The sequence below is a fragment of the Mesorhizobium sp. 01N446 genome, from assembly GCF_056399285.1.
The window spans coordinates 1-57,671 of the sequence record NZ_JBFTRA010000013.1 but is presented as its reverse complement, the minus strand read 5'-3'; the positions used below and the strand labels follow the sequence as shown (position 1 = coordinate 57,671).

Genomic DNA, 57,671 nt, shown 5'->3' with positions numbered 1-57,671 from the left:
ACCACGCTAAACAAGCATAGGAAACAAAAGGTTAATTTTGGCCGGCCAGCGGGTAAGCTTTTCATAACCTCAAGCGCTGGAATTTCAGCGCATCCGGGCCCCAGAACGGCACGTTAAGCTTTCCCGCCTATGGCTTCCCCAGACATGACCGAAGCTCGCGGCATACCGCAAAGGCGTAGTTTCGCCCGGATCGGCACTTTCGTGGCCGAGCGACGGGGGCTGGTGCGCGACTATTTTTCGGCGATCAGCGGCGCCGGCGGGCGATTGGTGTTTTCGCTGGCCTATTTCATCGCGCTCGCCAACACTTTGTCCATCTCCGAATTCGGCATGTTCGCCACCGCATCGGCGGCCGGCGTGATGCTGTCGCGGATCCTGGCCTTCGGTTTCATCTCGGCACTCTATCGCACCGCCACCATCCGCCCCAATCTGATCGGCACCTTCACCGCCGGTTTCCTGCTGCTCGGCATCGTCTCGCTGCCGCTCCTGGCCGCGGCCTCGTTCGGCGTCTACCTGATCTTCTTCGCCGGCACCGTGCCGCTGTCGGTGTTTTCGGCAATCGTGTTCGCCGAAGCGCTGTTGTGGCGGCCGGTGGAGGTAGCGCTGATCGTCAACAACGGGCTGGGCAAGTTCGGCCGCGCCGCCATACTGGCAATCCTTGCAACGGCGCTGCGGGCGCTTGGCGCGGTGCTGTTCATGGTCTCGGCGCAGCACAGCATCTGGGCATGGTCGTGGTTCTATATCGGCGCCAACGCCGTCTCGCTGGTTGTGGCTTTCGGCTGGTTCTATCCGCGCCAAAGACTGCGGCTGCGCATCGAACTGTATCTGCGGCGGCTTGCCGATTCCATCTACGTCGCCGGCGCCGAAGTGCTGTTCTACCTGCAGTCGGAATTCGACAAGCTGCTGGTGCTGGCGATCGGCGGCCCGCATCTGGCCGGCATCTATGCCATCATCATGCGGCTGGTCGACCTGACCGCGATCCCGATCCGCACCTTCTCGATGATGCTGGTGCAGCGCATGATGCGCGCGCCGGACCTCCTGTCGCGGCTGGCGGTCAAGAGCGGCATCGAGGGCGGTGTCTTCCTGGTTTCGACGCTGGCGCTGCTGGCGCTCGGCATCGTGCTGCATTTCTTCCCCAACGCGCTCGGCAGAAACGTCTCCGAGGCCGCGCCGCTGGTGGCGTTGGCGATCTGCGTTCCGGGGCTGCGCAATCTGGTCGAATATCAGGCGGAGCTTCTGTTCGCGCGCGGCCAGACAGCGGTGCGGGCGCTCAATCTCGGCCTGCTCGCCGCGCTGAAGGCGCTGCTTTTGACCTATGTGCTGACCACCATCGCCGATACGTCGACGCTGGTGCTGTCGCTCAACATCGTCTTCCTGCTGCTCTATCTCGCCTCGATGCTGCTGACCTATTCGGCGCTGCGCAGGCCCGCGAAGGCGATCTAAATTCAGCCAGCCAATCCGATCAGGCGGCGGATGCGGCCGATATCGGTGCCGATGAAGGATTGCATGCCGATCGCCACCTGCTCCGGCGCCATGCCGGCAACGAAGCGGCGGAACTCATCGTCCGACAACGCCTCGCCCGTCCAGTGGACGCGGCAGAATTCCTCCGAACCGTGGAAGTGCCCGCCGCCGTCCAGCAGATCGTCGACATAGCGGCCATAGATCATGCATTCGGAGAATTTGCGTGCCGAGCCGACGACTTCGACCCAGTCGCGGCCATGGGCCTTCTCGATCTGGCCGCACATGGCAAGCACGGTGTCGCGGCGCCAGGCGATCAGGGTCGAGATATAGTCGTGAGCCGACGTCCGCGATGAGTCGATGCCGAGCGCGGAACCCGCATTGCGCGACCAGATGCGATGCTCGTCGTGACCGCCATCGGCAAGCACGCCGTCGCGGCGGAACAGCCGCACTTTGCCGTCACGCCAGAAGACCGAGCAGTCGAACGCCTTCAGGAACGCGACGTCGGAATCGCAGAAGACCAGAACGTCTTCCCTGGCATGCGCCGCGATGGCGATGCGGCGCAATTGCTGTACATGCCAGCCGCGCAGCGGCTGCGTTTTCAGGCTGAGCCAGACGCGCCGGCGAAACAGGCTGAGCGGGTCGTCGAAAGCGCGCAGCCAGCGCGGCAGCAGGTCTCGCTCGTCGACAACAGTGCGCCGGCTGGTCTCCAACTGACGGAAGAGCGCGACATCGCGGTGTTCGACCAGGATGTAGTGGTGCGCAGCCCCGGAAACATGCCAGTCAAGCGTCTCGCACAACAAGCGGCAGCGCTCGAAATCCGGCGCGTAGCTCGCCGTCACCACGGCCGCCGTCGGCGTCTTCGGCAGCAAGCCGGGGCCGGCAAGGGTGTCTGGAACGAACCTTTTGTTCAACGGCGCTCTCCGGCCGTCTGCGCGCCACGCGACCATCTCTGCTTGGCGACCCGCCACAGGAACACTGGATTGCCGACCACGTAGCGGCGCCAGAGCCGGGCCGGCTCGACCGCCAGCCTGAACAGCCATTCCAGGCGCAGGCGGCGCATCCATAGCGGCGCGCGCGGCACCGAGCCGCTCAGGAAATCGAGCAGCGCACCGACCGCGACCGGCATCGTGCAGTGGCGTTCGTCGATATGGCGCGCGATCCACAGTTCCTGGCGCGGCACGCCCATGGCCACCAGCAGCATATCCGGCCGCAGCGCCGCGATCCGGCCGATGATCTCCGGCTCCTGCGCGGCGGAGAAATAGCCGTCATGAATGACCACGAAATTGTGCTGCACGGCAAGGGCCGCCAGCTTGACCGACGCGGCCTCGGCGTTGACGCGCGTCGCGCCGAGCAACCCCACGGTCAGCGGCCGCGTCGAGGCCTGCAGGAAGGCCGGCACGAAATCGGTGCCGTTGAGATTGTCCGGAAACGGCGCGCCATAGAGAAGCTGCGCGGCGAGATCGACGCCGATGCCGTCCGGCAGGATGAGGAAATCGTCGAGCGCCTCGGCGAAGTCCGGGTCCGAACAGGCGATGTTGGCGTTGTGGGCGTTGAGGAAGCTGACCTTGGTGAAGCGGCGCTCGGCGATCAGCCGGTTCAACAGAGCGACGGCATCGTCCCAGCGGATGGCAAGCACCGAAATGCCGAGGATCGTCTTCAAGCTGTCGAGCCCGAAGGCGGCGCGGGCGGTGTGCATGTTCATGCAAACACCTCCTGCCTGACGGCCCCGAGTTTTTCCAAGCCATGCCGGATGGCGACATCCAGCGCCGTGACCTGCTGGCGATGGAAGGCGCCGCCATCGACGTCCCTGATATCGGTCGCCGCAGCCTCCAGGGCCCTGGCGAAACCGGCCGGATCGTCGGTGACGACGCAATTGTCGGGGCGATGGTCGATGCCGCGCAGCGAGCGGCTGGTGGCGACCGAGGGCAGGCCGAGTTCGAAGGTCTCGATGGTCTTCAACTGCACGCCGCTGCCGGCGGTGCTGATCAGCGGAATGACGGCAGCACCCGACACGAAAGACGTGGCATCAGGGACACGGCCGACAAACGCGACACCTGGATGCGCCGACGTGACGCCGGAAGGCATGTGGCCGGCAATGCGGATGCGAAAATCGGAACGCAGATGCGGCACCACCTTGCCCAGGAACCAGTCGAGGCCAATGCGGTTCGGCTGCCAGGTCCAGGTGCCGATCAACGCGGCGTCGCAGTCGATCCGGCGCGGACCATTCCGACCTGGCGCCTTGGCCCCGGTCACCAGGGGCAACGCCGCCGAGCGGTCATCGGAGGCGACGCCGAGTGCCGCGCGGTCTTCCTCGGCGAGCGTGAAGACAAAGCGCGCGCGGCGGCAGAGACGCTCTTCCACGATCTTGAGCAGCCTTGCCTCACGGCGGAACAGCAGGCGCTGGAACAGACTACCGGCGGCAGCCGCGTTCTCCCGCGCCGAGAGATGCTCGACATTGTGGGCGACGAAGATCGAAGGCTTGTCTTTGAAGAGCTTTTCGAAGGCGCCGGCGAACTGCACGGAATTCAACACATAGCCATCAAACGGACCGGCTCGTTCGAGAGCGGCCTGGACATCGCGGTCGGACACCGCGCGCAGCTTGACCGACGCGAAGGTAAGGCCCGACAGCATTGCCTTGCCGACCCAGGCGAGCTTTTGCAGGGCAGAAGCGCTTTCGGTGCGCACGTCGATCGCACCCAGCACCACGGTGTTTTCCGGGTCGGCCGCGGCCTTCCCGGGCCAGGTGAAGCCTATGACCGTGACGCGCGCGCCAGCGCGCCGCAAAGCAGCGATGATCGCGGCATTGGCGATCTCGTAGCCCGAGGCGAGAGCGCCATCGGGCACGATCGATGTGGCGAACAGCAGATGCATCTCACCTATCCTGTGGTGTAGCCGGTAGCAAAGCGCGGTGAACCCTTGATTAAGCGAGCACGGTCAGTGCCCGAAAGCTCCTGCCTGGCGGGCCTCTCCGCGCAAGGTGATTAACGAAACCTTATCATCGTAGTGCTACCAGAGCGCGACTCACCATGTGGCTGGACACGGATGATCCCTTTGCCATCAGATGGTTCGGTATCGATCGCTGGACGGTCTCCCCGGCTTAACGTCGAGGCTGTCGAAGCGGTCGTCACCTTGCCGACCTTCAAGCGGCCCGAACAGGTGCTGGAAACGCTGGCGTCGCTGCGCGCCCAGCGGACCGGCAGGCGCTTTGCCGTCATCGTCATGGAGAACGAAGCCGAGGCGCGGGAAGGCGCCAAGGCGGTGCTGCCGCTGTTCGAGCACGGCGAGATGCCGGGGATGGTCATCATCGCGCATGAGCGCGGCAATTGCGGCGCCTACAATGCCGGCTGGCAGGCGGCGGTTCTGCACTTTCCCAACTTCAGGCATCTGCTGGTCATCGACGATGACGAGATCGCCGATCCGCACTGGCTGGAACGCATGTGCACGGCTGCCGAGACGCTCGGCGCCGATATTGTCGGCGGCCCGCAGGTGCCCGTCTTCGCAGACGCTGCCCATGTGAGATGGGCCGAGCATCCGGTGTTCGCGCCGCCCTACCGGGAAACCGGGCGCGTGCCGGCGCTCTATTCGTCCGGCAATCTTCTGGTCGGGCGCAACGTGCTGGTCGCCATGGGACCGCCTTTCCTCGATCTGAAATTCAATTTCATGGGCGGCGGCGATTCCGACTTTCTCAGCAGGTCGGCGCAAAGAGGCTTTGTGCTCGGCTGGTGCGCGGAGGCCAAGGTTCGCGAGAGCGTCCCGGCGCGGCGCGTCGAGGCCGACTGGATCCGCGCCCGCAGCCTGCGCAACGGCGTGATCTCGACACTGGTCGAGAAGAAGAAGCGCGCCGGCACGCCGCTGGCCGGCGCCAAGGTGTTCGCGAAGAGCCTGGCGCTGCTTGCCGCCGCGCCGTTTCGCGGCCTGATCCGGCTGGCGCGGACCGGATCGCCGGCGATCGCCATCTACCCCGTCCATGTGGCGCTCGGCCGCGTGTTGGCCGAATTCGGATATGCCAATGAGCAGTATCGCCAGCCCGAGAAAAACTGAGCGCGCCCCGCTCAGCGGCGCGTTCACGCGCGACGGCGTGGCGACGGCTGTCGCCGCACTGCTGTTCACCGTCATCATGGTGTCCTTCCGCCCGTTCCAGCCGGCCGGTGCCGAACTCACCGGCGACGGCGGCGACATCGTCAACCAGCTCGGCTTCGGTTCACTCGGCGCCATTTCGATCTTCTCGCTGATGGCCTTTGCCGATCCGCGCATCGTGCGCTCGCTGCTCAGCCCGTCCTGGGTGCTGATGTTGGGCTTCTTTTTCCTGTCGGTCGTGCTGGCGACAGACCCGCCCTCGGCGATGCGCGCCGCGTCCTTCACCATGATCGGCATCCTGACCATGGCAACGATCCTGGCGCTGCCGCGCGATGCCGAGTCCTTTTCGAAAGTGATCATCTTCACCGCCGTGGTGGTGATGGGACTTTCCTATGTCGGCCTGATCGTCTTCCCGCACGAAGCGCTGCACACGGCCGATTCCCAGGAGCCCGAGCATGCCGGCCTGTGGCGCGGCGTGTTCACCCACAAGAACATCGCCGGCCCGATCATGGCCTGCTTCAGTTTCGCCGGCCTCTATCTCTACCGGCGCGGGCAACGCTGGTGGGGCGCGGGCATCTTCTGCGCGGCGATGATCTTCATGCTGCACACCGGCTCCAAGACCACTGCCGGCCTGGTGCCGTTCTCGATCCTGATCGTGATGTTTCCGAGCCTGATGGGCATGCGGCTCGGCACGCCGATCCTGTTTGCGCTGGCGATCATCGCCACCGCAGTCGGCACGCTGGGCATCGTCTTCCTGCCGCCGGTGAAGCATCTGGCGGCGATCTATTTCCCCGACCTGACCTATACCGGGCGCACGACGCTGTGGGAGTTCGCCGGCTCGATGCTGGCGAAGAAGCCATGGACCGGCTACGGCTATGAGAGTTTCTGGGGCACGCCGCTGCTGCTCAACCAGGACCAGCCCTTCGACAGGCCGTGGGACATCCGGACCATCGTGCACGGCCATGACGGCTATCTCGACATCGCCGTGCTGATGGGCATCCCTGCCCTTTGCGTGGCGGTCTACACTTTCCTGATCGCGCCGCTGCGCGACTACATGCGCATTCCGCTGCGCAAGGAAAACATCTATCTCGGCGACTTCTTCATGATGGTGGTGCTGTTCACCGCGCTCAATGCTTTCCTCGAAAGCTTCTTCTTCCATCGCGGCGACCCGGTCTGGCTGTTCTTCGTGCTCGGCGTGCTTGGCCTGAGGCAGGTGTCGCTGCGGCCGATCGCGGTGCGCAGTCTTTCCCGGCCAGCCTGACAGGGGCTTCCCCAGAGAACCGCGAGCGTCTATGTCAAAGCCTCCTTCGGAGGGCTTTCGATGACGATCAGGCTTGTTCTCGCCGGCTGCGGCAATATGGGTTACGCCATGCTCTCGGGCTGGCTGAAATCCGGCAAGCTTGCGCCGTCGGCGGTCTTCGTGGTCGAGCCCAATGCGGAGCTGCGCCAGCGCGCTGCAACGCTTGGCTGCGCCACATCAGCGGATGCCAGTGAGATTCCAGCCGATGCGGTGCCCGATCTCGTCGTCATCGCGGTAAAACCCCAGGTGATCCGCGACGTCACCGCCGACTACAAGCGTTTCGGCGACGGCCGTACCACCTTCGTCAGCATTGCCGCCGGCACGCCGGTCGCCACCTTCGAGGACATCCTCGGCAACCGCGCGCCTGTCGTGCGCTGCATGCCCAACACCCCGGCTTCCATCGGCAAGGGCATGATGGTGGTGTTTTCCAACCCGCTCGTCTCCGATGACACCAAGCGCTTTGTCGCCGACCTGCTGTCGGCGAGCGGCGAAGTGGCCACCATCGACGATGAAGGCCTGATGGATGCGGTGACGGCCGTATCGGGATCGGGGCCAGCCTACATCTTCCATTTCATCGAAGCGCTGACCGTGGCCGCCGAAAAGGCGGGACTGCCTACGGCAACCGCCAGGCTGCTCGCCATGCAGACCGTCTATGGCGCCGCCTCGCTCGCCGTCGAAAGCCAGGAAGACCCCGGCGTGCTGCGCCAGCAGGTGACCAGCCCGAACGGCACGACGGCTGCAGCTCTTGGCGTTCTGATGGGCGAGGATCGGTTGACCGATTTGCTGACTCAGGCGGTTGAGGCGGCGCGACTGCGGTCAATCGAGCTGGGGAAGTAAGCCCTCAGTTCGCTCCGTACAGCATCTCGTCCTGCAGCCGGCGCAAGGCGAACAGCCTCGTCGTCCGGTCGGGCGCGGCATTGTCGGCGGTCAGCAACTCGCCCTTCCTGACCTGTTTCAGCACTTTGCCGCCCTCGAGCAGGCCGACCGGTACGGCGTGCTGGGCGCGGGCTTCGCCGACGGTCATCGTCCAGGAGCGATAGCAGGTCTCGCCGATCGCATCGAAGCTCTCGCCGGCTGCCAGGTCGCGCTTGGCGACCGCGCAGACTTCGGCGACCGGCCTTGGCAGCGGCACCATGTCGGGCTTGCCGGACAGCATGATGCGGGCGGCGGTCAGCGGCACTTCGAGTGACGTCAGATGATAGGGCCGGAACAGGCTGTAATAGGGACCGTGGCCGATATGCAGATCGTCCATGCGCTCGATGATGCGCGGATGCGTGGCCTCGACGATGACGAAGACGCCGGGCGCCACGCCCTTGCCGATGGTGTAGTCGACGACGCCTTTTTTCAACAACAGCCCGCCATCCTCGCGCGGGATCAGCACCTTGACGAGATCGTCGCGGTCGGCCTTCGGGCCGTGCATGCCCGGGACGTCGGGCACCAGGCCGGTGGCGTTGGCGATGGCGCACATCTCGACCATGGTTTTCGAGCCGTCGACGAACTCGACCAGCATGCGCGGGTTCATGTTGCGGCGGATCGCTTCCTCGCGATAGTCGTCGGGCATGGCGTCGTGGTTGAGCGGATTGTTCTTGCCCTTGCCGGCCGAGACGATGGTCAGGCCGAGTGCGGTGGCGAACTCGATCAGCTCCATGCAGCTCGACGGCTCGTCGCCGGCGCCGACCGAATAGACGACGCCGAGCCGATCGGCCTGCTGCTTGAGATAGCAGCCGATGGTGACGTCGGCCTCGACATTCATCATCACCAGATGCTTGCCGTGCTCCATCGCCATCAGGTCGAAATCCGCGGCGACGCCCGGCTTGCCGGTGGCATCGATGACGACGTCGATCAGCGGATTGGTGACCAGCATCTCGTTGGAGGTGATGGCGATCTTTCCCGCCTCGATGGCTGCGGTGACTTTGGATGCCGCGTCTGCCTCGACCGCCATCGCCTCGTCGCCATAGGCTATGCGGATGGCGTCACGCGCGGTGTGCGGGCGGCGGGTGGAGACGGCGCAGACCGAAATGCCCGGCATCAGCATGCCTTGCGTGACAAGGTCGGTGCCCATTTCGCCCGAACCGATGACGCCGATGCGCACCGGACGACCCTCGGCGGCACGGCTGGCGAGATCGCGGGCAAGCCCGGTCAAGGCGACATTGGTCATGGGTGAGATGTCCACAGCTTCTTCGTTTGCGGCCGGATTAGCAGGGACAGGTCGCGTGTGCCAATGAAACCGGGCGCGAGCGGCGATTCCCGGCGAAAATGACCGGGGAAAGGCATCTGCGCTCTCGCCGATTGGCCCAAAGGGTTGCCAATTGACATTGTTGTGAACAGCCCCAATAAAACATTCGTTTGCTGACAAAGGCAAATGTTCATCGAAACGAACGCTCGGAGGGGCATTCGTCTCACTGCAATCTGGGGAGTGCCTTTGCGCCGAGCTGGCGGCAAAGGCGTTGAATGAGATCAAGGAGCATCGCGAGGCATAGGCTCGGGGCTCCAGGGGAGGAAGAATGGATACTGTTCTCGCTGGCCTCAAGGGGGCCATCGACACGCTCGGCGCGACAATCCTGCTGCCGATCGTCATTTTCATCATAGCCGTGGTCTTGGGCGCCAAGGTCAACAAGGCCTTTCGCGCCGCCGTCACCATCGGCGTCGCCTTCATCGGTATCAATCTCGTGCTTGGCCTGATGTTCACATCGATCGGCGACGTCGCCAAGGCCATCGTCACCAATACCGGCATCCATCGCGACATCATCGATGTCGGCTGGCCCTCGGCGGCGGCGATCGCCTTCGGCTCGTCGGTCGGCCTGTGGGTCATTCCGGTCGGCATCCTGGTCAACATCGTGCTCTTGCTGACGCGCATGACGCGCACGCTCAATGTCGACGTCTGGAATTTCTGGCACTTCGCCTTTGTCGGCTCGCTCGTCGTCGCCGCCACGAACAATCTGGCCTATGGCATTGCCATTGCCGCCCTCGTCGCGGCGCTCTCGCTGCTCTTCGCCGACTGGTCGGCGCGCGCGGTGCAGCAGTTCTACGGCGTGCCCGGCATTTCGGTGCCGCATCTCGCCTCGGCGCAGATCCTGCCGATCGCCATCATCCTGAACTGGATCATGGACCGCATTCCCGGCATCAACCGCATCAACATCAACACTGAAACCATCGAGCGCCGCTTCGGCGTGTTCGGTGAGCCTGTCGTGCTTGGCCTGATCATCGGCCTCGTGCTCGGCGCCATCGCCTTCTACAATGCGGGCGATCTCGGCACGGTGCTGGCCAAGGTGCTGGGCACCGGCATGACGCTGGCGGCGGTGATGCTGCTCCTGCCGCGCATGGTGAAGATCCTGATGGAAGGCCTGCTTCCGGTTTCCGACGCGGCGCAGGAATTCGTGCGCAAGCGCACCGGCGACCGCGAGCTGCTCGTCGGCCTCGATTCGGCGATCCTGATCGGCCATCCCGCGGCGATCTCGTCGTCGCTGATCCTGGTGCCGATCGCCATCATCCTGTCGGTGATCCTGCCGGGCAACCGCGTCATCCTGTTCGCCGACCTGGCGGTCATCCCGTTCATCGTCGCCATGACCGCGCCGCTGGTCAAAGGCAATGTGTTCCGCATGGTGGTGATCGGCACGGTGACGCTGGCGATCGGCTTCTATGTCGCCAATGCGCTGGCGCCGCTGTTCACAAGTGCGGCCGTCGCCTCTGGCTTCAAGCTGCCGGCGGATGCGTTGCAGATCACCTCGGTGGTCGACGGCTTCCTGTGGGTTCCCTATGTCATTATCGAGGCGATCCAGGGGCTGGGGCTGGTCGGTATCATCGTGATCGCCGTGGTCATCGCGGCGCTGTTCGTCCTCTATCGCCGCAATCCGCTCGGCTGGGAGCGGGCGGCGGGCGCCGAGGACGAGCCGGCCGAAGGCACCGCCTAACCGCCATCGCCTTCAATTCGAAACGATCGTGCGCCCTCTGCGGGCGTACGATCCACAACGGAGCAAGACATGTCCGACGGCCTCTTGCAGCTTCTGGATCCCGAAGCGATCGTGCTCGGATCCGATGCCTCGACCAATGAGGAGATCATCCGCGTCCTGGCCGGCCGGCTGGAAGCACTGGGCTATGTCAAAAGCTCCTATGCCGATGCGGTCGTGCGCCGCGAAATGACCATTCCGACGGGGCTGCCGCTGGAGCGCGCCGACAATGTCGCGGTGCCGCACACCGATCCCGAACATGTGCTGAAGCCCGGCATCGCCATGGGCACGCTCAAGAAACCAGTGACCTTCGCCAACATGGAAGACCCCGACGAGAAGCTGCCGGTGGGCTTCGTCTTCCTGCTTGCCATCAATGACAAGGACAAGCAGATTGAAGCGCTGCAGTCCGTCATGGCCACCATCCAGAATCCCGACGCATTGGACGGCTTGAGGTCGGCCAGGACGCTTGACGACGTGCGCGCCGTGCTCGGCTGAAACCCAAGGAGAAGCAAGAGATGTCCAGACAGAAAACAATTCTCTTTGCCTGCGGCACCGGCATCGCGACGTCGACCGCGGTCAACGTCGCCGTCACCGAGGCGATGAAGAAGCGCGGCCTCACTTTCAACGCCCAGCAGGCGAAGGCCACCGAAGTGCCGGGGCTGGCCGACAGCGTCGACTTCATCGTCGCCACCACGCCGATCTCGGCTTCGGTAACCAAACCAGTCATCAAGGGCCTCGCCTTCCTCACCGGCGTCGGCAAGGACAAGGTGCTCGACGAGATAGAGGCGCAGCTGCGCAAGTAGTCGCGGGCGACGCAGCCTGGCGACCAGGCTGACCTCAAACCACTCTGACGTAGCTCGTCATGCCCGACTTCTGGTGCTCGATGATGTGGCAGTGCAGCAGCCAGTCGCCGGGATTGTCGGCGACGAAGCCGAGGCTCACCTTCTCGTTGGGCTGGATGAGATAGGTGTCCGATATCAGCGGCTCAACCTGCCGCGTCGAGGACGACAGCACCTTGAAGCTCATACCGTGCAGATGCATCGGATGCGATTGCGGTGTCAGGTTCTCCATGTCGATGACATAGCTCTTGCCGACCTTCAGTTCGGCCAGCGGCGCGGTCGGATCTGATGTATCGCCTGGCCACGGCACCTTGTTGATGGCCCAGAAACTGTAGCCCAGTGAACCGCAGATGCCGTCGCTCGGTACGTTTTCCGCCGTGGCGCTGAGCGCCAGGGAAATATGCTGGGCGGCTGTAAGATCGACCTCCGCCACCGGATTGACCTCCAGCGGAGCAACTTCGCGAACATCCCGCTTGAGCGAACTGCCCGTCGCGCGCAGGGTCGCCAGGATCTTGGGCTTGGTGCCCCTGAGATCCCGCAGGCTCACCAGTGCGCCTTCCTGGTCGGGCATGCGGATGGCGAGTTCCATCCGCTGCCCCGGCCCAAGCAGCAGGGCATCGGGTGAAAAACGCTGGGGCACGGGATTGCCATCCAGCGCCATCACGATCGCCTCGGCGCCGTCGACGCGAAAGGCATAGATGCGCGTGACGTCGGTGATGGCGACGCGTAGCCGCACCAGCCCTCCGGCAGGGGCGTCATAATGCGGCTGATCAAGCCAATTGGCGGTGCGCACCGTGCCGTATGTGCCGGTTTTCGCGGCATCGCGCGGCCGGAACTGGTCGATGAACTGGCCGTCGTCGCCGAGACGCCAGTCGCGCAGATTGAGGACGAATTCGGCGTCGAATTTCGGATCGTTCGGATTTTCCACCACGATCACGCCGGTCAGGCCGTGGCCCATCTGCTCCAGCGTGTTGCAATGCGGGTGGTACCAGAAGGTGCCGGCATCGGGCGGGGTGAAGGCGTAGTCGAAATGATCGCCGGTGTAGACATAGGGCTGCACCAGGAAGGGCACGCCATCCATCTTGTTGGGCACGCGAATGCCGTGCCAGTGGATGGTCGTGGGATCATCCATGGCGTTGACCAGACGCGCCGCGAAGGGTTCGCCCTTCTTCATCCTCAGCACCGGCGGCATTCCGGCGTTGCCATAGGTCAGCACATTGTTGGTCGGGCCGATGTCCATCAGCCTGGCCTGGACCTTGGCCGTCTGCAGCACTACCGGCTCCGGGCTGGCGGCCGCCAAGCTGGCAATCCTGCCGATGGCCGAAAGCCCAACTCCGGTTGCGCCAGCGACGGCGGCCGTTTTCAAGAGCCCGCGGCGTGTCCATCCGGTCATTCGGCGCTCCAACTGCAAAGCCTGGGATTTATCGTCGCCTTGGATCACAGGCGAGCCGCCAGTGCAAATGCCGATATTGGCACACCGCGTCTCGTCATGACGGCAGGATGAGACGACAGAGCCTGCCGCCCTACTCCGCCGCTTCGGCATACTGCGCGGGCACATAGTTGAGGATAGGCCCGAGCCAGCGCTCCATTTCCACGAGCGGCATGTCCTTGCGGCGTGCATAGTCCTCAACCTGATCGCGCTCGACCTTGGCGACGCCGAAGTAATAGCTTTCGGGATGCGCGAGATAGATGCCGGACACGGACGAGCCCGGCCACATCGCGTAGCTTTCGGTCAGGCTGACGCCGGCATTGCGCTCGCCGTCGAGCAGCCGGAACAGCGTTGCCTTCTCGGTATGGTCTGGCTGCGCCGGATAGCCCGGCGCCGGGCGAATGCCGCGATAGGGTTCGCCGATCAGGTCGTCCGGCGCCAACTTCTCGTCGGCAGCATAGCCCCAGAATTCCTTGCGCACCTTCTCGTGCATACGCTCGGCGAAAGCTTCGGCAAAGCGGTCGGCCAGCGCCTTGACCATGATCGAGGAGTAGTCGTCATTGGCCCGCTCGAAACGCTCTGATATCGCAACTTCCTCGATGCCGGCGGTGACGATGAAGCCGCCGACATAATCGGGCTTGCCGCTCTCGGTCGGTGCCACGAAATCCGAGAGCGCGACATTGGCCTTGCCGTCGCGCTTGGTCAGTTGCTGGCGCAGTGTGAAGAAAGTCGCCAATTCCTTCGTGCGCCCCTCGTCGGTGAACAGCCTGATGTCGTCACCGACGGTATTGGCCGGCCAGAAACCGATGACGCCACGCGGCGCGAACCATTTCTCGGCGACGATCTTCTCCAGCATCGCCTGCGCGTCCTCGAACAGCTGGCGCGCTGCCGGCCCCTGCGCCTGGTCTTCCAGGATCTTGGGATAACGCCCCTTCAACTCCCAGGTCTGGAAGAACGGCGTCCAGTCTATATAGCGTGAGAGCTCGGTCAGATCCCAGTTCTCGAACACCTTTACGCCCGTGAAAGATGGCTTCGGCGGCTGGTAGGCGGACCAGTCGACCTTGTGCGCATTGGCCCTTGCCTTGGCCAGTGGCAGCCGTTGCTTGTCGGCCTCGGAGCGGGCATGCGCGTCAGCAACCTTCTTGTACTCGGTGCGCACCGTCTCGACGTAATCCGCCTTGCTGTCGTTGGACAGCAGCGCCGAAACCACGCCGACAGCTCGGCTGGCATCGGTGACATAGATAGTCTGCCCCCTGGCGTAGCGCGGGTGGATCTTCACCGCCGTGTGCACGCGGCTGGTCGTTGCGCCGCCGATCAGCAGCGGGATGTCGAAACCCTCGCGCTCCATCTCGGCGGCCATATGCACCATCTCGTCCAGCGACGGCGTGATCAGGCCGGAGAGACCAATGATGTCGACATTTTGCTCGCGCGCCGTCTGCAGGATTTTTGCCGCCGGCACCATGACACCGAGATCGATGATCTCGTAATTGTTGCAGGCGAGAACCACACCGACGATGTTCTTGCCGATGTCGTGGACGTCGCCCTTCACCGTCGCCATCAGGATTTTTCCGGCCGTCTGGCGCTCACCATTGTCGATGCCGTTGGCGGCGTTGGCCAGCTTCTCGGCTTCCATATGCGGCAGCAGCCCGGCCACCGCCTGCTTCATCACCCGCGCCGACTTCACCACTTGCGGCAGGAACATTTTTCCCGCGCCGAACAGGTCGCCGACGACATTCATGCCGGCCATCAGCGGGCCTTCGATGACGTGCAGCGGGCGATCCGAGGCGAGCCGAGCTTCCTCGGTGTCGGCGTCGATGAATTCGGTGATGCCGTTGACCAGCGCATGCGAAATCCGCTGCTCGACCGTCCATTCGCGCCAGGCGAGATCGCGCTCCTGCGCTTCCTTACCCGCCGTGCCCTTGAAGCGTTCGGCGATCTCCAGCATGCGTTCCGTCGCGGTGCCGCCGGCCTTGGGCATGCGGTTGAGCACGACATCCTCGCAGGCCTCGCGCAACTCCGGCTCGATCGTGTCGTAGACGGCAAGCTGGCCGGCATTGACGATGCCCATATCCATGCCGCGCTGGATGGCGTGGTAGAGGAGCACCGCGTGCATCGCCTCACGCACCGGCTCGTTGCCGCGAAACGAGAAGGACAGGTTCGACACACCGCCGGAAATGTGGGCATGCGGCAGCGTCGAAGTGATCTCACCGGTGGCCTCGATGAAATCGACTCCGTAATTGTCGTGCTCCTCGATGCCGGTGGCGACCGCGAAGACATTGGGATCGAAGACGATGTCCTCGGGAGGGAAGCCGGCCTGTTCGGTCAGGAGCTTGTAGGCGCGGGTGCAGATCTCGACCTTGCGCGCCTTGGTATCGGCCTGGCCGGCTTCGTCGAAGGCCATCACGACCACGGCAGCGCCATAGGCTCGCACCAACCTGGCATGATGCAGGAATGCTTCCTCGCCTTCCTTCATGGAGATCGAATTGACCAGCGGCTTGCCCTGCACGCATTTGAGCCCAGCCTCGATGATCTCCCATTTCGAACTATCGACCATGACCGGGACGCGGGCGATGTCCGGCTCGGCGGCGATCAGGTTGAGGTATTCGACCATGGCCTTCTTCGAGTCGATCAGGCCCTCATCCATGTTGATGTCGATGATCTGGGCGCCATTGGCGACCTGATCGCGCGCCACGTCGAGCGCGGGAACATAGTCGCCGGCCGTGATCAGCTTCCTGAACTTGGCCGAGCCGGTGACGTTGGTGCGCTCACCGACATTGACGAAGGGGATCTCGTCGGTCAGCGTGAATGGCTCCAGTCCGGACAGGCGCATCTTGCGCTCGATCTCGGGGATGGCGCGCGGCGGATGTTTCTTCACGGCCTCGGCGATGGCGCTGATATGGTCGGGCGTCGAGCCACAGCAGCCGCCAACGACATTGACCAGCCCCTCGCGCGCAAAGTCTTCGATCTGCGCGGCCATGAATTCCGGGCTCTCGTCATACCTGCCGAACTCATTCGGCAGGCCGGCATTCGGATAGGCGCAGACGAAGGTATCGGCGGCACCGGAAATCTCGGCCAGATGTGCGCGCATGGCGCTGGCGCCGAGCGCGCAGTTGAGACCGATGGTGAAGGGGCTGGCATGGCGCACCGAATGCCAGAAGGCGGTCGGCGTCTGGCCCGACAGCGTGCGCCCGGAAAGGTCGGTGATGGTACCCGAAATCATCACCGGCAGATGCACCCCCTTCTCAATGAAGATCTCGTTGCAAGCGAAGATCGCCGCCTTGGCGTTCAGCGTGTCGAAGATGGTTTCTATCAGGATGATGTCGGCGCCACCGTCGATCAGGCCGCGCAGCTGCTCGCCATAGGCCAGCCGCAACTCATCGAAGGTCACCGCGCGATAGCCGGGATTGTTGACATCAGGCGACATCGAGGCGGTGCGGTTGGTTGGTCCGAGCGCGCCGGCGACGAAGCGGCGCTTGCCGTCTTCCTTCTCAGCCCGCTTCGCCGCCCGGCGTACCAGCCGCGCGCCGTCGCGGTTCAGCGCATAGACGGCATCCTCCATGCCGTAATCGGCCTGGGCGATCGAGGTCGACGAGAAGGTGTTGGTCTCGAGAATATCCGCACCGGCAACGGCATATTGATAGTGGATCTCCTCGATCGCTTTCGGCTGCGTCAGGATCAGCAGGTCGTTGTTGCCCTGCTGGTGGCAGGCGCAGCCGGCAAAGGCCTCACCGCGGAAATGATCTTCGTCGAAGCCAAGCCCCTGGATCTGCGTGCCCATGGCGCCGTCGAGAATGAGAATGCGTTCGCGTGCCACCGCGGTCAGTGCCGCGAGCACTTCCGAGCCGTCGGGTTTTGCCACGACGGGGCCGAACAGGTCATCCAGCGAGGCGGAATGCTGCGACATTTTCTATCCTTTTGGCGACCATTGTGCCCATGTCACATAAGGATATCTTTATGTCAATATACGCTTCTCGCTAGACGGAGTCACGCGCCATTGCAGGTGCCAGAGCAACAAACGTCAAAAGCGACCGTTGCCGGGGCGTCCATTGCCCATCCAACTGGACACGCGGCACTCCTGTGTCAGTTCAGATCAGCCAGCAAGGCTTGCGCCTCGGCGAGGTTCTTCTCGGAGCCTGCGGTGAGGTCATCCATCTTGCGCTCCCTGAAGATGACCAGCGCCTCCTGGCAAGCGGCGATCGCTTCCTCGGCCAGCGCCTTGTCCTTGCGGGCAGCGCCCAGGTCGGTCAGCACGTCGCACAGGCTGTCCTCGGTGAAGGCGACAGCCGGAACCGAATTGATCTTCTTCTGCATGGCGATGGCCTCGCGCAGGATCGGCACCGCTTCCTCGAAACGGGCGACGTTGTTTTCCGAACGGCCGGCCAGCGTCAAGGCATAGCCGACCTCGTTCTGCAGGCTCGCCCAACGGTCGGGGTCACGGGCGCGGCCGACCTCGTCGGCCAGCTCCCGGTTGACGGCGATCGCCTCGTCGAACACTTCAGGCGACGGCGCCTTCGCGCCGATCATACCAAGCACATTGGCGAGGTTGCCTTGCGTGGTCGCCCAGCGCGCGGGGTCGCGGGCGCGGGTGCGCACCGCCTGGATGCTGCGGTAGATGCCGGCCGAGCGCTTCAGCAGCGCGACGTCGTTGCGCCAATAGCCCAGCGACGACAGCGCACTCGCCAGGTTGGACTGGTTGCGCGTCCAGCCATCGGCATCCTTGTCTGGGGTCGTCACCGTCAGTGCCGCCTCATAGGCCCGCACGGACTTTGCCATGATGTCCGGATCGGAAGCGGCACTTGCCTGCATCATGCGCGCATTGCCGAGGTCGCTTTCGGCCGCGGCCCACGGCGTGCGGTCCGGCAGGGTGGCGTAGACGGCAAGGGCAGCCTCATGCGCGGTCGCTGCCTTCTGGTAGAGCGACGGATCGTTGCTCGCGCCAGCGAGGTAGTAGTAGGCGCTGCCGAGATCGTTCTGCAGTTGGGCGTGATCCTGCGGTACGGCGGCAAGATCGTAGAACGGCAACGCCGCTTCAAGCGCCGTCACCGCCTGCTTGAAATCGTCGCCGTCCTGCACCCGGTCGCCCAGCACCAAAAGGACATGGCCGAGCCCCCATTGCGTTGCCGCCCAGGCGTCGGGATCGCTGTCGCGGGTCTGCACTTCAAGCGCCGCACGATAGGCCGTCACCGAGCGTTCAAGCGCTTCGGTCGGACCGTCGCTGGATTTGCCCAGCATCGAAAGCGCGGCACCCAGCCGATACTGCGTCTTGGCCCAGTCTTTCGGCGCGCCGTCCTTGGTCCGCACTGTGAGCGCGGCGTCGTAGGCGGCGACCGCCTGTTCGAGCACCGCTTTGTCGCCGGCGCGGTCGCCCCAGGTCGACAGCGTGCTGCCGAGACTGTGCTCGATCGAGGCAAACTCGGTGGGCGCGGCCGTAGCCGTGTAGACTTCGGATGCGCTGCGATAAGCGGTTGCCGACTTTTGCAGATAGTCTGTTCCCGTGTCGCGCTCGCCGAGCGAAGCATAGGCGGAGCCCAGATTCTGTTGCAGCGAGGCCCAGTCGAGCGGCAGTTTTTCACGCGGATATTCCGAGAGTGCGGCCTCATAGGCGGACACCGCCTTGAGCAGTGTCGCCGTGTCGCCCTGCTTCACGCCGAGGCGCTGCAAGGCATTGCCGAGCGTCAGCTGGCCGTTGGCCCAGCTCGCCGGCGCATGCTCGCGCGTCCACACGGTGAGTGCCGCTTCGGCCGCTTCGCGCGCGTGCTGCAGCGTCGGGATGTCGCCATTGATCTCGCCGATCGTCTCCAGCGCAGAGCTCATATTGTTCTGGATCGTCGCCCATTGCGCCGGCGCGCGTTCACGGGTCATCTCCTCCGTCGCCGACTGGTAGGCGGCGACCGCCTGCTCAAGTGTTGCGACGTCCTTCTCGCGCGCGCCGAGACGAAACAGCGCCGCACCGAGATTGACCTCGCTCAAGGCCCAATCGAGCGGCACGCGCTCGCGGCCATACTCAGTCAACGCGGCGCGATGCGCCTCGATCGCAGCGCGGAAACTGCCGCTGCTCGTTTCGCGCTCGCCGAGCTCCGACAGCACGATGCCGAGGTTGTTCTCAGTCGCCGCCCATTCGAGCGGCACCTTCTTCGCCCCCTGCACCTCGAGCGCCGCCCGGAATGTGGCGACCGCCTTGTCGAGCAACGCGGTGCCGCTCTCGCGCTGGCCGAGCCGCCAGTAGACCGTGCCGAGATTGCCTGAGGTGGACGCCCAATCGTCCGGATAGGTTTCCCGCGTATAGACCGTCAGCGCCTGCTCGAAGGCCGCGGCCGCCTTGTCGAGGTTTTCGCGCCCGGCCTCGCGCTCGCCCAGCGTGGAGAGACTGGTAGCAAGATTGTTCTGAGTGGCCGCCCACTTTCGTGGCGTCTTTTCACGCGACACATAGGTCAGGCTCATTTCATAGGCCGCGACGGCCTGGACTAGAAATGCGTTGTCGCCGGAAAACGTGCCCTGATTGGAAAGCGCCTCGGCTTCCGCCCCCTTGTAGAACCACGCATCCTCGTCGCTCCATCTCTCGGCTTCGTCATAGGCCTTGGCGTAGTCCTGCGCGGCCTTGAGATAGTCGAAAGACAGCTCGTAGGTCTTTGCGCTGCTGGCGAAGACTTCCGCGAATTCGAGCCGACGCGCCTTGAGATCGGCTTCAGCCTTGTCGACCGTATTGGACAATTCGCCGACGCGGGCCTTGGCTTGTTCGTGGAATTTCTGCGCGGCATCGAGCGCACCTTCCTGTACCGCCTGGTCGGCCAGTTTCGACAGGCGCACGATCTCCGGGTCCTGACTCTTCAGCGCGGCCTGCTCGGCCAGAACCTGCTTCAGCCGCTCGGCCTGGCCGCGCAGCAATTTGTCGAGTTCGGCCGGGTCCTTCGGCGTGTCGGCGCCGAGCGTCTTCAGCATGGCATAGAGCGCATCCATCGGCACGCCGCCGTCGCGCGAAATGGTTTCGATCTGGCGGCGTTCCGGGTCGGGCAGCACCGAAATGGTGAGCAGCAGCCGGCGGCGCTCGCTGAGGATTTCGCCCTCATCGCCCTTCGGCGCTTCGGCCGGCGTACCGAAATACAGCAGCCGGCGCAGGCTCTCATTGACCCATGGCCGCTGCTGGCCGTTGGTCTTGAGATAGACCTCCTCGCCGATCATGCGCAGCACGGTGCCGAATTCCTCGCCGCCCATCGTGTCGATGTGGCGCAGGATCGCCGCCGCATAGGGGCTGTTGCCGTCGGCCGGACCGTCGAGCGCCACCTTGCCGGGTTCGGCGGCAAAGCCGATGACCTGGCCGAGGCTGTCGTCGGCCGAGCCGTTGACCGGCGCATTGCTCTTCAGCGCCACGACGCTGCGCGTTTCGCCGAGACCGCCGGCGCCGATCGGCTTGCCCTCGTCATCCGGCGCCAGCTTCAGCAGCGTGCCCGGCGGGAACGGATCGTTGCGGCAGGCGTCGAGCAGCACGATGGTGACCGGCACCCTGGCCTTGAGTTCGGCAACGATCGACGACAGCGGCACCAGCTTCTCGCCGGCGTCGTCGAGCGCCGAGATATCGGCATCGACGGGGATCAGAAAGTTTTCGCCGCCGGCCTCGATGCCGTGGCCGGAATAGTAGATGACGGCGACGTCGGCGCCTTCGGCATCGTCGACGAAACCTTCGAGATCGCGCCGCAATTTGCGCGCATCGCGGTTGGTGGCCACGGATGTTTCGAAGCCGAGCTTGTCGAACATTTCCTCGATGGCGCGGGCGTCATTTTCCGGATTGGGCAGTTTGCCGACATGCTTGTAGTCGGACTGGCCGATGACGAGTGCCACGCCTTTCAGCGCCTTGGGCTCCTCGGCATGAGCCGGGACCAGCGCGCACAGGCACAGAATCAGCGCCGCGGCGAACGCCGCGCAAATGCGCAACCTTTCGACTGCTACTCGCCCAAGCTGCATCGCCCACCCCGGAACCCGCAAGGCGCGATCTTACCTCACGAGATGGCATCATGATGGCCGGCGCATGGCAAGTCCCGGGACGAACGGTGTACTTGTCGTGAGGCGCGGATGCTGGCTGGTTTTCACGCCGTGAGCGGGTAGTCTTCAGCAAAGGGCTTCAGAGGAGGTTGCGATGAGTGATTTCACGCCAAAATTTGATCTGGCTGGCAAGGTGGTGCTGGTCACCGGCGCTTCGCGCGGTATTGGCCGCGCCTGCGCGCTGGCCTGCGCCGGCTCCGGCGCCGACATGATCGTCGGCGTGCGCAACAAGGCCGACGGTGCTGCGCTTGTCGCCGAGATCGAACGCATCGGCCGGCGGGCGCTCGCAGTGCAGATGGATGCGACCGATCTTGCCACGGTGCGCAAAGGTGTCGCCGACGCGCATGCCGCCTTCGGCCGCATCGACGTTCTGGTCAACAATGTCGGGCTCGGGCCGGAAAACCTGGCGGAGAACGTCACCGAGGAGGATTTCGACCTCACCGTGAACGTCAACCTCAAGGGCACGTTCTTCACCACCCAGGCGGTCGGAAAGCTGATGATCGCGCAAAAAGGCGGGCGCATCATCAACATCAGCTCGCAGGCCGGCACGGTGACGCTGAAGGGCGAGGCGATCTACTGCATGACCAAGGCGGCGATCAACCATCTGACGCGCTGCCTGGCCGCCGAGTGGGCGCAGCACAGGATCGCCGTCAACAGCGTGGCGCCGACCTTCATCTGGACCGATGGCACACGCCCCTCGCTCGCCGAACCGGATTTCCACGCGCATGTGCTCGGCCATATCCCGCTCGGCCGCATCGGCGACCCGATCGATGTGGCGGGAACCGTGGTGTTCCTCGCCTCACCCGCAGCGTCGCTGATTACGGGAGCGAATATTTTGGTCGATGGTGGCTGGTCGGTGGCGTAGGCTTGCGCCGGCCCTAACCCTTGTCGACGCTGGCCAGAAACCGCGCGAAGATCGGATCGAAGAGGTCGGGCGAATCCCAGAACGGCGCATGGCCTGAATTGTCGAGCAGATGCGCCTTGCCTTCCCAAAGGTTGGAAAACGTCACCGCCGAGACGAAGTCGGTGTTGACGAAAGGTTCGTCGATGCCGTTGAGGACGGCGATCGGCGGCGTCTTGCCGGCGACGATCTCGCGCTGGTTGCGGCCCGTGCCGGCCGCGAATTTCTCGAACATCAGGCGTCGCGCCCGCCCGTCGGTGCGCGCGACGGTGTCGATGAGAAACGGCTCGAACGGCTCGCCGCAGGTGCTGCGCGCATAAGCCTCGACATCGGCTGCAGTGAAGGTCTCCTGCCCGGCAAGGTGCATGTGCGGGCTCGGCTTGAAGCCGTTGCCGACTTCCTCGGGCGCCACTGGCGGGGTGCCTGTAATCATCAGGCCGAGCAGGCCTGGAAAGCGGTCGATCATCTCCAATCCGATATGGCCACCAAGCGACCAGCCGAAGACGATGGCCTTGTCGATACCGAGCAGGCCCAGCACTTCGGTCATCGCATCGGCATAGCCCTCCATGCTGTAGGAGCGGTCCGGATMGAGCGCATCGCCTGATGCCCCATGCCCCGGCAGATCGGCGGCGATGATGTGGTAGCGCTCGCCCAACGGGCTCTCGAGCTGGTTGCGGAAAACAGCACTCGAGGACGAATTGCCGTGGATCAACAGAACGGCGGTGCCTTTGCCGCCGGTCTCGCGAAGGGCGATCCTGCCGTGGCTGGTTTCAAGGATCTTCTGCGTGATCGTCATGGTCCGCTCCGTCTGGAATTGCCTTGTTTAAGTGCAGGTGCGCAGCAAAGCGCCACGGCTTCCATACCTTTTCGGGAATCGTGTTCCCGATCAGGATGCGTTGAAAAATCCTTTTCAAATAAGAACAATTATGCGTAGATTGTCAATTATCCAACTCCCGATGAACGGGAGGAAAACAGGGAACAGCACGATGAAATCCAAATCCGCCGCCACCAGAATCCGCCATATGCTGATGAGCACCGCGCTGATCGGCATGTTTGCCGTAGCCGCCGTTCCCGCCTTTGCCGATGTCGTCAAGATCGGCCTGCTGGCGCCGATCACCGGGCCCGCCGCGGCGGACGGCCAGGAATTCCAGCGCGGCGTGCAGATGGCGATCGATGAGGCAAACGCCGCCGGCGGCGTCGCCGGCAACACGTTCGAACTGGTGGTCGGCGACGTCAAGGATCAGTCCGCCGGCAACGTCACCAGCGCGGTCGAGCGGCTGCTTGGCGATCAGGGCGTGCAGTTCATGCTCACCGGCTACGCCAGCCTGACGAATTTCGAGATCGACAACATGGCCGAAGCCGAGATGCCTTATATGCTGGCTGCCACCTCGCAGCAGACCAGGGACATCATCGCGCCGCACCCGGACAAATACATGTGCTGCTGGTCGCTGACGCCGTCCTTCGACGCCTACAACACCGACGTCACCCTGTTCGTCGAGAAGCTCGCGGCCGACGGCAAGATCACCTTGCCGTCCAAGAAGGTCGCCATCATCTCCTCCGACAACGCCTATTCCAAGACCATCTCCGAAGGCATGAAGAAGACCTTCAAGGAGAAGGGCTGGACCATCACCGTCGATGAGATCGTCCCCTTCGGCGAAGTGACCGACTGGCGCTCGATCCTGGCCAAGGTGCGCGAGAATGTGCCTGATGTCGTCATCAACACCGACTATCTGCCGGGCAATTCGGCATCCTTCCTCAACCAGTTCCTCGAGCAGCCGACCAAGAGCCTGGTCTTCCTGCAATACGCGCCGAGTGTCCCGGAATTCGTCGAACTGACCGGCAAGAAATCGAACGGCGTCATCTACAATCTTCTGGGGGGCGCGCTGACCACGCCGAAGAACCCGCGCGCCGACGAGGTGGCGGCCAAGTTCAAAACGAAATTTGGCGTCGAGAGCGGCACCTATGGCGTCGCGCTCTACGAAATGACCAATGTCTATTTCGACGCGGTCAAGAAGGTCGGCGGCGCATCCGACCACGCGGCGATCATGAAGGCGCTGTCGGAAACCGACAAGCAGGTCGCCGAAGGCCGGCTGAAGTTCGATCCCGCCACGCACCTTGCCACGCAGGGCGACGACTATATCCCGATCACCTTCTTCCAGATCTGGGACGGCCAGCGCACGCTGATCTCGCCGGAGAAATACGCCACCGGCGCCTTCAAGCTCCAGCCCTGGATGCAGTGAGGAATGGCCCTGCTTGAACTGGACGACGTCTCGAAGGCCTTCGGTTCGCTGAAGGCCGTCGACGGCGTGTCGTTCAAGGTCGAGGCCGGCGAGATCTTTGGCATCGCCGGCCCGAACGGCAGCGGCAAGAGCACGCTATTCAACATCATCACCGGCATCCCGTTCGGACCAGACCGGGGCCGCATCCGCCTCGACGGGAGCGCAATCAACGGCAAGTCAGGGCATGCCATCGCGCGGCTCGGCCTTGCCCGCACCTTTCAGCGCGAGACCAGCTTCGACGGGCTGACCGTATTCGAGAACGCCTTGATCGGCGCCAGCTACGGCAAGCAGGAGAAAGCGGCCGCAGTCGCCCGCGATGTCGCCGCCGAGGCGCTGGAATTCGTCGGCCTGGGGTCCGTGTCCTTCGGACGGCTGGCCGGCGAACTGTCCGTCTTCGAGCGCAAGTGCCTGATGCTTGCCACCGCGATCGCCATGCAGCCGCGCATGCTGCTGCTCGACGAACCGGCCTCAAGCCTGACCAAACCCGAGATCGAGACATCGATCGGGCTGATCCGCCGCACCGCTGAGCGCGGCATCACCATCCTTCTGATCGAGCATGTGCTGACCTTCCTGATGAGCCTGTCGCAGCACCTTCTGGTGCTCAACAATGGCCGCGTGCTCGCCGCCGGCGAACCGGCTGATGTGATCGCCGACCCGCGCGTCATCGAAGCCTATCTCGGGACTAGGAGGGCGGTGGCGTGAATCCCATCCTCACCGTCGAAGGCGTCACCGCCGGTTACGGCCGCGTCACCGTGCTGCACGACATTTCCCTGGAGGCCGGCCACTTCGGCAATGTCGGCCTGTTCGGCCCCAATGGCCATGGCAAGACGACGCTGTTGCGGGCGATCTCCGGGCTGCTGCAACCAAAGAGCGGCCGCATCCTGTTCGATGGGCAAGACATTTCCGGCCGCAGCGCCCGCGCCATCGTCGGCACCGGGCTGATCCATGTGCCGCAAGGCAACCGGCTGTTTCCCGACCTCTCCATCGCCGACTGCATGGCGCTCGGCGCCTATTCGGCACGTGCCCGCCCGCATGAGGCGGAAAACCGCGAGAAGGTGATCAAGCTGTTCCCGAAACTGGCGGAACGCTGGCGCCAGCGCGTGCGCACGCTATCGGGCGGCGAGCGCCAGATGGTGTCGATCGGCACGGCGCTGATGAGCCACCCGCGCCTGCTGATCCTCGACGAGCCGACGCTGGGACTGGCGCCCAAGATCAAGGACGAGCTGTGCGCCTCGGTCATGGACATTTCGCGTGGCGGCGTGCCGCTCATCGTCGTCGAGCAGGACATCGAATTCCTGCTCGAACTGACGCAGCAGCTCTACCTCGTCAATCACGGCGCGGTGGCGACCGAGATCAAGCCGGGCGAAAGCCTCGACCACGGCGAGATCATGTCGATGTATTTTGGCCACTAGGATTCTGAGATGAGCGCATTGGCGGAAATCCTGTTCGGCGGCCTTTTCCAGGGCTCGCTCTACGCCATGATGGCGGTCGGGCTGGCCCTGGTGTGGACGACGATCGGCGTGTTCAACTTCAGCCATGGCGTGTTCATGATGCTGGGCGCCTACATCGCCTGGCAGCTGGTCGAACTCGGCCTGCCGGCAGCGGTCGCCTTTCCGATCGCCGTCGTCGTCATGGCCGGCGTCGGCTGGATCCTGCAGGCGAGCGTCGTGCGGCCACTGATCGGCCGCCCCAACATCGTGCTGGTCGTCGTCATCACCACGCTTGCCGCCGGATCGCTGATCGAGAACGGCGCCCTGACCATCTGGGGGCCGCGTTCCAAGCAGATCCCGGCGCTGATCGACGGCAACGCCACCATAGGCGGCGTCGGCGTCTCGCTGCACCAGATCGCCATCATCGTCATCACGCCGCTGATCCTGGCCGCGCTGTGGATGTTCCTCAACCGCACCCGGCTTGGGCTGGCGTTGCGTGCCGTGGCGCAGAACGAGGATGCCAGCCATCTGGTCGGCCTCAACGTCACCGCGCTATATGGGCTGGCCTTCGCCATCGCCGCTTCGCTGGCGGGACTCGCCGGCATCTTCATGGGCGGCTATCGCTTCATGTCGCCTGTCATGGGCAGCGACCCGCTGCTCAAGGCGCTGATCGTCGTCGTCTTCGGCGGCATATCGAGCATATCGGGACCGATCTTCGCCGCCTATCTGATCGGCTTCTTCGAGGCTGCCTGCAGCTACTATTTCGGCCTCTACTGGACGCCGGCGCTGCTGTTCGGCGTGCTGATCCTGACCTTGATGGTGCGCCCCGAGGGCATTTTCGCCAGCCGCTCACGAGGCCTCGCATGACCGACACGACCTCGACGATGCCACCAATCCGTACAGCGGCGGCAATTCCGATCGCGCCCGGCCGCACGCCCTGGAAACATGAGGCCGTCGGCTTCGTGCTCGGCTTCGCGCTGCTGGCGCTGTTGCCGTTGGTCTTCGGCGACACCTATGCCCGCCACATCCTGATCATGGCCTTCATCTACGCCATCGTCGCCTCGAACTGGGACCTCAGCCTCGGCTATGGCGGCGTCTTCAATTTCGGCCATCTGGCGCTGTTCGGCATCGGCGTCTATGCCTACAGCCTGCTGACCAAGCTGGCCGGGCTCGACCCCTGGATCGCGCTGTTTGCCAGCGGCGTCATCGCCACGCTGGCGGCGATCCTGGTGACCATCCCGATCCTGCGGCTGAAGGGCATCTACATCATCCTGGTGACGTTCGGCTTCGCGCAGCTGGTGATGCAGGTGATCCTCAGCCAGTCCGACATCACCGGCGGCACGCAAGGCATCGTGCGCATCCCCGGCCTCTACTGGTTCGACCACAACATGGTCCGCGACGCCAAATTCGCTTATTTCTACATCGCGCTGGCGCTGCTGGTGGCAAGCACTTTGTTCCTGCGCGTGTTCGTGCGCTCACGGGCCGGCGCCAGCATCGTGGCGTTGCGCGACAATGAGGAATACGCCATCAGCCGCGGCGTCTCCATTGTGCGCCAGCGCATGCTGACACTGGCGGCAAGCGCCTTCTTCACCGGCGTTGCCGGCGCCTTCTACGCCGCTTACCAGCGCAATGCCTCGATCGATGTCTTCGGCATGAGCCTGGCGACCATCATCCTGTCGATGGTGCTGCTTGGCGGCACCAGCACCATCTACGGCGCCATCATCGCCTCTTTCGTGCTGACGATCTTCGCCGAATGGATGGCCGATTTCGGCGCCTGGCGGCCGATGATCACGGCGGTGCTGATCATCGGCGTGATGCTGGCCTATCCCAGCGGGCTGGCCGGCATGATCAAAGCTGCGTGGGGCGCTGTCGCCGGACGCCTGAAGCGCCCGGCCTGACCATTTCAGAATTACGGCTCCGCCTTAGCGCACGCCACACCAGTCGATCACCGAAGCGGCGATCACCTTGGCGGTCTCGACCACCGATTCCACCTCGACATATTCGTTGGCGCCATGAAAACCATCGCCCGACGGGCCGAAGATGACGCCGTCGACGCCCGCACCCGCATAGTGCGCGGCGTCGCAGACGGCGACGAAGCCGCGCACCTGCGGTGCCTTGCCGACGGCGGCCTTGCGTTTCATCAGCGACGTCACCAGCGGATGGTCGACCGAGGTGTTCATCGGCGGGAAATGCAGCCCGCCGAGTTCCCATTGAATGGTCGGCGGGTTGTCGCGCAGCCAGGCGTCGGTCTGGGCGAAATGATGGACGAAAGCCTCGAAATCGCGGCGATAGTCGGCTGAATTCTCGTCAGGCAGGAACTTCATGTCGAGGTCGAGCACGGCGACGTCGGGGATGATGGCCGGATTGGTCATCACCGTCGGCAGGCCGTGTTCGCCAAGACCGGTGCCGCCATGCATAACGCCGATGTTGATGGTGTTCATGCCAAGCGGCAGCAGCGGGTGGGATTTCGCCCGCGTCCGGTCGAGCTCGTACTGGCGGACAGCGGCAATGAACCGCGCCGCGATCTCGATTGCATTGACCCCCGGCTTCAGCCGGTCCTGGTCATGCCTCTGCGGATAAATTTCATTATAGCGCAGCGCCGAATGCGCGTTGCGGCCACGGATGGTCACCCGCGCCCATTCAAGCCCGCCTTCGACCGGCAGGACATCGCCCCAGGTCGGCTCGGCCACCAGCACCGCCTTGGCGAGCTTGCCCTTCTTCACCGCATCTATGGCGCCGAAGCCGCCGGCCTCCTCGTCGACGACGGAGTGGATCGCCAATCGGCCTTGCAGCGTGATGCCAGCCTTCTTGATCGCATGCGCAACGGCGACGCAGGCCGCGACACCGCCCTTCATGTCGACCGCACCCCGGCCATAGAGCCGGCCATTGGTGATCTCGCCGCCGAACGGATCGACGGACCAGTCCTTCATCTCGCCGACCGGCACGACATCGATGTGTCCGCACAGGATCAGGCTGCGGTCTTCGTCTCCATCCCATTCGCCGACCAGATTGGGCCGGCCGGGCAAGGCATCCCATTGTTCGGTGCGGAAGCCATCCTGCTTGAGGATCGGCTCGAGCAGCGCCTGGACATCCGCCTCGCGGTTGATCGCCGGGTTGGCTTCGAATTTCGGATTGACCGAAGGGATGCGGACCATGTCGCGGGTCAAGCCGATCAGCCAGTCGCGGTCGGCCTCGATCTGAGCCTGCACGGCGTCAATGATGGTCTTGATATCAGGCATGATTGTTCCTTCCTCGCAGCACCTCGTCGGGGGCTCGACACTATTTCCTAGGGATTTTGGGTTTGGCGGTCTCGCTGTCCGGCGACAGGGCGGCATCGAGGGTGACCGCATTGGTGCTGCGGATCTTCTCGATGTCCTCGATGCGCTTGCGCACCCCGGCGCCATGGCCCTCCAGCGCATGGGCAAAGACCGTTTCCATCTGGGCGACGGCGGTCGCCAGCGTGTCGAAGGGCGAATTGGCGTCGATCGCCGCGACCATGGTCAGGTCGGCGATCTCAGCGATCGGCGACAGCCAGACATCGGTGAACAGCAATACGGAGACGCCGCGTTCATGTGCCTGTTGGGCAAAGCGCACCACGTCCGACTGGTAGCGCCGGTAGTCGAAGACGACGAGGAGGTCACGCTTGCCGAGGTCGATCAAGAGGTCGAAATCGGCGGGGCTGAGCGAACCGATGTCGCGCACGCCGGAGCGGAATTGCAGGAGGTAGCCGGCAAGCATGGAGGCGATATGCCGGCTGAAACGGCCGCCCAAGAGCACGACCTGGCCCTTGGTTTCGAGCAGCAAATTGACCGCACGCGTATAGGCCTGCAGCGGCACCGCCGTGCGCGTGCGCTCCAGACTATCGGAAACCGAATGGAAATAGGCCAAAGCCGTGCCTTCGCTGGAGCCGCCCGGACGCTTGGCCTCCATCATCAAAAGCGGCGAATGCAGCCTGGATTCGACCTCGGTGAGCAGGCGCGCCTGGAAATCGGCAAAGCCGACATAGCCGAGCTTGGTCATCAGCCGCGTCACGCTGGGGTCGCTGACCCCGGCGCGGCGCGCCAGGCGGGTTGCTGTTCCCAGCCCCGACATCGGATAATCGGCCAGCAGGACCTGGACGATCTTTTCTTCCGCCGAGGTGAACGCCAAGGTGGTGTTGGCCAGTTCTTCGCGGATCGACATGGTCATAGCCTCTCGCCGACGGAAAGACGATTATCTTACAATTTCATGCATAATTGTCAAATTTGGAAAATACCTTACAGAGCGGTATGGAAGATTTCGGCATGGGTTGCGCAATCCCCCGACGGCACCCGACCATCCATATCACGCAACACATTCTACGCCAGCGCGCGCACGGTGCGTTCGCACCCTATTTGAAGCTGGCGATGGGCAGGAATTTCACCGCGGAGCCAGTGAAGCGGCGGTGATCGGACGTCTGTCCTCGCGGCTGGAAACCCTCGAGATAGACCTGCTCCGGCGCCGTGCGGATGAAATTGGCGGCAATGACGGGCGCCGTTGTCGAGCCGGTTCCCCCGGTGATGCCGCGACCTGTCTCAAGCGGCCGACGGGTCAACGCGGCGGGCACAATCACGGCGGTGGCTTCGGGATCGAGACGTGGCTGGACACGGTCGGCCTTGGGGCTGGTCCGGACGCGATCTTCGGGTTTCGGTGCAGGGATCGCGGCCCGCTGGCCGGCCAGCCCATCGAGCCCGTTATCGGGGTGATGCATGGCCAGCAAGGCAGCGACGGCGTCGCCAGATTTGGCTGCATCCGGCTGACGCGCTGCGCTTGTCTGGCTTTGCGGCCGCCATGTCGGCAAGGGGACGGTGAGCGCCGCCATCTCCGGCGCGGCGGCCGCCGGAGTGGGATCCGCGCTGGCTATTGCGAATGGTGCGGTTTGCTGGACCGGAATGTTGGCGGTGGTCTCGGCGCGCGGGGCAAAGGCTGGCAAAGGCACTGTCTCGGGCGCCATCGCCATGACGATTGCTTCAGGCGTCCTGCTCTTTTGCTCGGCGAGCGGTTCTTCCGTCGCACCGGCGGCAGCCACCTGGATATCCGCCCGCTGGGCTGCCTCCGGCGGCACTATGGCGATGCCCTGCCCGACCGCCTTGGGCTCCACGGACTTGGCCGGTTTGCGCTGCGCCGGCGCCGCCTCCGCGACATCCTCCGCCTCGTCGGCGCCGCGCCCGCCCAAGAGCGTCCCCAGCAGGCCGCGCGACTTGCGTTGGCCGGCGTCGGCGCTTGCCAGTTCGATGTTGGGCGTGCCGGCGCTCTTGCGCGATTTATAGGCGGCAAGCGCCTGGTCAAAGCCGGGCAGCGGCCTGCCGTCGCTCGGCACATGCAGCGTGTTGCCGTTCGGAAAGACCCTGGCGAGTTCCTGGCGGCTGATGCCCGGCCAATGCCGCACATTGCCGACATCCATGTGAATGAAAGGCGAGCCGGAAGTCGGGTAATAGCCGACGCCGCCGCCCTGCATCTTGAGGCCGATGTCGCGCAGCTTCTTCAGCGGCACGTCAGGCAGGAAGAAATCCATCGCGCGGCCCACCATGTGTTGGCTTTCCCGGGCGACGCCCTTCGAGCGGCTGCGCAGCATGGCGTTCGTTGCCGGCGAGCGATAGGCGCTGACCACATGGATATAGCCCGTCGAGCCGCTGGCCCGGTAGGCCTGCCAGACGAGGTCGAGCAGGCGCGGGTCCATCCTGGTCGGTTCGTTGCGGCGCCAGTCGCGCAGCATGAAATTGATCTTCTTCAGGCCCGTCTGATCGTAACGGCCGTTGCGCTTGAAGACGATCTCGGCCTTCTCGCCAGTATGGAGATGTTGAATCCGCAAAGCGCGCGTCTCGGCGGACGCGTTGCTGACGCACAGGCAAAGGAACGCGACCACAATGGCCGGCAGCCATGCCCAACGATGGGAGGGCGCGTTCTGTTCGCTTTCAATCACGTTCATGCCTTGCACATTGTTGCTGTTTCGGGCGATTTGACGTCTTGGTCGGACGGAGCCTTCTTTTCGAAGCGCTCGACCCGACAAGCAGGCCCGATCTTGGCAGGCCCGATCTTGGCAGGCTTGACCAGGCAGACGGGCATCCGTCCCCGCCCTATCGATGAACAGCATCTTGGTTAACGAATCGTGTTCGTGCCGGGAATGGGCCTTCCCGACAGTCGCGGATTGCCCGAAAGGCGTTCAGCCGATCGCTTCAGCGGAACAGATATTTCGAGACTTCCGGATTGCCGCGCCGCCACATCACATTGTCCAGGAAGTAATGGTGCACGTTGATGAATATCCAGGCGATGAAGAGGAAAAGCGACGAGCCGAGCACTGCCTTGTCGTAGGGAACCAGGTCAATCAGCATCATCGGCACCAGCCAGAAGCCGAGCGCCCCAAGAATTGCGCCGACCACGATGAAGGCCAGCACCCGCAGCCTGTACCGCGGTCCAAGAATGGACAGGGCCTTCAGTCGCGGCCTCTCGACGGCATCCGCACGATCGCGCTCGACATTGGTCTGGTAGCGCCAGACCACCGCCAGATATTGCAAGGAATGGAGCGCCGGCACCACGAGCAGCCAGAGCGGGTTCAGCGTCACAAACAGGATCCAGGCATAGAGGGACACGACGTAGGCGACGACGCCGTTGTAGGGCAGCGCCCCGCCATGCTTGCGCCAACGATTGATGAACATCATGGCGGTTGCCGCCGAGGAGGCAGCGGCGACCGACATGGCGATGGTGAGGAGCCATGGCGGGACCGCGAAGGTGTAGTACTGCAAACCCCAGAATTGCCTTTCGGTGATCACCACATTTGTCTGAAGCCATGCGAACAGCCACACGGCGTAGCCGTTGAACAGCAACACCTTCTTGTCCTGCTCGCTGAAGAATTTGCGCTTCAGCACGGCATCCACCATCAGCATGCCGTAGCCTTGCTTGACGTAGTGCCAGCCGACGAAAAAGCCCATCGCATTGGTTGCGTTGCCCAGCAGGCGGGCGTTGCCCGCCAGCGAGCCATAGGCAAAGAAGGCGGTCATGGCCAACGGGACGACAATGCCGGCGATGATGTAGCGGATCTGGAGATTGCGGCTGTAACCGTCGCCGCGCAGCTTGCGAGCGAAGTTGCGGTAGAAGATCTGGTACGAATGACCGAAATGCGGCTGGTTTATGAGGTGCGAGAGCAGGAACATCGCCAGCGTCACGGCGGCCTCGTACCGGAGCGGCAGGAAATACAGCACCGGCAAGATGACAAGCGCGCTTCCGCCAAGCATGAAGAAGTCGATGAACGGGCCAAAGAGATATTTTTGCGGGGCGACGGAAGCCGGGGCATCTGCCGAAAGGTGAAGTGCCATGGTGCCTTCTCCCTGTGATGGTTTATTTAGCCATCGACGCTCTACTTGAACCGGATCTCACGCAATTCCTGACGACCAAGCTCGGTCGGTACCGTGTGCAGCGAGGCTTTCGCTATGCGTCCGGCAGCAGCCCATATGATCAGGGTCGCCAGTACCGAAGCATATCCGTCAATGCCGTAATGCCAAGCCAGTTGGACGGCGCCGAGCTGAATTAGGACCAGGAAGGCGACGCCAGCCCAGCGCAGCACGCCGCCGAAGCGCCAGACTAGTGCTTATCCTGTTCACCGCTGCGCGAAGCGACGGAAAAGCAGAAATTCTGCCGGTCACTACCATCGTCATCGAAACAGAGAGGGAATCAGCATTGGAGTCGCACGCCGGTAGGCATCATATTCTGGAAAAGCGGCCTGTAAGACCTTTTCTTCGTTAACGAGGCGCCGATATTGGAAGGTGAGAGCAACCGCGCAGACTGCGACTGTTGCGAATGTCGGATTGCGTAGCACAATGCCGAAAAGGACGATGGCTTCGCATACATAGAGAGGATGCCGCACGATCCGATACGGGCCTGCGGTTACAAGTCGCCTGGCCTGCGCGGTGATGCTGAACGATCTACCGAGCCACCACAGACACCAGATGCAAAGTGCAAAACCGACAATAGTAGTGAGGTCGCCCAAGAGTTCGGTCTGGGGAGGTGTACGGACACGAGGAACAGCAACCAAAGTTACGGTGGCAAAGCAGCCGATAAGGGCAGCGATCCGGGGTTCGATCCCTTCGGCTGTTTTCAGCGGTGGAAGGCGTGCAACTGTGGTAGTCACCATCAGAATGAGAAATCCTAATGCTGCAACATCTGCGGCCATGTCGATGGCTCGCCCGACGGTCCAATCTGTGTCGCGAAAAAGCGTGATTAGGGCCACGGCCTTCAATGTGGCACATATTGTGAAATAGATTGTCAGTGTTGCGCGCCCAATGAAATCACGCATCTCTATTGATGGAAGTCTCATTCATCTAGCCCTTCGGGTTAACTGACTCGCCGAGTGCATGAATAGATAGCGTCATAAGATCAAAATCTAGACGCGCTTAAGCTTTGACAGAAGTCTTTTGCCACAATCATGCTGTTTTATTGATTAGGCCATCATGTTAATGCAAAGCTCGAGCGCGATAGTGCAGATCGACGCAACCGAAATCGGTAACCCGAATGGCACAACGCCTTTACGATCCAGATGCAGAACATAAAGACGGAACGCGCCAGCGGGTAGAATGAACGGGCTTTTTATGATCAGAACCGTGGCGAGGGCAAAAACCAGAAGAAGCACCGAAAACACTGCAAGGCCGCTGCCGCCGATTAGGAAAGGTATGACCGCCATCAGCTTGACATCGCCCGCGCCGACCTTTCGCAGCACCCAGAACGGGAAGAGCGCCACGAACAGCACAAGCGCGGCGATGGCGCTCAGCCCCATGTCCCACCAGGATCCGGATTGGAACGACAGCAGCAGCAGTGACCCCGCCCCAAGGCAGAGCAGCAGCAGCGCGTCGCGATTGGCTATCTTCTGTGTCGTGAAGTCCAGCCACGCAATCCTTGCCAGCAAGGGTATGGCGAGTGCCTTCAGCAGAAGCACTTCGATAAGCAACATGCTAGCGCTCGATGTTCTGCACGCTCGACGATAGAAGCTTCAGATTGTTGGCCACGGTCGGATCGTTGGGCGCCAGTTCATAGGCCTTGAGGAAACTGCTGCGTGCGTCCTGCAGCTTGCCGCGCAGCAAATAGGAATAGCCGACATTGTTGTAATATTCGGGCGACGCGCCAACCAGTTTGAAGGCGCGGGCGTACGCACGGTCGGCCAGGTCGAAGCGATGGATGCGATCGCAGGAAGCGGCCAGCCCCATCCAGGCGCCTCCGTCGTTGGGGGCCAGTTGCGTCGCCTTGAAGAACAACGCGCCGGCATTGCCGTAATTTTCCGCACGGAACTGGTTCGTGGCTTCGGCCACGGCCTGGTCCGAGGCGTAGTACTCGACGTTGCCGACTGTCTTCAGCCCGTCGAAGGCATCGCCAAAGGACGTGACATCGCCTTTCGACGGCTCGTTGGTGCGCACGACACCATCGGTGTCCGCACCATTTGTCTGGCAGCCGACAAGCGCTACCATCAGTAGGCAGGCTGTGACCGCGATAGCCCTCTTCATATTGTACCCCCAAAGGGTCCCCGACTCGTTTTAGGACCAAAGCATATAAGCCGCTAGAAGAAAACGCCTTTCATTCGGATGACAACAGGCAGCATCACGATCATCATCACGACAGGAAAGATGCAAAGACCTAATGGAATCATCATCTTGACAGGAAGGGCGTTGGCAATTTCCTCCGCACGAAGGATTCTCTGACTACGCATTTCGTCGCTATAGACCCGCAATGCGTCTGTCAGGCTGGTGCCGAGTTCTTCCGATTGCCGGAACAGCACAGCCAGAGATCTCGCTTCTTCGAGCCCGATTCGGTCCGCGAGTTCGCGCAGTGCGTCCCGTAACGGTTTGCCAGCGCGGAGTTGCAGATTCATGATTGACAACTGAATGCCGAGCCACTTGTGGGTGCTGGCGAGTTCGCTTCCGACGCGCTCGACCGCCGCTTCGAGGCTCATGCCGGCATCAGCGCAAGTGATCATCATGTCCATGAAATCGGGAAAGCCACGACGATAAACCTGCTTTTGTCCATTTTCGAACCGATCAAGCGCGATGCTCGGTATGACTATGCAGGCCAGCCCGAATACGGCAGCGACGGCAAAAGCTACGACTCCTGGCACCTTAGACGGCAGAATATGCGACAGGATTGCGTACGCCACCGCAAAGCCTATGCAGACCGCGCCCAGGCGCGACAAAGTGTAGATCATTGGTGCGGTTGATTGATAGAAGCCGGCTCGGAAGAGCTTCGCGTCCAATGCGCTGGGCTCGTCCCGTTCCTTTTCTATCGATCGAAAATATGCTTCGACTGGACGCTGCGCGGAGATCTTGGCGAGGTGTTCCTGGCCCACAAGCGAGCGACGACTGGCAATCCCCTCAGCTAACAGGCTTTTCGCAACCAGTTTCCGCGTTTGCATAGCCGGCAAGATAATGAATGCGCCGAACAGGAACAGCGCCATCGCGGCAAGGAAAACCGCGGCTGATACGAGCAGCCCGGAATTTTGAAGGCTTGCAAAAACGGTCATGGCTCGCCCTCCTCAGAAATCGAAATTGACCATTCGAAACATGATGAAATCGCCAAAAAGGGCCAATATTCCGAATATCAGGAATACAGGAGTTATGAGTGGACTGCCCCAGATATCTCCATAGTAACTTGGAGCAATTAAAAGAAGTATTACAAACATAATTATAGGAAATAGCGATATTATCCACGCAGACATTCTACCTTCAGCTGAAAGCGCCTTGATTTTCAGCCTCAATTTCTGACGCTCACGGAGCGATGATGAGAGATTTGACAACATCTCAGTCAGATTACCTCCGGTCTTGGCCTGAATAGAGAGCGATATGGTGAGAAGGTGGAGGCCTTCGAAGCCGACGCGTTGCGAGAGTTTTCGCACGGCTTGTTCAAGGCTGAGGCCAAAGGTGATTTCATCGGAGACGATCCCGAATTCTGTGCCGAGCGGGTCGGGCATCTCACGCGCCACAAGTCCAATTGCCACCGATGTTGGGTGACCGGCACGTAATGAACGAACGATCATATCGAGTGCATTGGGAAGTTGGGCGGCAAATTTCTGGACGCGCTTGTTCCGCGCACGCCGCAGGATGAGAAGTGGCAATGCGAAGCCAACAAGCAAAAAAGCAATAATCGCAACAGTGGCCGAGAAGTGTAGAAGCAACGGCAAAATCAACGCCACCACGAGACCGGCTAACAAAAATACTGCGGCAAATGCCAGCGGATTACCGGTAATGCCGGATTGCGTGTATAGTCGGTTGAGCGCTATTGCGCCAAAGATGAAGTCGCCACTCCCCGTCAGACCACGCTCCTGCAGCAACCCCTGCAATGTCTGTTCAGCTGGCGCCTCCTCTCTCAATCGCTTGATACGCCGATTGACGGTGGTAACGCGCGCTCGCCTCCCCGAAAAAGACACATAGAGTGTCTCGGCAGCAAGGATAACCGACGCTGCTGCCAGTACGTAGATGAAGTACAGTAGAGTCTGTCCCGTCGGCATCAAAGTGAGACCTGCGGGTTGAAGGCATCCTTGGCGAATTGATGCCCAAGAGTTGCCGCTTCCTGGGCGAACCGCGGCCTCACACCCGTGGCGCGAAACTCGCCGATAATGGAGCCGTCGGCACCGACATCGCGGCGGACAAAGTGATAGATTTCCTGAAGCTGGACGACGTTACCTTCCATGCCGGTCAATTCCGATATGGAGGTGACACGCCTGCCGCCATCCGAAAGACGTTGTGTCTGCACGATGATGTCGATGGCCGAAGCGATCTGCGCGCGAATGGAATCATTGCTCATCGGCATGCCGGCCATGCCGACCATCTGCTCGAGCCGCGAGATCGCATCGCGCGGCGTGTTGGCGTGGATCGTGGTCATCGAGCCTTCATGACCGGTGTTCATGGCCTGCAGCATGTCGAAGGCCTCCTCGCCGCGCACCTCGCCGACGATGATACGATCGGGCCGCATGCGTAGTGCGTTTTTCAGCAATTCGCGCTGGCGAACCTCACCCTTGCCCTCGACATTGGGCGGACGCGTCTCCAGCCGGCCGACATGCGGTTGCTGCAACTGCAGTTCCGCCGCATCCTCGATGGTGATCAGCCGTTCCCTGGACGGAATGTAGCTCGACAGCGCATTGAGCAAGGTCGTCTTGCCGCTGCCGGTGCCGCCGGAAACCAGGATCGATTTACGCGCCTGCACAGCGATCCGCAGCAGATCAATCATCGGCGGACGGATCGAATTGAACGCCATCAGACGTTCGAGCGAATAGGGATTCTTGGAGAATTTGCGGATTGAGACCAGCGGACCGTCTACTGATATTGGCCGCACGGCAATGTTGACGCGTGAGCCGTCTTCCAGACGCGCATCGACCATTGGCGCCGACTCGTCGACACGCCGGCCGATCGCCGAGACTATCTTGTTGATGACGCGCAATAGATGCGCCTCATCACGAAAGCGGATCGACGTCTCCTCAATGACGCCGCGCCGCTCGATGAAGACGCGCTTATGGGTGTTGATCAGGATATCAGCGATCGAGTCATCCTTGAGCAGCGGCTCGATCGGCCCCAGACCCAACATCTCGTCGGCGGTGTCACTGGTCAGTTGGTCAAGTTCGCGTGCGTTCAACGGCACGTTGCGTCCGCGTACGAACTCGCGCACGATCGGCCGGATCTCGTTCAGGATTTCTTCCTTCGACGCAGTTTCAAGCGCCGCGAGATTGAAACGGTCGATCAGATGCCTGTGTATATCCACCTTCAGCGCCAAGAACTCGTCGCCATGTGGTTCGAGATCAGCGACAGGCGGGGCCTCGTTGGCAACCGGGAGGGTCGCAATCGACTGCACCCTTGGCTCGATCCGCGCCTCGCCACCCTTCATGAACCGCCCCAGCATAATCCCTTATACCCTCCACTGCATATTAGCGGAAACTAAACGTTAACCAAGCGACGCACAAGCGCCGGGGCGCCTCAGGTGCGGCCAATACTTTCAACATAGTTAAGAAGCGACGCCGGAAAATATCGTTTTTATTTCCTGTCTCTGAGCCGCCAAACATGAGTGACTAACTAAGCTTTGCAGCCCCCTGCGCCCCTTGCGTGCTCCGACATGGGGATCCACCCCATAATTGGCTATAACCCCTTAGATATAAAGGAATATGCCATACAGCTAAAGTAAGCATCACTTAATTAGCTTGGCGACATAATTGTGAACGAATGGTTAAGAGCGCTTGAAAAATTAGACGAATCAAGCTCTTGCTGAAACTTAACGCCTCTCTGAACTCGACAGTTCATGTATTGGAAAGTTAAGGAACCATTAATCCCGTTTGACTCTGCAATTTCTCGGGACCTAGGATCGAGATGACGGGGGATGCTTGGGTATGGGGTTCATCCTTGGCTCTGTCTCGTCGGGTTCCAACCTCCAGAAGGAGAAATTGACATGAAGAAGCTCATGACGATGGCCCGGCAGTTCCGCGACGACGAAAACGGCGCTGCCATGGTCGAATATTCGATCCTGATCGGTCTGATCAGCGCAGCGGCAATCGCGGCGATTGTTCTGGTCGGTGGCTATGTGACCACATCGTGGGGCACGCTGACCACTGCGCTCAACCTGGGCTAACGACAATTTTGGGCCCGGGCATGCCCGGGCCCAAATTCTCGCCTTGAACGCTAGTTTTTCACCGTAAGGTTGAGTTTCATGCGCGCAAATACTGTCATCATGATTGTCCTCGCCGGCGTATTTGGCGTGCTGGCGGTTGTGCTCGCCAATATCTGGCTGGCCAATCAGCGCAGCGCGATTGCGCAGACGAATGATGTTCAGCGCGATACGGTCGTGGTGGCTGCGGTGGCATTGAAATTTGGCGACACCTTGTCCGCCGACAAATTGCGTGAAGTCGCATGGCCCGCAGGCGCGGTTCCGGCCGGAGCATTCAAGACGACAGAAGAGCTCCTGACGAAGGACCTTCCCGTTGGCGGAGGTACCAAGCAGGCGTTGCAGTCGATCGGCGTCAACGAACCCGTACTCGCCAGCAAGATCACAGGACCTGGCCAGCGCGCCACGCTTTCGGCGGTGCTTGGCGAAGGCATGAAGGCCGTGTCCATCCGCGTCAACGACGTGCTTGGCGTCGCCGGCTTCGTTTTCCCGGGTGACCGGGTCGACGTGTTGCTGACGCGCACCGTGCGAAGCGACGGTGGCGCGGACCAGAGTTTTGTCGACGTACTGTTGCAGGGCATGAAGGTGCTCGCGGTCGACCAGGTTGCCGATGAAAGCAAGGACAGCCCGACCGTCGTCAAGTCGGTGACGGTGGAGGCCAGCACCAAGGATGCGCAGAAGCTTACCTTGGCGGCGGGCGCTGGCCAGCTATCCCTGGCGCTTCGCCAGGCCGCTGCCAGCAAGGGCGAGGTCACCGAGCGGGTGACGCTTTCCGACCTGACCGGCGAAATGCCGGCTGACATAGCCAAAAAGCAAGCCGAACTGGCCAGGCAGGCGGCGGCCGATGCCGCGGCCGCAGCCGAACGTCAGAGCGCGGAAGACGCACGCAAGCGCGCCGACGACAAGATCGCGGGACTGGCCCAGGCCGTGGACCGCGTGGGAAACAAGCTCGACCAGCTGAGCAAGGTCAAGCCGCCGGCTCCGATCGTGGTATCAGCCCCGGCGCCGGAGGTGCACGAGGTCACGAAGGAAGTGGTCAAATATGTCCAGCCCGAGCCGCCGGCGCGGGCAACTGTCGGCGTCTATCGGGGGATAACGCTTGAATCTTATGAAGTGCCGCGACAACAATAATAAGCTAGAATAAAAAGCTTGAATGCGGTGAAGCACGGCTGCCGGGGCAGCAGTTGGGAGACGGGGATGCAGGGGTTTTGGGTGAGAGTGGCCGCTGCCGCGCTATCCAGTATGGCGACGCTGTTGGCGGGGAGTCTGGCGGCCAATGCAGCCGACCGCTTCATCGACGTGTCCAATCCCAGTGTCCATCGTGTTTTCCTGCCGATGTCGCAATCGGTAACGATCCAGGTGAATGCCAATCTTGGCGATATCGTCGTCGGCGACCAAAAGATCGCCGATGCCCAGCCGATGACCGACCGCACCCTCTATGTCATCGGCAAGAGTGCCGGCACCACCACGGTCAATCTGTTTTCTACCGACAAGCGCTCGCTCGGCGTCATCCAGATCGAGGTCGGCGTCGACGTCAGCGACATGGCGCAGGCGATCCGCCAGGTGGCGCCAAGGTCGCGAATCGAAATCGGCTCGGTCAACGGCAGGGTCAGGCTTGGCGGTCATGTCAAGGACGGCGCCACGCTGGCGGCCATCCTGGAAGTGGCGAAGCAATATGGCCCCGACGACATCATCAATTCCGTCACGGTCGATGACAGCCAGCAGGTCAATCTGTCGGTCCGAATCCTGGAGGCCAAACGCAACGCCGGCCGCGATCTCGGCGTGTCGATCAGAAGCAAGAACAGCGACGGCACAACGAAAGTTGGAACGGGCGTCGTAGCGTCAAACACAGACGGAACCGGGCTCGCTGCTGGCGATCTGGTCGGCGGTCTGCTGTCGCAAAGCAACCCGTTCGCGTCGCTCATCACTCGTGTCATCGATAGCAATATCAAGGTGGACCTGATCATCCAGGCGCTTGAGAACAAGGGCGTGGTGCGCACCTTGGCCGAACCCAATCTCACCACGCTTTCAGGGGAGTCGGCCAGCTTCAACGCCGGCGGCGAAGTCCCTGTCCGTAGCCTCGACGCCAATGGCCAGGTCCAGGTCTTGTTCAAGCAATTCGGCGTCAATCTTCTGTTCACGCCGGTCGTGCTCGACGACGACAAGATCCACATCAAGCTGGCACCAGAAGTGAGCGACCTGAATGGCTTCACCACCGCCGGCGACCCGATCTTCACCAACCGCAAGCTGGAAACCGTGGTTGAACTGCGCGATGGCCAGAGCTTCGCGGTCGGCGGACTGCTGTCCAGTAAGACCACCAAGCTGCAAGACCAGGTGCCGTGGCTCGGCCAGGTGCCAGTCATCGGCACGCTGTTCCGCAATTCGAGCAACCAGAAGGAAGAGACGGAACTGGTGGTCATCGTCACGCCCCACCTCGTGCGGCCGGTAAAGCCCGGCGAGCAGCTCGAGACGCCATTCGACAAGACGCGGCCCGCCAACGATCCGGAATTCTTCGTGCTCGGTCAGCTCGAGGTGAACAAGGACATGATCCGGAAATATGAAACGGGCGACGGCGTCACCGGCCCCTATGGCCACATGCTCAACTTCAAATCGAAGGACAAGATGCTCTATGTCAAGAAATAGCGCCTTGGTCCTCATTCTGGGCACCGGCCTGCTGACGGGCTGCGCCGCGGACTATCTGAATCACTACGATTCGATAACTTTGGCCGCCGGCGACACGCAGAACCACAATTCGCTGCTGCAGACGGTCGATCCGTTCAATCCAGCGTCCAGGAATACACACATAGGAGGCGACGGTGCGCGCGCAGCCGCTGTCGCCAACAGGTACAAATTTCCACCACCACCGCCGCCGCCGCCTGCGATTACGGTCAATGTCGGCGGCGCGGGGTCGGGGGTGACGACGAACACGCCGTAAACTGAACAGAAGGATGCGGTTTCAGTGCGCCAGGCCAAACGAGGGAACCTGGCGTCAGGGGAGCAAAGAGTAAGGCCATGCTGCGGACCATTCGCGCGTTCTGGCACGATCAGAGGGGAATAGCGCTGATCCTCGTCAGCGTCATGCTGCCGGCGATCATCGGCTTTTCGCTGCTGGCAATCGACATGAGCCGGGTCAACAATCTGCACAATGATTTGCAGAAGGCGGCGGACGCCTTTGCGCTTGCCGGCGCGGCGGAACTGGACGGCAGCACCGGTGCCTGGGGTCGGGCCGAGCGTGCCATGGCGACACTGGTCAACAACGAAAGCAATTTCTCGACCTCCGGCCGATTTACCCTCACCGCTGGACAACCCGGCGGCACGCAGCGATGCAACAGCGCCGGCAACATTTCATGGTGTTTCCTGAAGGCTATCCCCGCCGCGGACGGCACCCCTATAACGACAGCGAACCAGGCTAGCTATTACGCAAGTTCAGACCCTGCGACAGGCGAGCTTGAGACACACTTCGTTCAAGTCACGGTCACGCCCACCGGCTTCAACGCAATCTTTCCTGCGTCGTTCCTGACACGAAATTCTGCCAGCAACAGCTTCAATGTCGGGGCACTCGCGGTCGCGGGATTCAGGACGTCGGTCTGCGACTACACTCCCGTCTTTATTTGCAACCCATATGAGGGTTCTCCCGGTGGAGTTTCGCTGGAACAGGCAGCGACGCAGCGGCAGTACCGACGCCGCCAGATCACCCTGCGCAACGACGGCTCGTATCAGCCAGGCAATTTTGCCTTTCTGGCATCGCCTGACGGCAACGGGGCCAACCAGTTGGAATTGTCCCTCGCTCGGGTCAAACCATCGGGATGCTATGCCCAGGACGGCGTCGACACCGAACCCGGGCAGAATGCCGGCCCTGTACAGGATGGGCTGAATGCGCGGTTCGGCATCAGCAAATCCTACATCGGCACGGCAAATGGTCCCGCGTCCAATGTGCGAATGGGTCTGAAGAACATTAGCTGCAACAACGCCAAGACGACATTCCAGACCGATCCGACGAAGGGCATCGGCCTTGAGGAAGACCCCTGCATATCCGCGGGCAACTGCACCTTGATGGGTGGCCGCATGGGTGCTGGCGATTGGAACTTTGCCAGGTATTGGGCAGCCAACCATCCGACGCGTGCCGTTCCGTCAGCGCTTTCCGGCACTGGCACCAATCTGCCGACACGATACGAGGTTTACCGTTACGAACTCGATCCTGATGGAAACCCCGCAACGAACGACAGCATCGTCGGGGATGCCTCCGTGGGCGGCGAAACCGGCACGCCATCATGCAGCCAGACGCCGGTGACCACGGTCGATCGACGCATCCTTTACGGCGCGATCATCGATTGTAACGCGATTGGCGGGTTCAACGGCCGCGCGGACAACGTGCCCGTACATGCCTTCGGCAGTTTCTTCATCACCGAGCCGATCAAGGACGGCAAGAACATCTTAGTCGAACTTGTCGACATCACCGGCAAGGGGGGCCGTGGCACGCTCGACAATTTCCTGCGCGACGAAGCGCAACTCTATCGGTGATGGCCATGCTGAAGATGCTGTTCAGTCCTCTCGATCGATTTCGACGCGACCATCGCGGGGCGGTGATGGTCGAGATGACTATCGTCGCGCCGCTAATGTTGTTCTTGTCGGCAGGGGTGTTCGAATTCGGCAACCTGATTCATGACAAGCTGCTGATAGAAGCCGGTCTGACCGACGGCGCCCGATATGCAGCGCGCTGCAACAGTCAGATGTATACCGACGCCGGCTTGGCGGCGATCAACTGCGCCAACATCGCAGCCAACATTGCGGTGTTCGGCAACGCGGGAGGCACAGGAAGCGCGCGCGTCGCCGGCTGGGGGACAGCGAATGTGACGGTTACCATCGCCGCCTCAGGATCCTGTCATGACGCAGTTGTTGCCGGCGTCACGAAATATCGTTCCACCACCGCACAGGTCTGTATCGTACGGGCTGCCGGCACTTTTGCCTACAATGGCATCGGCATGCTGTCGTTGATAGGCGTCAGTCCGATCACGCTCAGTGATTTTCATGAGGAGCGGTTGATCCGATTCTGATGATGATCAGGCGTTTCGCAAAATCGGAAGACGGCGCGGCGATGGTCGAGATGACCATCGTGTCGACGCTGCTGTTTGCTCTTCTGTTCGGTTTCGTCGATTTCGGTTATGCGCTGTACCAATGGAACGCTGCCACCAAGGCTGTCCAGATTGGAGCGCGGCTGGCCGCAATCTCTGACTCCGTTGCAACCAATCTGACAACTGCTGCGCCCACGGCGGTGCCCGGCGCTCCTGTTGTCGCTGGCGCTTACGGTCCGTTTGTCTGCAAGTACACCGGAACTACTGGCACATGCACCAACGGCGGTACATTCAATGCTGCTGCCTTCAGCCGTATCTTTCGCGGCGATACAACAAACACCAACGACGATACCTGCCCGACAATCACCGCAGCCCAGCGACCTACCACGCGGCCGGGCATGTGCCAATTCTTTCCGGGCCTGCTGCGCAGCAACGTGGTCATCACCTACACGGCCTCGGGCCTAGGCTATCAGACCCGGCTCGGCGGCCCGGTGCCGACAATCACCGTTAGTCTGCAGAACAGGACCTTCCGATTCTTCTTTCTGGGCGGACTGCTCGGATTTGGAAACATCTCCATGCCCTCCATGCTGAGCACGGTCACGGGCGAAGACATGAAGAGCACTTATCCATGAATGCGATCAACACCAAGGTTACACCGACCAAGCGAAAGCAGGTGGCGCTGTTCTCGTCGGATCCGAATTTCAAGCGCGATGTCGCGACGCGGCTTGATGCGCTGGCGATCTATGATGTTCGCATTTCAGAGACGGATGAGTTTCTCAAGGGGCCGCCGGCCGATACGCGCCCGGGCATCGTCATCCTCGATCTCGGCAATGGCGAATTGCTCGGCAAACCCGGCATCGTCGAGGCGCGTGCGCTGTGGGCTTCCGTGCCGCTGATCGCGGTTTCCGATGAGCTGACGTCGGAACAGACACGCGTTTTGGTGCGCATGAATGCCTCGGACTGGCTGCACAAGCCGCTCGACGGCAAGGAACTGCTCAACGCGGTGACCTTCCATGATACCGGCAACCAGGGAACGAAGAGCCGGATCATCACCTTCATCAGCGCCAGCGGCGGTGCGGGCGCCACGACGCTGGCACTGTCGGCGGCCGAATTCCTGGCCACGAAATCGGCTGAGCGCGCGGCTTCGACCTGCCTGGTCGATCTCGATTTCCAGAGCGCCAATTGCGGCGCCTATATCAACCAGTTCAACCAGTTCGACCTGACGGGCATCATCGCTCAGCCGGAAAGGCTCGATGTCGAGCTGATGGATGTCATCAAGCTTACGCGCCCGTCCGGTCTCACCCTCTATGCGTTCGAGAGGCCGCAACTGCCCTTCGAGCTGCGCGGCAGCGATTTCGTCTTCCGGCTCCTGGACCTCGTCGCTTACCGGTTCGACGACATCGTCATCGACCTGCCCAACATCGAAACGCCCTGGCACAATTCGGTGCTTTCGACGAGCGACGAGATCTTCATCGTCTTCGAACTCAACGTCGCTTCGCTGCGGCAAGGCAAGCGGCTCTACAAGAAGATCCGCGAGCTGCGCGGCAATGCGGTCAGCATCACGCTCGTCGCCAACAAGCACAAGCGCAAATGGTTCGGGAACCATTTCTCGCGCAGCGAACTCGAGAAGATCTTCAAGGCGCCGCACATCAAATCGGTCGCGCTGGACAACGCCCTTCTGACCGACGCCTTGAACCGGGCGATCCTGCCCGCCGAAGTGGATGGCCGGGCGCGCTTCAACAAGGATTTGAAGAAGATGTTCAAAGAGCGGCTTGATGACGCTGCCCGGTAGATATCGGATCGCCCCAGGGCTGGCCGGCGCTTGCGTGCTCAGCCTGGCGCTGATGCTGTCCGCCCAAGGCTCCGCTCAGGCGCGGTCGGGACTTTYGGACCGGCCGCCGTTGCCGGCAATGGGGCCCAGCCTGCGCAAGGCCGTTGCTTTCACAACCACAGAACAGCCGGGAACGATCATCATCCGCAAGAACGAGAAGGCGCTTTATCTGGTGACCCGCCAGGGCCAGGCGCTGCGTTACCAGATCAGCGTCGGGCGTGACGGATTTGGCTGGACCGGGGTGGTGAAGGTCGGAGCCAAGACGGAATGGCCGCAGTGGCGCCCGCCTCGGGAAATGCGCGCCCGCCAGCCGGAGCTGCCGGAACTGGTGCCCTCGGGCCCGTACAACCCGCTGGGCGCACGGGCGCTGTATCTGCTTCGGGACGGACGCGACACGCTCTATCGCATCCATGGCACCAATGATCCCTCAGGTGTAGGATTCGACGGTACGTCGGGCTGCTTTCGCCTTACCAACACGGATGTGATCGATCTCTTCAAGCGCGTGCCAATCGGCACCAAGGTGGTGGTTCAATGACGACGATCAGCGACCCGCATGTGCCGACTGTCTCCGCCGAGCCGCTTGAACCGCAACTGCTCGACAGGGATGCGAGCCGGTCGCGGCTGGCCATCGTGGTCGGCGTCGGATTGACATTGTTTGCCGTGCTGAACGCGACCGCCGCCATCTATCTCTACCGAGGCATCAACGACCTGCGCACCGTGGAGGGGCGTCTCGAGGAACTCGGCGCGTTCGAGCAGCGGATCGTTGCCCGGCTCGACACGGTCAACAACGGTTTTCAGAGCCGGTTCGAAAAACTGGACAGCCAGTTGCAGGGCAGTTTCAACGAAATCAACGGCAACATAGCCCGGTTGGAACAGAACCTTCCATTGGCCAGCGACGCTGGCGTCTCGGGCGCACCGGAACCCGTCGTCACGACGAGTACCGTGGCCGAAGCGTCTCCTGACACCGAAGTCGCGGCCGAACCCACAATTATCGATACACCGCGGCCCCCAAAGAGGAGGGTTGCCGCCGCGCCCCCTGCCCCTAATCCGGGCTACCAGCGAACGGAAACGCCGGACGGCAAGGTTTACTATCGCAAGATCAATTGAGGCGTGGCGAGTTCCGGCAAAGCCAAGTGCGCCGGACTAAATATCCCGTCCCAAAGTCAAGAGGCGCAAGGCCAGTGACTCTCCGCGCAGCCGCGTTTCGCGAAGGAAGGCGACATGACAGTACGCGCAGGCCGCGAAGCCCAGAATGAGCACCAGGCTGTTCTGCCAGGTAAAATCGATCTTCAGAGCAAATTGGAGGCTGTTGGAAATCGGAATTGCCGCCAGCGTGCTCGCCGTCTCCGAATGACTGCTGGCAGCGATCATCAGTCCGGCAAAGACCAGGGCGACGTGATTGGTCAGGAAGAAGGCGCTCGCCCGCCTCATGCGGCAAGCGCTCCAGCACATCATTGCCGCCGTAACCAGAATGACGGCATCGAGGGCCATCGAACCGCCGAGATAAAGGTCGACCTGTTGCCAGAACATCGCCGACAAGGGACGCAGTTCAATCCAGACCCTCCACATGGCGGGGCTGGCGGGATAGGCTCCGAGCAGCATGGTCGCGATTCGCTCGCACGCCAGAACCATCAGGATGAGAGCTGGAAAAGCGAAGAGTAATATCGGCCTGCGCTTCATGTTATCCTCGACAATCTGGCATCAGCATAGATCGCAGAGATTGCGCGAAGCTTAACGCTGGGGCGCCACTACGGCCGTGCTTGGGAGTTCATAAGGCAACCCGAGATTCAGCATCGGTCCTTGATGCAGCCGCGGCATGATCTTGGTCGGAACGTCATCAGATTTTCGACCGCGCGCTTTCGGCTCAGGCGGGCGTCACACGACCCTGCCGGCCTTGAGCCGTTTGTGCGTTTGGACTTTCCACATCAGGCGGCGTTTGGCCGAAGCCTGGTCGACCCCAATTTTGTGCTATTTTTGCTACATTTCCCAACCTTATGGCCGAAATCCCTAATTTAGATGACCCTAAATTAATATTCACTCACATATTTCTTGGAATTGTTGGATAGTCCCCTGAGACGGGCTCAGGCTTGGTTCAGCGCTCGAATAGGGCGTGGGGGAAACGTTGGGGCGGGTTAAATGAATACGACAAGCATCTCGACTATGGGCAGGCGCCTTGGTCTTTTGATGGCAGCTACGATGCTGACCTGTGCGAATGCGAATGCGCTTACGCTCAAGGAAGCAATGGCTGTTGCCGTCGAATCCAATCCCGAGATCGGCCAGGCCATAGAAAATCGCGAAGCAATCGAGTTCGAGTTGCGGCAGGCCAAGGGGCTTTATCTTCCCAGCGTCGACCTGGAAGCGTCGGCTGGAGCTCGTCGCCTCGACAACTCGTCGCGACGTGCACTCGACATAGAGCACGACGCGCTTTATCCGGCGGAAACCGATTTGACGGTTTCACAAACGCTCTATGACAGCGGCGCAAGGCGGGCCGAACTGAACCGCCAGGCCTCACGCGTCGACGGCGCATCGTTTCGTGTGCTGGAGCGGTCAGAGTTCATCGGGCTCTCAGTCGTCCAGGACTACCTCGAATACATGCTTCAGGCTTCGATCGTATCAGAGGCAAAGAAGAACCTGGGCTTCCATCAAGGGATTCTCCACGACATCCAGGAAGGCATCGCCGGCGGCGGGTTGAACGAGGCCGACCGGCAACAGGCCGAAGAGCGGCTGTTCGCGGCCAAGGCCCGCATGCAGGAAGCCTCGGAGGAGTTGGAGGCCTCAAGGATACGGTTCTTCAAGACAGTCGGGAAGCCGCTGACCAATGCATCGAGGCCGGCCGATGTTTCCGGCGCGCTGCCAAGGTCTCTGGACGATGCGATTGGCCTTGCGCGCGAGAGCAATCCGCGCGTCCATATGGCCAACAGCGATATCGCAGCGGCGGCCTCGCTGGTGGACGCGGCCCGCGCGAAATACGGCCCCTCGATCGTCGCTGAAGGCGTCGCTCGGGCTGGGTACGACATCGACGGCGACAATGGAGACACGTCCGACCTGCAAGCACGCCTGGTGCTGCGGTGGAACCTGTACCGGGGCGGCATCGACAAGGCCAACGAGCAGGAGCAGATCCGCCGCACCAGCGAGCAGCGGCTTGCCCAGCACCAGGTGCTGCGGGAAATCGAAGAAGCCGTTCGCACGTCATGGGATCGCCGCTTCCGGCAAGCCGACCTGGCAAAGACGCTGAAGCTGCAAGCCGCGTCCAGCGAGAAGCTGGTTGCGTCCTATCGCGAGCAATTCAAGGTCGGGCAGCGCTCGCTGCTCGATGTGCTGGATGCGCAGAATACGCGGTTCAACACGGCAACGCTGGCCGACACCGCATCCTACGCCTCTCTCTTTGCCCAGTATCGGCTTCTGGCAGCCACCGGGCAGTTGCTGAAAACGATGGACATCCGCCCGCCAAAGCAGGCCGCGGCCTACGCACGGACCGAGTTCGCGGCACCGGAAACGGCCGACACCGAGACCTATGCGCGGACCCCTTCGGAACAGAAGAATGACGTGCCGTTCGATATTCTGGCACCGGTCAGGAAAAAGTAAGCGGAGGTAAGGGTCGATCGAAAGTCCCTATGGGCGGATCGTGAACCAGCAACCCAACATCCTCTCCCCGAAGGAGGCGTTCAAGGCCTGCTTCTCTGCCGTTGCCGGCTATCTCGGCAGGCCGAGCGCGCAAACGGTGTTGTTCGCCGGCGTGCCGCTGTCGGACACGCGTATCGACATCGATGCCATCCGGCATATTGCCGAGCGCATCGGCCTTGAAATCACCGAGTTCAGCCATCGTGACTTTCTTCGGGGGCGCATCGACCTCCCCGCCATCGTCTTCCGTGTCAGCCAGTTGCCGGTTGCCCTGCTGGCCGAAAGCGAGGACGGCGCATTCACCACCGCTCCCCAGGAAGACGGCCGCGTAACCATCACGAAATCCGAGCTGGCCGCCAGCTACATCAGTGGCGGCGTTTCCTTCTCGATAACCTATGCCAACGCTGCCGAAGGGATGAACGTCGGTTCGGCACCGAAGATCGAGCGGCGACATTGGCTGACGGGAACGATGGGGCCGTTCTGGCGCACCTATTCGAAGGTTATCCTGTCGGCAATATTCATTAACCTCCTGGCCATCGCCTCGCCGATCTTCACCATGAACGTCTACGACAGGATCTTGCCGAACAAGGCAATATCGACGCTCTGGGTGCTGTCGATCGGCATCGGCGCGGTCATCCTGTTCGACCTGCTTTTGAAGACCGCCAGGGCGTCCCTCATCGATTATGCCGGGCGCAAGGCCGATCTGCGCATTTCCTATTTGCTGTTCGAGAAAGTGCTGAACTCATCCCTGTCGGCACGGCCAGGCTCGACGGGCGAATACGCAAATCGGGTGACGCAATATGAATTCGTGCGCGAATTCTTCACGTCGAACACCATCAGCGTGTTCATCGACACGGCCTTCGTGTTCATTTTTCTCCTGGTCATCTATGCGATAGGCGGCTGGCTGGTCATCATCCCGGCGCTGGCTTTCGTCGCGTCCGTGATCGTTGGACTGATCACGCAGCGGCGCATCGGGAAGCGCGTCGCGGCCTCGATGAACGAAGCCTCGCAACGGCAGGCCCTGCTGGTCGAATCCATCTCCACGCTGGAGACGATCAAGTCGCTGCGGGCCGAGGCGTATCTGTTGCGGAAATGGGCAGAGCATTCCAAGAACGCGTCCAACACGTCCGAGAAGATCAAGCAGCTTTCGGCGGCCGCCGGCAATATAACGCAGGCCATCCAGCAGATGGTCACCGTCGCCCTGATCGTGGCCGGCGCCTACGCCTTCTCGGAGGGACACGTCTCCACCGGAGCCATCATCGGCACCGTGATGCTGGCCAGCCGGGCGGTGGCCCCACTCGGCCAGATCGCCATCACCTTGTCCAGACTTCGCCAGGCCATGCTCTCCTTGCGCATGGTGAACTCGATCATGGCGCAGCCGGAGGATCGCCCGGATACGGTGGGTTTCGTCAACCGGCCCATTCGCAATGGCGCCATGGCGTTCAGGAATGTCGGCTTCATCTATCCGAACTCCGAGAACGAGGTCCTGACCGGTCTGAATTTCTCGGTGAAGCCCGGTGAGCGGATCGGTATCATCGGCCGCATAGGCTCGGGAAAGACAACCATGGGCCGGCTGATCGGCAGGCTCTTCCTGCCGACATCGGGCGAGTTGCTGCTGGACGGGATCGACATCCGCCAATACCACCCATCGGAAGTTCGCGCCGCGGTTGGGATCGTCGCGCAAGCCAACGATCTGTTTTCGGGCACCATCAAGGAAAACCTCCTGATGGCTTGCCCGGAGGCGACCGATGAGCAGATCGTCGAAGCGGCCAAGGCTGCCGGCGTCGACGATTTCGTCTCCCGCCACCCGCGTGGCTACGACATGAATGTCGGCGAGCGCGGCACCAATCTCTCGGGCGGCCAGCGACAGACCATGGCGATTGCCCGTCTGCTGCTGACCAAACCGAAAATCGTCTTCCTGGACGAGCCGTCGGGTTCGATGGATCTGGCTTCAGAGCGCCAGCTGATCAAGCAGCTCAAAGTGGCTTTCGACCGGAGCACGACGCTGATCATTTCGACGCACCGCTTCAGCATGCTCGAGCTGGCCGACCGTCTTATCGTCATCGAGCAAGGCAGAATCGTTGCCGATGGACCAAAGGATCAAGTGATACAGGCGCTGCAGAAAACAAACGCCTGAGAAACAGACTTATTGAACGCATTCAATGCGTTGGGGTTGTAGGACATGCTTGCAAGGGAAGACCGGCCGCCGCTCTTCGCGTCGGCGTCCTTATTCATCATCGGGGCACTCTTCGTGTCTTCCGTCGCCTGGGCGTCCTTTGCCGAGGTCGATGAAATCGCACGCGGCGACGGCAAGATCATACCCGCCTCGAAGACCCAGATCATCCAGGCCAGCGAGCCAGGCGTCGTTCAGGAAATTGCCGTGACGATCGGGCAGGTCGTCAAGAAGAACGACCTCATTATCCGCCTCGACAATACGTTCAACACCTCCAGTCTTGGCGAGCAGCAGGCCAAGGCGCGGGCTCTGCAGACGCGCATTGCCCGGCTCAACTTCGAACAGGCCGGCAATCTCGAAGGCTCATTTCCGTGCCCGTCCGAGATCCAGAAGGTTGCCCCGGAAATTTGCGACAACGAGCAGAAGCTGCTCGTCGCGCGCCGCGACAACTTCCAGGTCAAACTGTCGGYTCTCAAGTCGCGCCTCGATCAGCGCGAGAAAGAACTGGACGAAGCGACCGCCAATGCCGATCGCCTGACGAAGAATCTGGCCGTCAGCGACCAGGAGGCAAAGCTGGTCGAATCGATGGTCAAGAAAGGCCTGATGGCGCGTACCGAGCAGCTCCGCGTCGAGCGCGAGATGAGCGAGCTCAACGGCCAGCTGACGCTCGCTGGAGAAACCATCAAGAAAGCCAAGTCGGCCATCACCGAGGCCCGGCTTCAGGTCGACGAACTCGGCCTGCAGTTGCAACAAGAGGCGCTCGGCGATCTGACGCAGGCGCTGGCCGATCTCTCGGTGGTGGACGAGACGATACGCGGCGCCACCGACAAGGTGGCGCGCACGGACATCCGCTCGCCTGTCGACGGGATCGTCAACACGCTTGATATCAACACGGTTGGCGCTTTCGTGCAGCCCGGCGCGGTCGTGGCCGGCATCGTGCCGACTTCCGAGACGCTGCTGGTCGAAGCGCGGGTCTCACCACGGGATGTTGCCTTCATCCGGCCGGACCAGGACGCGCTGATCAAGATAACCGCCTATGATTTCTCGATCTTCGGCGGCATCGAGGGCAAGGTCTCCAACATCACCGCCGACAGCCTGGTCGACCAGAAGACGGGAGAACCCTACTACCAGGTGCGCGTCGCAACCGAGAGATCGACGCTGACGCGGGATGGCAAGACCTATTCGATCATCCCCGGCATGATCTGCTCGGTCGACATCAAGACCGGTCGCAAAACCATCCTCACCTATCTGATGAAGCCGATCAACAAGGCACGCGAGGAGGCAATGAGTGAACGATAGCGCCACCTCTCCTCCTGCCGATCGCGAACGGCTGCTTCCGCCCATGGCGACGGAGGATTTCGGGCTGGAATTCCGTGTCGTGGCGCGTGGCGGCACACGACGCGGCATTCGTCTGGAGCGGGCGTTCTGGACCTCGCTGAAGCAGATGGCCGAAAACCGCAAATGCACGATCGGCATGCTGATCGACGAGATCGCCGAGAGCCATGCCAACACAGGAAACCTGACATCGGCAATTCGGGTGGCCTGCATGCGCGGATTGGCCGACGAAAACCAGACCTTGCGAAGGCTCGCGTCGATCAAGACGATCAACGCCATTCTGGTCGCCTGTCCGTCACCAGCTTTTGCACTCTCATCGTCGAAGAGGATCCTGACCTTCAACGCGCCGTTCCAGCAACTGGTCAGGCGTCAATTGCCGGTGGCGCCAAACGAAGATGCGCGCCACGACCTGAAGCTTGCTCTGGACCTCAATGTCGCTGACATATTCGCGCGGCTCGACGCCAATGGCGAAACGCCGGTCGCCACCGGTTTCGTCATCGGCGCAGGCGACCGCCGCTACCGGGGGCAATTGAACGCGGTGCGAGCGCCGGTGATCGAGCCGGAGCTGCTGATGGCCTTCGTCTTCGGCGGCTGAAGCACGCCGCATAAATCCGTCTCGACGTGACGTGCCTCTGAGAAAGGCGTCCCCGAACCGGCTGCTTCGCTTGTCTTGGGAACGCTACTGCTGCAAGCCCTCGCCGGGTGCGACCGTCGCAAGACCGCCTTTGATCTCGGCAACTTGCGCCGCGCCGGGCCTGGTGCCGTGGATCCACGCGCGGTCGGTGCTGAACGAGTACAATGGTATGTAGTCGGGGAGATCGCTGTCGCGCAAGACGACGTTGCTCAGGCTGTCCAGGATGAACACACCGCTGCCGGTGCTGACCGACAGCACGGCGTGAAAGAAACCGCGCTTGCGGTCCTGCAGGACGACGAGCGACATGCTCTGTGCCGGAATGCCGGCACGCAGCAGCGCCGCCATCTTGAGAATGGCGAAATCCTCGCAGTCACCGGCACGCCGCTCGAGAATTTCCGAAGGCTTGGCCCAGTAGTCGAGCTTGCCGTAAACCACGCTGTCCTTCTTGTAGGCGATCGCGTGGTTAATGCTTGCGTTGATGAAGGACAGCTTGTCGATAAACCGCTTGTCCTTGGCAGCATTGACGATCGCGACAAAGAGGCTGTTCTTGCCATCGCACGCACTGCCCGTGGAACAGTCGACGATTGCCCTGTAGACCGGCGCCCAACGTGCCGAAACCGGAAAATTATGCATGGACAGCGCAACCGATCCGAACACGCCGGGAATGATCGCCGCCGTCTGGATGGGATCGATCCCGGCTTTGTCTTGCGTCGAAGAGCGGTTTTCCTGATCGACTGCGGCAGGACCATAGCTGGTGAAAACCATGCCGATCCTGTAGGCCGGGGCGGGCTTCCAGGGCTGCGGCCGCATGAGCGAAATGCCACCGAGGATGGAAGGCGTTTCGACCTTCGCCAGCAGCGCATCGGCAGGATCGACACGCGCCGGGAAATTGCTCGCGGACGACGGCTGCGGCAGGCTCATGATGCCGACCAGCAGCAGCAACGCCTTGAGCCCGATTGCCCCCTGGGCAGATTTTTCTTTTGTCATAACGCCCACCTTTGACTGTGGACGCTACCAATTCCGCCTCAAATTATTGGAAAGGAAGGTGGATAAATTTCCTGTACTTGATAACGCCTATTTTATGTAAAACTTTATACGAATTTATACTTCTGTTTACCAAGTGACCAGAGCCGATCTCCCTCAGAAGGATCGCATACCAGCCCATGTATATCCGGTTATATGGTTCGAGTTTACCACGCGTAAAAAATGCCGAAGCCAGCATATCGGAATATATGAAATGGATTGCATGATAGTTGCAAAGTAGAGGTGGCCACTGTCTCTTTCCGGGAAATGCCGAAGGGGTTTGGCCATGACAAACAGTAACGATTTGGACACCGTCTCTCATTCTTGGGACGAGCACTCTGAACACAGCGGACTGCCGTCGCAGGCGCAGATCCAGGTTGCCGAGGCAGCCCCGGCACAAAAGGCCGTCCCGGCGGCAGCCGAACCGGTTCCCGTCGATGTCGGCAGCGGCGCACCCGTCAAACCGGAAGCACCTGCGGAGGCGAAAGCGCCGGCGGCAGCCGCGCAGCACGAATATGTGGCCGACGCCAACCATGTGGTGAAACTCCCGGCCAATGTCTCGATCGACAACATCAAGGTCGACGGCCACAACCTCGTGCTCGAGCAGGCCGACGGTTCGGTGATCGTCATCAAGGATGGCGCGCTGAACGTGCCTACCTTCATCATCGGCGACGTCGAAGTGCCGCGCGTTGCCTTGATCGCGGCGTTGGAAGCTAGCCATGTCGATGTCGCCTTTGGCGCCGACGGATCGATGTCGGCAGGCCCAGGCGGTTCTACCTCGAGTGCGGGCGGAGACTTCTCGGTTCCTCCCGGCGGCATCGGTGATGGATTCGGCCTTTCGGCACTGTTGCCGCCGACGGATCTGGCGTTCGGCCAGCCGGAACATCGTGAACTGTTCCCCAGTCTCCTGCCCGACTCAACGCCGTCGATCATCGACCTGACGCCTTCCGTCGATGGCGGCGACACCACCGTCAATGAAAAGGGCCTGCCGGCAAGCTCGGGGTCGGAAGGCTCCGGCGAGGCGGCGGCGCCAGGCGCCGATGGCGATCCGTCGGAGCACAACACCGGCACCTTCACCATCGCCTCGCCCGACGGTGTCGGCTCGCTGACCATTGCCGGCCAGGTAATTTCGGGCGTTGCCCTTGCCGACAGTGCGTCGACGCCGATCAACATCACCACGCCGCTCGGCAACACGCTGACCATCAACGGCTACGACGCCAGCACCGGCCAGGTGAGCTACAGCTATACGCTGCAGCACAGTGAGACACATCCAGCAGGCAGCGATCCCATCTTTGACAACATGACTGTGACGGTGACCGACGCCGACGGCGACGTCTCCCTTCCGGGCACGCTCTCGGTCCAGATTGTGGACGACGTGCCTGTTGCGCATAATGACATCGCCACGCAGGCAACCGAGAACGCACCGGTGACGGTGAACGTGTTCGCCAACGACGTGCCAGGCGCGGACGGCGTCAACATCGCCGATCCGACCAAGGTCGCCTATGTGGCGAATTCGCTGACCGGCGGCGCCGGCGCGGTCACCTACAACAATGACGGCACCTTCACCTACACGCCGGCTGCCGGCGAGGAAGGAACCGTGACGTTCCAGTACCAGATCGTTGACGGCGACGGCGACCCGTCGACGGCAACGGTGACGATCAACCTGTTGAAGGACTCGACGCCCACGATCGACGTGACGCCTCAGAATCCGGATGCATCCGGCCACAGCGCGGCGAACGAAACCGGCCTTCCGCCGCATGACGGCCTGCCAGCGGGCTCCGGCGAAATTGCCGACAACGACGCCAACAACAACAGCGACACGAGCGAAACGACGACGGGCGCGCTCACGATCACCACGGGCAGCGACACGATCGGCCACCTCTATGTCACCGACAAGGACAATACCCAGATCGAGGTGACGAACGCGGCCGGCGGCATCCTGGTGCACGGCCAGTATGGCGACCTGACCATTACCGGCAGCACCCACGGCACCGGCGCGGCCGACACGGCCGGCGCCGACGGCATCGCCTCGATCGCCTGGACGGGCATCGCCGGCTCCACGGTGACGGGAACCTATGGCGTGCTGACGGTCGATGCCAATGGCGGCTACAGCTACCATGCCAACCCGAACGCATCGGGCACCGATGTGTTCGCCTACACCATCAAGGACGGCGACGGCGACACCTCGCCCTCGACACTGACGATCACGGTCACCAACGGCCAGCCACAGCCGGTCGCGGCGACGGTGCAGGTYGAYGARGCAGCTCTCGACACCAGCGCCATCGGCGATCTCGCCGCTTCGGCGGTGACCGGCTCCAATCCGGGAAGCACCGCCGAGACGGTGGCCGGCACGCTGACGCTGGGCGATCCCAACAGCCCGCACGTCACCAACATCGCAGGCGCCACCTCATCGGCCGTCGCCGGTGTCCCGGTCACGGTGCAGGGCACATACGGCCTGCTGCAGATCGACCAGGACGGKCACTAYACCTACACGCTGACCAAGCCCTTCGACACCACGCCCGACGCCAACAACAGCACCAACATCGAGGCCGGCAAGGACGTCTTCACCTATACCGTCACCGACAGCCTCGGTAACACCAACACCTCGACCATCTCCATCGACATCAAGGACGACGTCCCGACAGCC

The 57,671-nt window shown here is 62.1% G+C and carries 48 protein-coding genes and 1 pseudogene; 28 read left to right on the top strand and 21 right to left on the bottom strand.

The genetic code is table 11. From position 1 onward, the window contains the following. Positions 1-144: 144 nt before the first annotated feature. Positions 145-1,440 (top strand): lipopolysaccharide biosynthesis protein, encoded by a 1,296-nt coding sequence (locus AC1DPX_RS31915; RefSeq protein ID WP_477241793.1) that lies wholly within the window; start codon positions 145-147, stop codon positions 1,438-1,440. 2 nt (positions 1,441-1,442) lie between these two features. Here AC1DPX_RS31915 and AC1DPX_RS31910 read toward each other — a convergent pair whose 3' ends face one another. Genes AC1DPX_RS31910 through AC1DPX_RS31900 form a run of 3 tightly spaced genes read right to left on the bottom strand, consistent with a single transcriptional unit; the run spans position 1,443 to position 4,329 of the window. Further along, on the bottom strand, positions 1,443-2,369 hold the full coding sequence (locus AC1DPX_RS31910; protein WP_477241791.1) for a DUF6492 family protein: 927 nt from the start codon (positions 2,367-2,369) through the stop codon (positions 1,443-1,445). Continuing rightward, positions 2,366-3,160, bottom strand: coding sequence for a WecB/TagA/CpsF family glycosyltransferase (locus AC1DPX_RS31905; RefSeq protein WP_477241789.1), 795 nt, complete (start codon positions 3,158-3,160; stop codon positions 2,366-2,368). The genes AC1DPX_RS31910 and AC1DPX_RS31905 overlap by 4 nt, the downstream gene beginning before the upstream one ends. Beyond that, positions 3,157-4,329, bottom strand: a complete 1,173-nt coding sequence (locus tag AC1DPX_RS31900; RefSeq protein ID WP_477241787.1) for a glycosyltransferase — start codon at positions 4,327-4,329, stop codon at positions 3,157-3,159. The genes AC1DPX_RS31905 and AC1DPX_RS31900 overlap by 4 nt, the downstream gene beginning before the upstream one ends. A gap of 171 nt (positions 4,330-4,500) precedes the next feature. Between AC1DPX_RS31900 and AC1DPX_RS31895 the strand changes: the two genes are divergently transcribed. Genes AC1DPX_RS31895 through proC form a run of 3 tightly spaced genes read left to right on the top strand, consistent with a single transcriptional unit; the run spans position 4,501 to position 7,672 of the window. Beyond that, entirely contained in the window at positions 4,501-5,499 is a 999-nt protein-coding gene (locus AC1DPX_RS31895; RefSeq protein WP_477241785.1) for a glycosyltransferase family 2 protein, read from the top strand. Then, positions 5,468-6,796 (top strand): O-antigen ligase family protein, encoded by a 1,329-nt coding sequence (locus AC1DPX_RS31890; protein WP_477241783.1) that lies wholly within the window; start codon positions 5,468-5,470, stop codon positions 6,794-6,796. Before AC1DPX_RS31895 ends, AC1DPX_RS31890 begins: the two co-directional genes overlap by 32 nt. A 60-nt stretch (positions 6,797-6,856) precedes the next feature. Next, positions 6,857-7,672: a pyrroline-5-carboxylate reductase gene (gene proC, locus AC1DPX_RS31885; protein WP_477241781.1), complete on the top strand. Its 816-nt coding sequence runs from the start codon at positions 6,857-6,859 to the stop codon at positions 7,670-7,672. 4 nt (positions 7,673-7,676) lie between these two features. On the opposite strand, the gene AC1DPX_RS31880 is transcribed toward proC, so the two are convergent. Beyond that, complete coding sequence (locus AC1DPX_RS31880) at positions 7,677-8,993, bottom strand: NAD(P)H-dependent oxidoreductase (RefSeq protein WP_202356112.1); 1,317 nt, start codon at positions 8,991-8,993, stop codon at positions 7,677-7,679. Positions 8,994-9,339: 346 nt separating this feature from the next. On the opposite strand from AC1DPX_RS31880, the gene AC1DPX_RS31875 reads away from it, so the two are divergent. The 3 genes from AC1DPX_RS31875 to AC1DPX_RS31865 all read left to right on the top strand — a co-directional run bounded on the left by AC1DPX_RS31875 (position 9,340) and on the right by AC1DPX_RS31865 (position 11,585). Beyond that, entirely contained in the window at positions 9,340-10,746 is a 1,407-nt protein-coding gene (locus AC1DPX_RS31875; RefSeq protein WP_477241779.1) for a PTS galactitol transporter subunit IIC, read from the top strand. A 69-nt stretch (positions 10,747-10,815) separates the two neighbouring features. Continuing rightward, positions 10,816-11,277, top strand: coding sequence for a PTS sugar transporter subunit IIA (locus tag AC1DPX_RS31870; protein ID WP_202356114.1), 462 nt, complete (start codon positions 10,816-10,818; stop codon positions 11,275-11,277). A gap of 20 nt (positions 11,278-11,297) precedes the next feature. Then, a complete protein-coding gene (locus AC1DPX_RS31865) occupies positions 11,298-11,585 on the top strand; it encodes a PTS sugar transporter subunit IIB (protein ID WP_202356115.1) in 288 nt (95 codons plus the stop codon). 34 nt (positions 11,586-11,619) lie between these two features. Here the strand turns inward: AC1DPX_RS31865 and AC1DPX_RS31860 are convergent, their stop codons facing one another. From AC1DPX_RS31860 to AC1DPX_RS31850, 3 genes are all read right to left on the bottom strand, one after another. Continuing rightward, positions 11,620-13,014: a multicopper oxidase family protein gene (locus tag AC1DPX_RS31860; RefSeq protein WP_477241777.1), complete on the bottom strand. Its 1,395-nt coding sequence runs from the start codon at positions 13,012-13,014 to the stop codon at positions 11,620-11,622. Positions 13,015-13,144: 130 nt separating this feature from the next. After that, the gene (gene metH / locus AC1DPX_RS31855) at positions 13,145-16,954 is read right to left on the bottom strand and encodes a methionine synthase (protein WP_477241775.1); all 3,810 of its coding nucleotides are present in this window, start codon (positions 16,952-16,954) and stop codon (positions 13,145-13,147) included. Between the two features lie 176 nt (positions 16,955-17,130). After that, on the bottom strand, positions 17,131-21,009 hold the full coding sequence (locus tag AC1DPX_RS31850; protein WP_477241773.1) for a caspase family protein: 3,879 nt from the start codon (positions 21,007-21,009) through the stop codon (positions 17,131-17,133). A 172-nt stretch (positions 21,010-21,181) separates the two neighbouring features. Between AC1DPX_RS31850 and AC1DPX_RS31845 the strand changes: the two genes are divergently transcribed. Then, the gene (locus tag AC1DPX_RS31845) at positions 21,182-21,952 is read left to right on the top strand and encodes an SDR family NAD(P)-dependent oxidoreductase (protein ID WP_477241771.1); all 771 of its coding nucleotides are present in this window, start codon (positions 21,182-21,184) and stop codon (positions 21,950-21,952) included. A 13-nt stretch (positions 21,953-21,965) separates the two neighbouring features. Here the strand turns inward: AC1DPX_RS31845 and AC1DPX_RS31840 are convergent, their stop codons facing one another. Then, on the bottom strand, positions 21,966-22,784 hold the full coding sequence (locus tag AC1DPX_RS31840) for an alpha/beta fold hydrolase (RefSeq protein WP_477241769.1): 819 nt from the start codon (positions 22,782-22,784) through the stop codon (positions 21,966-21,968). Positions 22,785-22,914: 130 nt separating this feature from the next. On the opposite strand from AC1DPX_RS31840, the pseudogene AC1DPX_RS31835 reads away from it, so the two are divergent. The 5 genes and pseudogenes from AC1DPX_RS31835 to AC1DPX_RS31815 all read left to right on the top strand — a co-directional run. Continuing rightward, positions 22,915-24,054: pseudogene (locus AC1DPX_RS31835) on the top strand (ABC transporter substrate-binding protein); the annotation flags it as partial. Between the two features lie 177 nt (positions 24,055-24,231). Further along, positions 24,232-24,969 carry an ABC transporter ATP-binding protein gene (locus AC1DPX_RS31830; protein WP_202356122.1) on the top strand — a complete coding sequence of 246 codons (738 nt, stop codon included), beginning with the start codon at positions 24,232-24,234 and terminating at the stop codon, positions 24,967-24,969. Next, positions 24,966-25,679, top strand: a complete 714-nt coding sequence (locus AC1DPX_RS31825) for an ABC transporter ATP-binding protein (protein ID WP_477241767.1) — start codon at positions 24,966-24,968, stop codon at positions 25,677-25,679. Before AC1DPX_RS31830 ends, AC1DPX_RS31825 begins: the two co-directional genes overlap by 4 nt. Before the next feature lie 9 nt (positions 25,680-25,688). Next, positions 25,689-26,564 carry a branched-chain amino acid ABC transporter permease gene (locus AC1DPX_RS31820; protein WP_027045159.1) on the top strand — a complete coding sequence of 292 codons (876 nt, stop codon included), beginning with the start codon at positions 25,689-25,691 and terminating at the stop codon, positions 26,562-26,564. Next, positions 26,561-27,595 (top strand): branched-chain amino acid ABC transporter permease, encoded by a 1,035-nt coding sequence (locus AC1DPX_RS31815; RefSeq protein WP_477241765.1) that lies wholly within the window; start codon positions 26,561-26,563, stop codon positions 27,593-27,595. Before AC1DPX_RS31820 ends, AC1DPX_RS31815 begins: the two co-directional genes overlap by 4 nt. 24 nt (positions 27,596-27,619) lie before the next feature. Here the strand turns inward: AC1DPX_RS31815 and AC1DPX_RS31810 are convergent, their stop codons facing one another. From AC1DPX_RS31810 to AC1DPX_RS31760, 11 genes are all read right to left on the bottom strand, one after another. Then, complete coding sequence (locus AC1DPX_RS31810) at positions 27,620-28,936, bottom strand: M20 family metallopeptidase (protein ID WP_477241763.1); 1,317 nt, start codon at positions 28,934-28,936, stop codon at positions 27,620-27,622. 40 nt (positions 28,937-28,976) lie between these two features. Beyond that, positions 28,977-29,879: a MurR/RpiR family transcriptional regulator gene (locus AC1DPX_RS31805; RefSeq protein WP_477241895.1), complete on the bottom strand. Its 903-nt coding sequence runs from the start codon at positions 29,877-29,879 to the stop codon at positions 28,977-28,979. A gap of 187 nt (positions 29,880-30,066) precedes the next feature. After that, positions 30,067-31,644: a peptidoglycan L,D-endopeptidase MepK gene (locus tag AC1DPX_RS31800; RefSeq protein WP_477241761.1), complete on the bottom strand. Its 1,578-nt coding sequence runs from the start codon at positions 31,642-31,644 to the stop codon at positions 30,067-30,069. Between the two features lie 247 nt (positions 31,645-31,891). Beyond that, positions 31,892-33,028: a hypothetical protein gene (locus AC1DPX_RS31795; protein WP_477241759.1), complete on the bottom strand. Its 1,137-nt coding sequence runs from the start codon at positions 33,026-33,028 to the stop codon at positions 31,892-31,894. A gap of 41 nt (positions 33,029-33,069) precedes the next feature. After that, a complete protein-coding gene (locus AC1DPX_RS31790; protein ID WP_477241757.1) occupies positions 33,070-33,276 on the bottom strand; it encodes a hypothetical protein in 207 nt (68 codons plus the stop codon). A gap of 87 nt (positions 33,277-33,363) precedes the next feature. Then, positions 33,364-34,026: a methyltransferase family protein gene (locus AC1DPX_RS31785; protein WP_477241755.1), complete on the bottom strand. Its 663-nt coding sequence runs from the start codon at positions 34,024-34,026 to the stop codon at positions 33,364-33,366. 123 nt (positions 34,027-34,149) lie between these two features. Further along, a complete protein-coding gene (locus AC1DPX_RS31780) occupies positions 34,150-34,656 on the bottom strand; it encodes a prepilin peptidase (protein WP_477241753.1) in 507 nt (168 codons plus the stop codon). A gap of 1 nt (position 34,657) precedes the next feature. After that, a complete protein-coding gene (locus AC1DPX_RS31775; protein ID WP_477241751.1) occupies positions 34,658-35,203 on the bottom strand; it encodes a tetratricopeptide repeat protein in 546 nt (181 codons plus the stop codon). Between the two features lie 53 nt (positions 35,204-35,256). Continuing rightward, entirely contained in the window at positions 35,257-36,213 is a 957-nt protein-coding gene (locus AC1DPX_RS31770) for a type II secretion system F family protein (protein ID WP_477241749.1), read from the bottom strand. Between the two features lie 12 nt (positions 36,214-36,225). Beyond that, positions 36,226-37,197 (bottom strand): type II secretion system F family protein, encoded by a 972-nt coding sequence (locus AC1DPX_RS31765; protein WP_477241747.1) that lies wholly within the window; start codon positions 37,195-37,197, stop codon positions 36,226-36,228. Beyond that, on the bottom strand, positions 37,197-38,582 hold the full coding sequence (locus AC1DPX_RS31760; protein ID WP_477241745.1) for a CpaF family protein: 1,386 nt from the start codon (positions 38,580-38,582) through the stop codon (positions 37,197-37,199). Before AC1DPX_RS31760 ends, AC1DPX_RS31765 begins: the two co-directional genes overlap by 1 nt. Positions 38,583-39,122: 540 nt before the next feature. On the opposite strand from AC1DPX_RS31760, the gene AC1DPX_RS31755 reads away from it, so the two are divergent. From AC1DPX_RS31755 to AC1DPX_RS31710, 10 genes are all read left to right on the top strand, one after another. After that, positions 39,123-39,302: a Flp family type IVb pilin gene (locus tag AC1DPX_RS31755; RefSeq protein ID WP_477241743.1), complete on the top strand. Its 180-nt coding sequence runs from the start codon at positions 39,123-39,125 to the stop codon at positions 39,300-39,302. Positions 39,303-39,380: 78 nt separating this feature from the next. Next, a complete protein-coding gene (gene cpaB / locus AC1DPX_RS31750; protein ID WP_477241741.1) occupies positions 39,381-40,466 on the top strand; it encodes a Flp pilus assembly protein CpaB in 1,086 nt (361 codons plus the stop codon). Positions 40,467-40,532: 66 nt separating this feature from the next. Next, entirely contained in the window at positions 40,533-41,978 is a 1,446-nt protein-coding gene (locus tag AC1DPX_RS31745; protein ID WP_477241740.1) for a type II and III secretion system protein family protein, read from the top strand. A gap of 4 nt (positions 41,979-41,982) precedes the next feature. Beyond that, positions 41,983-42,270 (top strand): hypothetical protein, encoded by a 288-nt coding sequence (locus AC1DPX_RS31740; protein ID WP_477241738.1) that lies wholly within the window; start codon positions 41,983-41,985, stop codon positions 42,268-42,270. 77 nt (positions 42,271-42,347) lie between these two features. Next, positions 42,348-43,856 carry a TadE/TadG family type IV pilus assembly protein gene (locus AC1DPX_RS31735; protein ID WP_477241736.1) on the top strand — a complete coding sequence of 503 codons (1,509 nt, stop codon included), beginning with the start codon at positions 42,348-42,350 and terminating at the stop codon, positions 43,854-43,856. A gap of 5 nt (positions 43,857-43,861) precedes the next feature. Further along, the gene (locus AC1DPX_RS31730; protein ID WP_477241734.1) at positions 43,862-44,389 is read left to right on the top strand and encodes a TadE/TadG family type IV pilus assembly protein; all 528 of its coding nucleotides are present in this window, start codon (positions 43,862-43,864) and stop codon (positions 44,387-44,389) included. Further along, positions 44,389-45,039, top strand: a complete 651-nt coding sequence (locus AC1DPX_RS31725) for a TadE/TadG family type IV pilus assembly protein (protein WP_477241732.1) — start codon at positions 44,389-44,391, stop codon at positions 45,037-45,039. Before AC1DPX_RS31730 ends, AC1DPX_RS31725 begins: the two co-directional genes overlap by 1 nt. Continuing rightward, the gene (locus AC1DPX_RS31720; protein WP_477241730.1) at positions 45,036-46,199 is read left to right on the top strand and encodes a CpaE/TadZ family protein; all 1,164 of its coding nucleotides are present in this window, start codon (positions 45,036-45,038) and stop codon (positions 46,197-46,199) included. The genes AC1DPX_RS31725 and AC1DPX_RS31720 overlap by 4 nt, the downstream gene beginning before the upstream one ends. Further along, entirely contained in the window at positions 46,183-46,773 is a 591-nt protein-coding gene (locus tag AC1DPX_RS31715) for a L,D-transpeptidase (RefSeq protein ID WP_477241728.1), read from the top strand. The genes AC1DPX_RS31720 and AC1DPX_RS31715 overlap by 17 nt, the downstream gene beginning before the upstream one ends. Continuing rightward, entirely contained in the window at positions 46,770-47,345 is a 576-nt protein-coding gene (locus AC1DPX_RS31710) for a hypothetical protein (protein ID WP_477241726.1), read from the top strand. The genes AC1DPX_RS31715 and AC1DPX_RS31710 overlap by 4 nt, the downstream gene beginning before the upstream one ends. 36 nt (positions 47,346-47,381) lie before the next feature. Here AC1DPX_RS31710 and AC1DPX_RS31705 read toward each other — a convergent pair whose 3' ends face one another. After that, positions 47,382-47,918 (bottom strand): hypothetical protein, encoded by a 537-nt coding sequence (locus AC1DPX_RS31705; RefSeq protein WP_477241724.1) that lies wholly within the window; start codon positions 47,916-47,918, stop codon positions 47,382-47,384. Between the two features lie 456 nt (positions 47,919-48,374). Here AC1DPX_RS31705 and AC1DPX_RS31700 point away from each other — a divergent pair, with 456 nt between their 5' ends. The 4 genes from AC1DPX_RS31700 to AC1DPX_RS31685 are packed head-to-tail and all read left to right on the top strand — an operon-like array spanning position 48,375 to position 53,962. After that, positions 48,375-49,823: a TolC family protein gene (locus AC1DPX_RS31700; protein ID WP_477241722.1), complete on the top strand. Its 1,449-nt coding sequence runs from the start codon at positions 48,375-48,377 to the stop codon at positions 49,821-49,823. Between the two features lie 40 nt (positions 49,824-49,863). Beyond that, complete coding sequence (locus tag AC1DPX_RS31695; protein WP_477241720.1) at positions 49,864-51,996, top strand: type I secretion system permease/ATPase; 2,133 nt, start codon at positions 49,864-49,866, stop codon at positions 51,994-51,996. Positions 51,997-52,041: 45 nt separating this feature from the next. Then, a complete protein-coding gene (locus tag AC1DPX_RS31690) occupies positions 52,042-53,331 on the top strand; it encodes an HlyD family type I secretion periplasmic adaptor subunit (RefSeq protein ID WP_477241718.1) in 1,290 nt (429 codons plus the stop codon). Further along, positions 53,321-53,962, top strand: a complete 642-nt coding sequence (locus tag AC1DPX_RS31685) for a ribbon-helix-helix domain-containing protein (RefSeq protein ID WP_477241716.1) — start codon at positions 53,321-53,323, stop codon at positions 53,960-53,962. Before AC1DPX_RS31690 ends, AC1DPX_RS31685 begins: the two co-directional genes overlap by 11 nt. A gap of 84 nt (positions 53,963-54,046) precedes the next feature. Here the strand turns inward: AC1DPX_RS31685 and AC1DPX_RS31680 are convergent, their stop codons facing one another. Further along, positions 54,047-54,988, bottom strand: coding sequence for a transglutaminase-like cysteine peptidase (locus AC1DPX_RS31680; protein ID WP_477241714.1), 942 nt, complete (start codon positions 54,986-54,988; stop codon positions 54,047-54,049). Between the two features lie 322 nt (positions 54,989-55,310). Between AC1DPX_RS31680 and AC1DPX_RS31675 the strand changes: the two genes are divergently transcribed. Next, positions 55,311-57,671: Ig-like domain-containing protein (locus AC1DPX_RS31675; RefSeq protein WP_477241712.1), on the top strand; the 2,361-nt coding region annotated here is incomplete at its 3' end.

Excerpts from the sequence above, each read along its gene's own strand:
- AC1DPX_RS31710 (WP_477241726.1), top strand. The coding sequence starts at position 46,770 with ATGACGACGATCAGCGACCCGCATGTGCCGACTGTCTCCGCCGAGCCG.
- AC1DPX_RS31900 (WP_477241787.1), bottom strand. The coding sequence starts at position 4,329 with ATGCATCTGCTGTTCGCCACATCGATCGTGCCCGATGGCGCTCTCGCC.
- AC1DPX_RS31870 (WP_202356114.1), top strand. The coding sequence starts at position 10,816 with ATGTCCGACGGCCTCTTGCAGCTTCTGGATCCCGAAGCGATCGTGCTC.
- AC1DPX_RS31770 (WP_477241749.1), bottom strand. The coding sequence starts at position 36,213 with ATGACCGTTTTTGCAAGCCTTCAAAATTCCGGGCTGCTCGTATCAGCC.
- AC1DPX_RS31820 (WP_027045159.1), top strand. The coding sequence starts at position 25,689 with ATGAGCGCATTGGCGGAAATCCTGTTCGGCGGCCTTTTCCAGGGCTCG.
- AC1DPX_RS31730 (WP_477241734.1), top strand. The coding sequence starts at position 43,862 with ATGCTGAAGATGCTGTTCAGTCCTCTCGATCGATTTCGACGCGACCAT.
- AC1DPX_RS31895 (WP_477241785.1), top strand. The coding sequence starts at position 4,501 with ATGATCCCTTTGCCATCAGATGGTTCGGTATCGATCGCTGGACGGTCT.
- AC1DPX_RS31720 (WP_477241730.1), top strand. The coding sequence starts at position 45,036 with ATGAATGCGATCAACACCAAGGTTACACCGACCAAGCGAAAGCAGGTG.
- AC1DPX_RS31830 (WP_202356122.1), top strand. The coding sequence starts at position 24,232 with ATGGCCCTGCTTGAACTGGACGACGTCTCGAAGGCCTTCGGTTCGCTG.
- metH (WP_477241775.1), bottom strand. The coding sequence starts at position 16,954 with ATGTCGCAGCATTCCGCCTCGCTGGATGACCTGTTCGGCCCCGTCGTG.
- AC1DPX_RS31700 (WP_477241722.1), top strand. The coding sequence starts at position 48,375 with ATGAATACGACAAGCATCTCGACTATGGGCAGGCGCCTTGGTCTTTTG.
- AC1DPX_RS31735 (WP_477241736.1), top strand. The coding sequence starts at position 42,348 with ATGCTGCGGACCATTCGCGCGTTCTGGCACGATCAGAGGGGAATAGCG.
- AC1DPX_RS31865 (WP_202356115.1), top strand. The coding sequence starts at position 11,298 with ATGTCCAGACAGAAAACAATTCTCTTTGCCTGCGGCACCGGCATCGCG.
- AC1DPX_RS31850 (WP_477241773.1), bottom strand. The coding sequence starts at position 21,009 with ATGCAGCTTGGGCGAGTAGCAGTCGAAAGGTTGCGCATTTGCGCGGCG.
- AC1DPX_RS31880 (WP_202356112.1), bottom strand. The coding sequence starts at position 8,993 with ATGACCAATGTCGCCTTGACCGGGCTTGCCCGCGATCTCGCCAGCCGT.
- AC1DPX_RS31780 (WP_477241753.1), bottom strand. The coding sequence starts at position 34,656 with ATGTTGCTTATCGAAGTGCTTCTGCTGAAGGCACTCGCCATACCCTTG.
- AC1DPX_RS31805 (WP_477241895.1), bottom strand. The coding sequence starts at position 29,879 with ATGTCGATCCGCGAAGAACTGGCCAACACCACCTTGGCGTTCACCTCG.
- AC1DPX_RS31915 (WP_477241793.1), top strand. The coding sequence starts at position 145 with ATGACCGAAGCTCGCGGCATACCGCAAAGGCGTAGTTTCGCCCGGATC.
- AC1DPX_RS31755 (WP_477241743.1), top strand. The coding sequence starts at position 39,123 with ATGAAGAAGCTCATGACGATGGCCCGGCAGTTCCGCGACGACGAAAAC.
- AC1DPX_RS31705 (WP_477241724.1), bottom strand. The coding sequence starts at position 47,918 with ATGAAGCGCAGGCCGATATTACTCTTCGCTTTTCCAGCTCTCATCCTG.
- AC1DPX_RS31875 (WP_477241779.1), top strand. The coding sequence starts at position 9,340 with ATGGATACTGTTCTCGCTGGCCTCAAGGGGGCCATCGACACGCTCGGC.
- AC1DPX_RS31760 (WP_477241745.1), bottom strand. The coding sequence starts at position 38,582 with ATGCTGGGGCGGTTCATGAAGGGTGGCGAGGCGCGGATCGAGCCAAGG.
- AC1DPX_RS31765 (WP_477241747.1), bottom strand. The coding sequence starts at position 37,197 with ATGCCGACGGGACAGACTCTACTGTACTTCATCTACGTACTGGCAGCA.
- AC1DPX_RS31775 (WP_477241751.1), bottom strand. The coding sequence starts at position 35,203 with ATGAAGAGGGCTATCGCGGTCACAGCCTGCCTACTGATGGTAGCGCTT.
- AC1DPX_RS31795 (WP_477241759.1), bottom strand. The coding sequence starts at position 33,028 with ATGGCACTTCACCTTTCGGCAGATGCCCCGGCTTCCGTCGCCCCGCAA.
- AC1DPX_RS31725 (WP_477241732.1), top strand. The coding sequence starts at position 44,389 with ATGATGATCAGGCGTTTCGCAAAATCGGAAGACGGCGCGGCGATGGTC.
- AC1DPX_RS31815 (WP_477241765.1), top strand. The coding sequence starts at position 26,561 with ATGACCGACACGACCTCGACGATGCCACCAATCCGTACAGCGGCGGCA.
- AC1DPX_RS31905 (WP_477241789.1), bottom strand. The coding sequence starts at position 3,160 with ATGAACATGCACACCGCCCGCGCCGCCTTCGGGCTCGACAGCTTGAAG.
- AC1DPX_RS31800 (WP_477241761.1), bottom strand. The coding sequence starts at position 31,644 with ATGAACGTGATTGAAAGCGAACAGAACGCGCCCTCCCATCGTTGGGCA.
- AC1DPX_RS31680 (WP_477241714.1), bottom strand. The coding sequence starts at position 54,988 with ATGACAAAAGAAAAATCTGCCCAGGGGGCAATCGGGCTCAAGGCGTTG.
- AC1DPX_RS31785 (WP_477241755.1), bottom strand. The coding sequence starts at position 34,026 with ATGAGACTTCCATCAATAGAGATGCGTGATTTCATTGGGCGCGCAACA.
- proC (WP_477241781.1), top strand. The coding sequence starts at position 6,857 with ATGACGATCAGGCTTGTTCTCGCCGGCTGCGGCAATATGGGTTACGCC.
- AC1DPX_RS31845 (WP_477241771.1), top strand. The coding sequence starts at position 21,182 with ATGAGTGATTTCACGCCAAAATTTGATCTGGCTGGCAAGGTGGTGCTG.
- AC1DPX_RS31890 (WP_477241783.1), top strand. The coding sequence starts at position 5,468 with ATGAGCAGTATCGCCAGCCCGAGAAAAACTGAGCGCGCCCCGCTCAGC.
- cpaB (WP_477241741.1), top strand. The coding sequence starts at position 39,381 with ATGCGCGCAAATACTGTCATCATGATTGTCCTCGCCGGCGTATTTGGC.
- AC1DPX_RS31860 (WP_477241777.1), bottom strand. The coding sequence starts at position 13,014 with ATGACCGGATGGACACGCCGCGGGCTCTTGAAAACGGCCGCCGTCGCT.
- AC1DPX_RS31745 (WP_477241740.1), top strand. The coding sequence starts at position 40,533 with ATGCAGGGGTTTTGGGTGAGAGTGGCCGCTGCCGCGCTATCCAGTATG.
- AC1DPX_RS31810 (WP_477241763.1), bottom strand. The coding sequence starts at position 28,936 with ATGCCTGATATCAAGACCATCATTGACGCCGTGCAGGCTCAGATCGAG.